We start from the raw sequence: 48,849 nt of genomic DNA, 5'->3' as shown, positions 1-48,849 counted from the left end.
GAGTAGCTCAGTTGGTAGAGCGCAACCTTGCCAAGGTTGAGGTCGAGAGTTCGAGACTCTTCTCCCGCTCCAGTATGAAGAAGGGCAGCCAATGTGGCTGCCCTTTTTGTTTTGTGCCGCCGTCCACGAAAGAATCTGATGAAACAACTGCTCTCCTCCTGCAACACGGAGCGCAGTTCGATTCCTCGATCGGCCGCGAGGCCTTCGGCTTACCGCTAGGCGCGGGGCGGGTCATCCCTGGCTGGGACGAGGGCGTGCAGGGCATGAAGGTCGGCGGCAAGCGCATGCTGATCGTGCCCGCCGGTATGGGCTACGGCGAAAACGGCGCGGGCCCGATCCCGCCGAACGCCACCCTGATCGTCGACGTCGAACTGCTGGACGTGCGCTGAGCCGTTGCGGACATCGTCCCGCCGCTCCGGCAGACAAAAGGGAGGCCATTGTGGCGGCCCTTCCTAAACCATTCCCAATTCTCGGTATTAGTATGCTTAGTTTGTTCGTCAAGCCTTTCTTGCTTGTGGCGGCAAGGCTGGCCGATGGCGGGTGCTATTGTGCGTCTGCACTGTGCCGCAGACGATATTAGTCGCTGTACGATATCACCAGCTGATGCCTGGACATCAATGGCCACGCTTGGTTCGTTCGCAGTTCACGGGGCGCCGCGCGCCTTCAGCGCTTGCCGTCGCGCTGCGCCGGCAAACGGACAACGGCCATGCAAAAGCACAGCCTCTCCGGGGGAAATGGGCTGCGCCCATTCCACATAATGCCGCATTCCGCACGGTCGGCCCAGTCGCTACGCTAAAGCTTCACTTGGTGGGCCGACCGCGCGGAACAGGCGTTATGTCTGGCGCCCCTGCGCGCCTGCCAAGCCATCATGTGCGCCTTGCGGGCGCATCAAGCGGTCAGCCCTACGGCGTAGGCACCTGCGGTGCCCACGGCCGCGCGCTGCCGTTAGTCAGGTTGAACACAAAACCAAAGTCAACACCTAGCAGCAAGGCCGCGCCTTGCTGCCGAGTTTGTGCTATTGCTAGACCCTGGCTCGAATGGTCGAGGCTCTTTCCGATTGCCGGAGCAGAGCCCGTTAGCGCATACGAAAAGTACCGGCAACTCTCCCAGCAACAGGAACATACTTCGGCAACGTTAGGCAAGGAATTTTTCCCGAACCTGTGTTAACCATTGAGTGTAAGTTAGTCCTTCTGAGCTTGGGTCAAAATAACAACCAACTTGGTTGGTCATGATCGACACCAAATCATCTTCCAACAGCGATGCCGCTAAGAGAGCATCGATTTCAACAATTCCAGCTGAGATTTGCGCTCGTGGCTCCGATTCTATAATGGATTGAAGAGCAGCGGTGTCGCTATCGAATTCCTCAGTCCAGTCTTGGTGGAAATAGCAACCCAATAGCTGCCCAAGGGCATCAAGTTTTCTATATGTCATGGTGGAGTGGGGAATCCCGTTAAAATTTTATCACCAGTTGGCATTGATGGATCGCGCACCAGAATCGTTCGAACAGATGCTGCATCGAGCGCTCCTGCTGTCCCACGAGTAAGCGAGATCCCAACTGGACTCGGCAGCGAATAATCCAATCGCAGGCGGTTACTTGAGCCGTTAAGCCAATCTGTAATAATAGTTTTATTTGCATCCAATGTTTGCGATACAGCGATTTCCGCTGCTGCCCGATCATAGAATGAAGATGATCCGCTAATTTTGGGCTCAGCCATCAAACGGTTCATCAGCGCTTGTTCGGATTGTCCCACATGCTTTTCCAAAAGGTGACCACCTACATTTTCGTGCATTTGTAATCCACCACCATCTACGAGTGGGCTAAAGGCCCCATCGAGGGCGGATATCTCTTTTGTGGCAAGTGCTTCTGATACTGAATTCATGCCTGCTTGGCGGAAAGCGGAGAGCGAGCCCAACGTGAGTACAGTCAACCCGGCTTGACCAACAGCGGCCATTCCGTGAGCAGCCGAAGCACCGTAATTACCTTTATTCCATTCCTGTTTGGCCGTGTTGGCACTGTGCACGCCGATCATGCCTTTGCCAAACTCGACCACTGATCCGACAGTGCGGCCAATACGTTCTCCGCTTGGCGTAGGGCCTTCCATTACACTGCGTTCCTCGCCGTTGAAGCCTCGCGAGAAATCGTTGCCCCATTGGCCGGGCGCACTGCTTGATACGCGGAAGTCGTACGCTAGTTTCTCTTCGAGCGTCCATTTAGCATGATTGACTAAAACCTTAGGCAGTGACGGATCTTGGGCTCACGACGCCGATGGTGTGATACTACCCGCGAAAGTGCCGTCGTTCTGCTTCAGGTCGCGGACGTCATTGGCCTCCAGTTGTCCCAGGTAGTCTTTAGTTTGATCTTCGTCGCCGAAGACATAGCTGTTCCTGGTTGGGCCTTCGAACGGATTGTCTTGCCACGCTTTGATATTGTCGCCAAAGCTTTGGCCTGCCGAGGCGGTCGCGGTTACCGAGGTTGTTGGCCGCATGCTGTCAGCCAAGCTGCTCCCCAGCGCATTGCCAAACGCATTTGTAGCTATCTGGTTGTTTTAACTATTTCTATGTTGTCAAGTTGGGCGCCGAATTCATTCATATGCCCTGTAGGCCCTCGTCGGAAGGTGCCAGTCAGAGAAATTGCCTGTAGATTTAAGGATTTTGGAATATCGCCATTAATCCATATACCCATAGAATGTAAAACCTCTCCACGTGTATTTTCATCGTACAACCCCGAGGATTCAGTACTCAAGATAAATAGCCCTTTTACGAGAACTTTTCGGTTGTGATACTTCTGGGGGGTAGAAAGCAGTCTTGCGATCGAGGTTGAGCAGATTTTATAAAAATCCACGCATTCTTCTGGTGTAGAAGGAACGACCTTATCCCGAGCCGTTTCCGACTTTTTGATGGAGTCAGCTCGTTGCCCAAGTGCGTAGACATTAGCATCTAACGATATCATCATTAAAATTAAACCGCTAAAAAGCGTAGCGAAAAGTCGATGATATCGATTTGAGTTTGAGTTTGAATTATTTTGCATACGTTTATTTTTTTATTGACTGAAAATATTTTATTTGTGATTCCTCATATTTTAAGGTCAATGCTTTAAGATCTGGTCCGCGAATGATCCCATGAAGATCGCCCATCAGGCTATCGTTAAAATTATTGTATGGAATAGCTGGGAGAATATAATGATTTGGCATGACTAAATCAAAGTAAGCATCCTTCACGCCAAAGAATGCGTGTCCAAGTTCATGAGCCGGCATCCCTGGTCTTAATCCATCCATGTCGCTATTTAAAAAATATATATTGCCATTGGGTAATGCGTGCTGACGTGTATTCTGAACATCAATGCCATAATTTAGCCGAACGTCAGCATCCCTCTCCACCTGCGTAATTGTGAACTTCACATCGGACTTATAAGTATACCCATCGCTATCTTTATAGGATAAGTTGTCCCATTTGTCCATTCCATCGGCTGCGGCGATGAAGCTGAGGGGGCCATAGATACTGCCTCGGCCAACCAAAGTTAAGGTCCTGTTAATATCATCACGGTTCACAGATATATGCCCTTTGTAAAAGGCTGCCGTTTCTGTAAATTTGTCCATAAAGTCGTGTGGATGCAAACGAAGCTCAGCATTCAACTCAGCATCAGTAGGTGGTTTGATGACTTTTCCATCAGCAGTGCGTTGAGGTTCCAATATTCGCTTTTGTGGGGCCCCGTTCATATCATCAACGGACGGCTCAAGGTCAAGCTTCGCTACCTCGGCGTCATAGTCGTTGGCTTTAACAATACCGGCGGCATTTAAAGCGCTATAATCGACTTCCTTCGGTTTCCACTCAACTGGCGCAATGCTGCTGAAATTGCTGATCGGTCGAGGCGATAGAATCCTACCATCGCCATTGAGGCTGTCGGCCAGGCTGCTACCCAAGGCATTACCAAACGCATCTGTAGCAATCTGTGCCACCGCGATTTTACCCCCGCGCGCGATTGCAGTAGAGAGTCCCGCCGAGAAACCTGACGCTGTGGCTCGTGCCAACTGGGCGGCGCTATCTTGTAACGGTCCAAAAATTTCATTCTTGTTCAGGTACTCACCGACCTGGCTGCCCACCGCCGCACCGATGGCGGAGGCGGCGACGTTGGCCCAACTAAAGCCGTGCTGCAAGCCCGCGATGTTGCCGATACCTTGGCTGACGACATTGGACAACGCAGCCCTGGCCGCCACTGCTCCCCAACTTTGCCCTCCTATAGAGCTCAGCAGTTTATCCGTGCCGCTAAGCTGCGCGACACCGCCTGTAACGCCGCCGGCGACAGCTGCCAAAGCGACACCACTCCAGCTGAATCCGTCCTGAGCGCCGATGGCGATGCCGACGCCCTGGCTGGCGACAGAACCGGCCGCGGCCCCAATGGCGGTGGACAGGACCGGGCCGAGCGAGGCCAACATGCCTGCGGTGAAGTAGGTCACCGCAACGGCCACCACCACCATGAGGATCTTGCCCGCAGTACCGCAGCCGCCGCCATGGCTAGGCGGCGGCAGCGCCGGCGTGGTGTTGCCGACCGCCTCGGACGCGTCGTACGGCTTGAAGGTGGCGTAGTCGTTGTGCAGCGTGTTCACGCGCTCCGGAATGCGCAGGATCTGGCCGGTGGACAGCTTGCTGTCGCTGCTCAGACCGTTGGCGTCGGCGATCAGGTACCACAGCTTGTTGTCGCCCCAGATCGCCTGGGCGACGCTGCGCAGCGTCTCGCTCGGGTTGAGCACGCTGTAGGTGCTCGGCGGCGCGCTCAGCATCGACGAGGTCACGCCGGCATAGGACGAGCCCAGCACGTCGTTGCGGCTGTTGGTCTCCTCGCCGATCACCTGGCCGTTGACGATCAGCGAGAAGTGGTCGCCCGCGCCGTCGTGCTTGGACAGCACGTGGCCGTCGGCGTCGTACCACAGCGAGGTCATCACGGTGGACTTGTCGTTGTCGTAGCTGGTCACCTGGAAGCGGTTGTCGTTGGCGTCATAGTTGCTGGTGTTGGTGGCGCCGTGTTCGACGCTGATACTGGCCTCCTTGGCGCTGTCGGTGTGGTTGTAGCGGATGGTGTACTTGGTGTTGTGGCCGGAACCGGCCGGCCGCACCTCATAGCTGATCAGATTGCCGGCCTTGTCATAGCCATCGCTTCCGATCCAGGTGTTGGAGGTGATGCTGTTGCGGTCCTCGGGGTTGAAGCGGTTGTAGCTGCCGTCCCATTGTTCGAGCAGATGGCCGAGAGCGTCGTTGTAGCCGTAGATGTGGGTGGCGGAGGAACCGCCGGCCGCTTCCACCGCCTTGTCGAGGCCGTCGTAATCGGCGGTGGTCAGGATGCCGGTTTCGGTCAGGCGTCCCATCTTGTCGTAGCGACGGTCGTTGATGGCGATGCCGTCGCGGTTGACGCGCACCAGGCGGTCCACCTGGTCATAGTCATAGGTTTCGGTTACCAGCAGGTGGGCGGCGGTCGCGACGTAGGTGTGGTTGACGTCGTCCTTGGTGATCTTGACGCCGGAGAAGCTGTCGGCCCTGCGGTTGCCGGCGTAGTCGTAGCGCAGCTCGTGGCCGTTGACGCCCATCGCCATGCCGGTTCGGTTGCCGTTGCCGTCCACCGTCACGGCCCAGTTGACCTTCAGCTGGCGGTTCATGACGTCGTAGTCGTTGTAAGTGATCAGATGGCGCGGGACCGACGTCGCCGGCACCCAGACGCTCCCATCGCTGTCGCCCTTTGGTTTCGGATTCGGGCCGGGCTCATAGTGGTCGGGGATGATCTCGATGAAATCGCTGGTCACATAGGTGCGGTTGCCGTTATTGTCGTACTCGTAGCTCAGCGTGTAGTCGGCGTCCTTGATCGAGGCGACCCGGTTCTGCATGTCGTAGGTGATGGTGTTGTCCTGCACCCGCGCTTTGGGAGGGGCGAACGCGGCGCTGTCGTAGACCTGCTTTTCGGTCAGGCGGTTGCCGACGCGGTCATAGGTGTAGCGGGTGGTGACATGGGTGCCCCTGTCGCGCACCTCCGTCAGCAGGCCGTTCTCGTAGACGTAGTCGATGTCCTGCTTGAGCGTGGCGCGTTGTGCATCCTGGTGGATTTTGCGGCCGGCGGCGTCGTATTGGTAGTTGGTCACGGTGCCGCTCATGTCGGTGCTGCTGCTGAGCTGGCCGTGGACGTCGACGTTCCAGCGCATCTTGTAACCCTCGGCGTCGAGCGTGCCGACGCGGTGGTGCAGGGTGTCATAGCTGGAGTAGCTGCGCGCGCCGGCCTCGTTCACGGTGGCGACGACGTTGCCGTCAAAGTCGTAGATTGACTGGGTGACGAAGCCGGCCGCATTGACGCGCACGATGTTGCGCCCCAGTTCGTCGTAGAAGTAGCGCTGTATCAGCTGTTCGGCCGCCAGCTGTTGCACCGGATTGCCGTTGAGCTGGCCGGGGAACGGGGCGGTGTAGTTGACCACGGCCGCCGATGCCGAGCTCAGCATATGGCCCAGGTGGTCGTACGTGTAGCTGGTCTGCAAGGCCGTCTGGCCGTCGCCGCGCTGGGTCGTGACGGACATGCGGTCGCCGAACAGGTTATACGTGTAGCTGACCACGCCGCCATCGGCGTGGGTCTCGGTGATCACGTTGCCGTTGCTGTCGTAGGCCCGGCGGTTGAAGCGGCCGAGGGCGTTGCCGACGAAGTCGCCCGAACGCACCTGCCGGCCCAGGGCGTCGTAGCCGATGGTGCTGAGCGCCACGTTGGCGTCGCCGTCGCGGGCGTTGAGCGACTGGCTGATCTGCTGGTTGTTGAGGTTGTAGCGGTAGTTGACCTTGTAGTTGCGGTCGCGCGCATCCGTCACGCTGAGCACATTGCCCCAGCGGTCGCGGGTGATCGAGGCCGCGTTGCGCATGTCCAGGCTGTCGACGACGCTGTCGTGGCCGAGCAGCACGCCGTCGCTCATGCGGGCGAGCAGGGCCGAGCTTTCGATGCTGGCGTTACGCTGCGCGGCCAGTTGCGAGATGCCGACGAAGGACGCGGTCTCGCCGATAGAGCGCTCCAGGCTGGCGGCAACGTTGATCGCCAGCGCGGTGCGCGCGGCGGTCTTCTCCGGCTCGCTGCCGGCGTAGTTGCTGAGCTCATTGATCAGATCGATCACCAGCCGTTCGCGCTTGACGCCCGTATTGAGCGTGTCGGCGGCGCGGGCGATTTCGTTCAATGCGCCCGGACGTCCGAAGCCGATGGTGTACAGGCGGCTCGCAAACTCATAATTGCTCAGGCTACGGAATTCCTTGGACTCCACCATGTTCCGGACGATTTGTTCGAGCGGCGTCCCGTTACTCAACTGATAGACAGCCGACGTGATGGCGGCCGCTTCCGGCGCACGGTTGAACAGCACCAGGTACAGTTGCGTGATCTGCGTCACGTACTTGGCGGCAGGCGGCATCGCGGCTTGGGCGGCGGCGTCGAAGGTGGTGGCCTCGGCGCGCGCGGCGTCGCTGTTGTCCTGGATGAACTTGGAGAAGGTCAGGGCGGCCTGGTCCGGGCTGCCGGCATTTTGCGCCAGGGCCGACAGCGCGTTAAGGTTGCTTGCCACTTGCGTGTTGAAGGTGACGGAGTCGGCGCCGCCTGCCGACAGATTGCGCACCATCGTCATGACGACCGGGCCGCGCGATTCCGGCGCGCTGGTCAGCGCGTCGCTCAATGTCCGCAAGGTGGCGTTGTCCGGTGCGTGGCCGGTGGCTGCGGTGTAGGCCTTGGTCACGAAGGCGTCGTTACTGATCGTCAGCTTGGGATAGAGATCCTGGTTGCGATTCAGGACCTCGACGGTGATGTCTTCCAGGCTCTTGCCGGCTTTAAGCGAGTTCAGGCCCTGGTTCAATTCCAGGAAGGTCGGGCTGCGTTTCAACAGGGCGGTGTAGACCTCGGTGACTGCGCGCACCTGTTTGGACAAGGGGCTGGCGCCAGCTGCGGCCTGGACCGCATCGGTACGGACCACGTTGGCGCTGGCCAGTGCGCCGCGACCGGCCTCCAGCGACTTGACGGAGCCGATGGCGGATCTCAGTACGGCGGCAGTGTCGGCCACCGTTTTGAAGTCGATCAGCTTGGCGTTGCTGGCCAGGCCGACCGACAGCGCGGCGTCGCGCATGCGGGCCTGGGCAGCGATTGAATCGGCGGCGGTGACGTCGACCGTCGCTGCAGCAGTCTGTACCTGGATGGCGCGGCTGAGCGTGGTGCCGGCAACCTTGGCCACTTCGTTGTAGGACCAGGCGTAGTTGTAGTTAGTATTTGCTGTAGCCGCGTCCGTGCCGGCATTGGTGTACGCCGTCTTCGCCGCATCCTGTTGCCTCGAGATGTCATCTGCAACGGCTTGGCGAACCGCAGGATAGTTATCTATCCGTCGATTGACCTCGGCCATCAACGAGTCGTAGGCGGTATTAAACTCCGTCTGGAAATTGAGACGCTGGGCAATGCCTTTGTAGGGCGGAATCGTCGGCGTGTAAAGTTCTTTCCGCGCTCCAGCCAGGAACTGCCAGGCCTTGTCGACGGAATCGAAGGGAACGCTTACTGTGTTGGCATACCACCAGTTGCCAGTAGGCCAAACCTTCCCAGGGGAGACATCCGGGTCCCGGTGCAGCATCCGGTTATACAGGTACTGGAAGAAGCTGGCGCGCTCCGTGTCATTTTTGACGGAGGGCAGGTTGGCGGACGCGAGTATGTCTTTAAGCAGGGTGTCGCCGGTATTGGTGTCCATAACCACGGGGTAGAACGAGCTGAAATCAGTCGGCATTCCCAGGATGACCATCAATTCCAGCCCGGGCTTGAGGTTGACTGAATTCTTAACCCGGGTGCCGGTATCGGCCAACGACGAGGCGGAGACGACCCGCCAGTCGCCATCGACTGTCAATGCGTTCGCCGCATTCAGCGCTTTGCGCGCTGTCTCCAGTGTTTGATTCGCCTGCTGCTGCAGCCCCCCTTTCGTGCTGAGGTCAGTTGCGGCTCTGGCGGCCTCGGATGCGGCGTTCTGCGCTGCCGTTTGCATGGCATCGCGAACGCGCGCGTCGAACCCGCCTTTAAGACGGTAATCGAGTTCCGTGCTGACAGGCGTATTGACCAGTTCGCGGATGATGCCGACGGCGACGCTGGCGTAGCCCATCGCAGTGCTATTGCTGATCAGTTTGGAAACCCAGCGGTTGCTGTCGGCCCCCGGTTCGCGCCCCCAAACCTGCTGATACATTTGCTTCACGAACGCGACCTTGTCGGTCGGGAATGTCGCTTTCTCCAGCATCTGCCGGGCGATATCGACCGGATCGGTGCCCTGGATGTAGGCGCGGGTCCAGAAGTTGAGCCCACCGACGTCGATGTCGAGCTGGCCCGGCGCGCCCCGGTTGAGGATGCCGACGTAGAAGCGCGACAGCTCCAGCGCCGCCAAGGCTTTGGGGTCGGTGGTGCTGGCGGTGATATCGCTCAAGGCCTTGGCGGCGGTGGCGGCACTGCTGGCTTTGGCGTCGGCATCCTTGGCGATCGCGTAGGCGGATTCGGCCTGTCCAATTTGCGTGCTCAGCCCCTCCAGCACTCTGCTGATGTTGTTGTGGAACTGCGCCTGGGCCAGCTGGATGTCGCGCTTGCCTGCGTAGGTGTCGGCAATCGGATCTTCCAGGAAGGACTTGAGCAGGCCGGCGATGACCTGGGCGCGGTTCTCCGGCAGCGCGGCCGCCGCGGTCCACTTCGCCACACCGTCCGGGTCTTTGGCCGGATCCAGGCCCAGCGCCTGGACATACAGCTGTTTGACAAACTTGCCGGCGTCGTAGCCGGTTGGCGGGGTTTTGTCCATCATCGATTGAATCGCCGCGACGTCGGTCATGCCGTCGCGCATCTGCAGCGACATGGCGGTGATGCCGCCCAGATCCAGCCCGGGCTGGCCCGGCGCGCCGCGCGACAGCACGACGACATACAGCTGCGCCGCGCGCACCAGCGGCGCGACCAGCGCGTTGCCGCTGGCGGCCGCCAGCAGCGTGTTCAAGTTCGCCTGCGCGGCATTGACCTTGCCAAGGCCGTCGGCGCTCGCGGCTGCTTGCGCGGCGGCCGTGGCGGCGGCGGTCGATGCCGCCAGCGCCTCGTTGATCAGCACCTGCACGCCGATCGAGTTGCCGAACGCGATGGCGGCGGAGATGTCGGTGGAGGTGACCTTGGACAGGATGGCGCCGCCCTGGGCCAAGTCATTGCTGCCGAAATTGAGCGCATAGGTGATGCCCACCGCGGCCTTGTTGTTGAGCAGGCTGCGCATGGCTTGTTCGTCGGGCTTGGTGCTGGACGCCACCGCGTTGATGATGTTTAACATCAACTGACCGCGTGTTGTGTTCGCCGCGGCGGGCACCCAGGTGGCCACCGCGCTGGCCAGCGCGGCGCTGCCGGGCTGCAGTCCCAGGCCCATGGTGAACACGCGCGTGACAAAGTCCTTGTCGCTCAAGCTGGACGGGTAGAGTGCGCTGTTCTGGCCTTCGTGACTGAGCATGTCGTTCACGATGTCGAGCATGGTCCCTGGACGGCCGCTCTTGAGCACATTGACCCAGAAGGCATAGCCGCCGGAGTCCGGCGCCCGGTTCAGCACCACGGCATAGACGCGCGCCAGTTGCAGGCGCAGCGTTTCCAGCGGGGTGGCGGCCGTCGCCGCCCGGGTCGCGTCCGCCGCGGCTTGCGCGGCCAGCGCCAGCGCCTGCAACTGCAGCGTGGCCTTGTGCGCCGCGTCGGCCGCGGTGCCGGCGCTGTACATGGCGTCGATCGCGGCCTTGTTGGCGGCAACGATCTGCTCGGTGCTCAGTCCCGGCGACGGCGTGGCGGCGTAGGCCAGGCAGACCGTGACCTTGTCGAACAGCATGGTACGGGCCGCCTGCGCGGCCGCATCGCCGCTATTGTCGTTGGCGACCCGGTTGCACAGGCCGACGATGAAGCTGGCGTGCGCGGCGGTCGGCGGCGTGGCCTGTCCCAGCGCCGCGGTCTCCGTGGACAGTTCCGCCGGCGTCGGCATGCGCCCCAGCAGATTCAGGTAGGCGAGCTGGACCAGTTTTTCATTGTAGCTTGCCGGCGTCAGCGTCGGCGACAGGCCGAGAGCCAGGGCCTCCTTGTCCTGCATCATGCTCAGCGCAATCGATTCCAGCGTCTTGCCGTTGCTGAGGTCGTTGATCCAGTAGTCGAAGCCGCCTTTGTCCGGCGCGCGGCCGAGCAAGGCCAGGTACAGGCGCGCCAGTTGCACGCGCTGGGTTTCCGCCTTGGCCAGGCGGACGCTCTCGGCGATGGCGCCGTCCGGCGTGCTGTCGGCCAGCGTCAGCAGGCGTGCGGCGGCGTCGGCATCGCTGCCGCCGAGCAGCAGATAGTTGGTGACTGCCTTGGTGCGTGCGTCGAGCGCGGTGCCGGCGTCGTCGAGCAGGGCGCGGATCACCTGGCCGCGCGCGGCCGGGGTGGTTGCTTGGTTGAGCTTGCCGGTCCACAGGTCCAGCTTGGCCTGGTAGCCGGCGTCGGACGGCAGTGGCCGGCCGATGGTGGCCAGCATCTGCTGGATGGCGGTGCCGTTGTCGTTGCCGCGGCGGGTGCTGGCCTCGGCGCTGGCAAATATCTCGCCGGCCAGCTGGGACAGCGTGGCGCCCAGATTGTATTTGCCGACCCACCGGTTGAGCGTGGCCGGATCGGGCGCGCGCCCCATCAGCATCAGGTACAGGGCGACGACCTGGCTATTTTTGGCGGTGGTGTCGACCTCGGCGATGTGCATGCTGCCCATGCGGCTTTGATAGCTGCTGCTGCCGACCGGCGTCATCTTGACCTGGTATTCGTAGTCGCCGCTGGCCATGCCGCCGGTGCTGAAGACGGGCGTGCCGTCCAGCCACTGCACGCGGTCGGCGCCGGCCGCGACCCAGGCGCCGTCCGGCTTGAGACGGTATTGCACTTCGATGGTCTTGCCGGCGTCGTCGCGCCGGCCTATGACGATCAGGCTGTCGATCGCGGGGCGGTCGTAGCTGCTCGGTACCTGGACCCAGGCGCCGTTGAACCAGACCAGCACCGTGTTCAATTCGTTGACGGCGCTGGAATCGATCACATTGCCCAGCAAATCGTATTGTGTGTCGGTGCGCAATTGCTGCGCCACATTGCGCGCCGCCATGGCGTTGGCCACGTCCGCCAGTTCGTGCACCCTGGCCTGGTCGGTGGTGGCGCTGCGGATCTGCGCGGTGGCCTGGCCCTGGGCGTTGAACAGGGTGACGGTGTCGACGCCGTCGACGCCGTTGCTGTACCAGGCGCGGCCGGCCTGGTCGTACTTGGTGCTGGTCACCTGCTTCCGCATACCGCTGGCATCGGTGACGTAGGTCCCGATGACTTCGCCGAAGGCGTTGTAGGCGTTGCTCTTGACGACGTTCGGGCGGCTGGTGTTGTCGACCAGGTCGGCCAGCGGCGGCGTTTCCGTTTCCTTGATGCGGCCCAGGCTGTCGTAGCGCGCGATCTGGAACGTGGTTTGGGTGGTGTAGCTGTCGTCGGCATTGCGGGCGCTGACGGTGCGCCACTGCTTGACCGCATGGCCCAGCGCATCGTAGGAGGTGTGGGCGACCGACACCGGCACGCCAGCCGGACGCGGATTGGTTGGACCGAACTGCTCGGGATCGAGCACCTCGACGGCGCGGCCGTCCAGGTTGTAGTGGGTCATCGTGACGCGATTGTAGCCATTGCCGGCGTCGCCGGCAGGCGGTGCGCCTATCCCCGGCGGATTGCCGGTGATGCCGGCGTAATCGATGCGCACGGCGGTATTGCCGAGCAGGTCGAGCTTGAACTCGGTCAACGACGGCGCGGCCGCGGTGATCTCCGCAACGCCCGGCAGCTGCGCCTTGGCGATGGCGATGACGCGGCCCAGCTGGTCGTAGTAGGTGTAGACCTGGCCGCCGAGCGCGTCGACGGCGAGGACCTGGTTGCCCAGGGCGTCATAGTAATACGCGGTCTTGATGTCGCCGGTGACCTCCGCGCCGTCGCGGAAGAATTTCGCGCCGACCTTGGATTGGCTGCTCAGGCGGTTGGCCAGGTCATAGACCGACTTGGTGGTGCGGTTGGTGTCGGACGGCGCGGAGGGCGGCGCGCCGCCGTTGGCGCGGGTGTCGTCCCAGTCGCCGGACTGGCTGTACTCGGTCTGGGTGACGGTGCGGTTGCTGCCATCCCATGCGTAGGCGTAGGTGGTGAAATAGCCGGTGCCGGTGTGGCCGTCGGCGCTGGACGACAGGGCCGACACCTGCGCCTTCAGGTTGCCGCGCAGGTCGTAGAAGTTGCGGGTCTCGCTGGCGAGGGTGAGGCGTTTGCGGTTGCCGGCGGCATCGGCGGCGCTGGCGCCGTAGACCGATTGCGCGCGCACCTGGCCGAAGCGGTCGAACGCGGTGTCGGTGGTCTTGGCGGCGCGGATGTAGGGGCCGGTCTTGCTGAGCTGGTCGTAGACGTCGGTGAGCGGCTCGCTCGACCTGATGACGCGGCCGAGCAGGTCATAGTTTGTGCTCAGCGTGCGGTCGTTGTTGGGATCGGCCTGCACGCGGCGGGCAAAGTCCTTGGCGCCCAGCTGGTCCGGCGTCGGCGTGCCGGCCTGCGCGGGCGTGTTGTAGCGTGTCAGGTCGGTGACTTCGCCGAAACTGTTGCGCGCATAGCCGGTGACATAGCCCATGGCGTCGATGTCGTAGCGGACCTGGCCGTGCTGGTCGTAGACCTTGTAGCTGATGTTGCCGGCCGCGTCCTGGTTGGAGACGGCGTCGCCAAAGGCGTTGTAGCGCACGGTGGTGACACGGTCGCCGGAGTCCTTTTCAAACGCATTCGCCGTGCCGGCGGTGGATTTGGGATCGGCGGCCTCGTCGTACACCTTGATCCCCGACAGTATGGTCAGCGTCTGGCGTCCCGCCAGGTCGTAGCGATAGGTGGTGGTACGCTCCTGGCTGCTGCCGCTGGCTTCGGTGCGGGACAAAAGGTTGCCAAACATGTCGTATTCGAACATGGTGATCAGCGCCTGCTGCGGCAGTGCTGTCCACGCGCCCATGGCGACGGCGAAGTCGGCGACGTAGTTGGCTACCTGCGGGCTGGTCTCGCTGACCATGTGGCCGGCGGCGTCGTATTCATACGTCCAGGTGTTGTTGGCCTTGTTGATGAAGGTGAGCTTGCGGCCTTGGCCGTCGTAGGTGTACCGCTCCGTATTGTTCAGCGGGTCGGTCGAGCTCAGCAGATTACCGGTGGCATCGTAGGTATAGCTGTGGACAGCGACAGACTTGTTTTGGCGGTTGGCTTCCGCGGTCAGCGCGTCCGGGGTGAGCGGGTCGGCGAAGGCGGCCGCCGGCGGCGCCAGGTACTCTCTGGTGGAACTGACCTGGCCCAAGGTGTTGTAGACGGTCTCCTTCAGGTAGCCGGCGGCATCGACGGTGTAGCGCAGGCGGCCTTGCTGGTCGTAGCTGTAGCGGGTCAGGCGGTCCACGCCCGGCGTCAGCACCAGCAGGTTCTTGATGTCGGCGGTCTGCGGCGTCAGCGTGGCGAGCTGGTCCGGCTTCAGGGCGGCGGCATACTGCAGGGTTGCCGCCAAATTGCCGTGGGCGTCATAGCGCTGTTCGGTGACCTGGCCCAGCGCGTCGATGCTGTAGACCGGACGGTTGTCCAGATCGTAAATGGTGCGGGTGATGCGATCCGCCGGCTGCGGCGCAGGGTTGTAGGTGGCGGTGACGGTGTTCGGCGCGGCGACGGGTGTATTGTAAGCGGTGCGTTGAGTAACGTTGCCGCGCGCGTCGTAATCGAGACGGGTGACGGCACCGGTGGCGTCGATCGTTAACTGCACACGATTGAGGGCGTCGTAGCGGTAGCTGGTGGTGCGGTCGTTGTCGGCAACGGCCACCGGGGCCATTGCGGGATAGGTGCCGGGCGAGGCGGTGACTTGCGGCGTGGCGTATTGGGTGAGCGAGCTGAGATTGCCGGCGGCGTCGTAGCTGCGGCTGCTGACGGCCCATTGTACGTGACCGTCGTTGTTGTTCTGCGCGACGGCCACGGTCTTGATTCGGTTGGCACTATCATACGTATAGTAGGTGACGGCATCGTCAGCGGAGGCCGCAACAAACCTGAGCAATTGGGTACCGTTACCCGCCGGACCAAGGTACGGTCTGGCGTATGCAGTAGTGGCTGAGAGGTTGCCCAACGCGTCGTACGTGTTGCTCACTACAGACCAGCAGTACCGAGGTGTGCTTTTGCTGGGAAAGCTGAACTGGGTGGAGGCGGTTGAGGCCAATCGGTTGGCGCTGTCATAGGCATAGAGGGTGAGGCTGTCGGACGCGCTGACGGCCGGGTAGGCCAGCGCCGGCGCGCCGCCCGCCGCCGACAGCGGCGTGGCGTAGGCAGTACGCATGATCAGGTTGCCGTTGCCGTCGTAGTCTCGCTTTGTCACCGACCATTGCACCTTGCCGTCGGCGGCCAGGCCTTCGGCGCGCATCTCGGCGGCCAGCAGCCCGCGCGCGTCGTAGAAGTAGCGCTGGTGGCTGTCATGGGCCGCGTCCGGCGCGACCAGCGCCATTGCCGCGTTCAGGTCGGCCACGGTAAAGCTGACCGGCTTGGCGTAGGTGATGCGGTCGGTCAGTTGGCCCAGCGCGTTGTAGGTGTAGGCCGTCAGGGCGCCGCCGGAGGTGAGCGAGGCTGTCAGGCGGCCGTCGAGGTCGTAGAAGTTGCGGCCGCCCGGATTGGCGGCCGGCGCCGACACATTGCCGTTCGGGACGTTCTGCTGTTCGGTGGCGTCGACCCGGCCGAAGGCGTCGTAGTGCACCGTGCTGCGGTTGCCGAGGGCGTCGACGACGGCGCTCTGGCGGCCGTTGTGGTCGTATTCGTAGCGGGTCACGCTGTCGAGCGCGCCGACGGCCAGCTGGCCGGCGATGGCGTCGATGTTGGCGTCGTTCTGGCCGCCGCCCAGGGTGGCCAGCGTGGCGGCGTCGATGCGGGTGCCGTAGCTGGTCTTGCTCTTGAGCTGGTTGAAGCCGTTGTACGCCAGCGCGGTGACTTCGCCGGCGGCGTTGATCGTGTAGCTGAGGTTGCCCTGGCCGTCGTAGTAATAGCGGCTCTGGTTGCCCAGCTGGTCGGTGGCGGTCAGGCGCAGGCCGTTTTCGTTGTAGGTGTAGCGGGTGCCGTAGCGCAGCCAGATGCCGTCGACGTCCTCCGGCTTGGCGGAGGCCAGCGCGGCCACGCCCTCGGCGTTCAGCTCGCCGATCAGGCGGCCCTGCAGGTCGTAGCGCTCGGCCTGGGCGCGGGTGGTGCCGGTGCCGACGCGGGTCTCGATCAGCTTGCCCAGCTTGTCATAGGTGTAGCGGGTGACGATGCCGCCGGGCGCGGTTTCGGTCTCGAGCTGGTTGCGGGCGGTGTAGGTGTAGCTGGTCACCAGGTCGCTGGGGCCGGCGGCGTAGCCCAGGTCGGACATGCGGGCGCCGCCCGGCGCGGTGACGGCCACCGCGTAGTGGCGGCGGCTGAGGAGGTTGCCGTTGGCGTCGTACTTCAGTTCGGTCAGGTAGTTGCCGTTGTCCAGCGTGCCGGCCAGCTGGTCCTTGGCATTGTAGAAGTAGCGCTGGTGCGACGCGACGGCGCCGGCGCCGGCGATGATGGCGCTCGCGGCCGGCGCCTGGCTCAAGTAGGCGGCGGTCAGCTGGGTGGCGTAGTTCAGCGTTTCGATCAACCGGCCGAGGGCGTCGTAGCGGTGCTCGGTGACATAGCCGGCCGGATCGATCTCCAGCTGCAGCTTGCCGTCGGCGGTGTAGAAGTTGCGGCTGACCTGATCGTCCGCCGTCGGCGCATCGGCGAGCGTGGCGGGCACATACACATTGGCCAGCTTGCTGATATCGTAGGCGCGGCGGATCTGTTGCGTCACCCGTCCAGCCTGGTCGTAGACGTAGACGGTCAGCAGGCCGCTGGCGTCGACGGACTTCGACAGGCGGCCGGCGTCGTCGTACAGGTTCCAGCTGCTGCGGTTGTCGGCGTCGTTGTCGGCCACATGCAGGTCGGCCAGGCTCACGCGCGGCCAGTTGCCGTTGACCTGCGCCAGCTGGTTCAGCTGGGCCGGCGTCAGCGGCCTGGCGTACTGGATGGTGCGGCTGACCTGGCCGTCGGCGTTGTAGAAATACGCGGTCAGGTCGCCGTTGGCGTCGACCTTGGCGGTCTGGCGGCCGGCGTCGTCGTACAGGAAGTACATGGCGGCGCCGTTCGGCGCGGCGGTGCGGCGCAGCTGGCCGTCGTTGTCGTAGCTGTTGGTGGCGATGCTGAGCACATGGCCATCCTTGTCCAGCTGCGAGACGCTGGTGGCGTGGCCGGCGCGGTCGTAGGTGGTCTTGGTGACCAGGCCGTTCGACAGCGTGACGCTGCGGCTGCCGCCGACATCGTCGTAGGCGGTGACCGTGGTGTTGTTGGCGGCGTCGGCCGCCGAGATCAAACGGCCCAGGCCGTCATAGGCGAACAGAGTGCTGGTCTGGGTCTTGCCGTCGATGGTTTGCAGCAGCTGGCCATGTTGATCGTAGACGTATTGCGTTGTAAAGACCTCCGTGGCAGGCGTTGCCGGCGAGTTGCGCGTGTAGGCATAGGTGCTGATTTTGTTGACCAAGCCGCGTGCGTCATAGCCATAGTCGGTTCTGTTGGCCGCCGAAGCGTCCGCCGTGAGGTTCTTACTCCAGTCGATCAACTGCGCTTCTGTGAGCGGCTTGTCGGTTTCCTTGGCGCCTACGATCGACGGGAATACGCTCGCGCTGTACTCAATCTTGTTGGCGCGAAGTCCGTTGGCGTCGTATTGGTATTCGGTCACATGGCTTTGCGGCGTGACGATAAACCGGAGGTTGTTACGCGCGTCGTAGACATATTCGGTGATCAGCGGAAGTTGCGAAGACGTGCCGGATGGCCATATGGACTCCTTCAACAGCCGGTTGGTGGCCAGGTCATATCTGCGCGTAATGGTGTCGCCGGCTTGGTTGGTCTCCCGGGTGCGGTTGCCGTTGGCGTCGTATTCGTAGGTGGTCTTCTTGCCGCGCGCATCGGTCACGCTGAGCACGTTGCCGTTGGCGTCGTAGGCGAAGGTCGTAAGCTGGCCGGGCACGACGGCGCCATTGAGCAGCGTGGCCGGCGCGGTCACGGTCAACAGCTGGCCGGCCGCGTCATAGGTGTAGACGGTGTTGTTGCCGAGCGGGTCGGTCACCGTGGTCTGCTGGTTGGCGTAGGCGTAGCGGGTGACCTGGCCCAGGCCGTCGGTGACGGTGTCGATCTTCCAGTCGCCGCCCACCTGCTTGTAGCCGAACGCCAGGCGGGTGCCGTCGCTCTGGGTCACGCTGGCCACTTCGTTGGTGTTGTCGAGGTAGGTGTAGGTGGTGGCGTAGAGCTTGCCGTCGGCGATGCTGTTGTCGTCCGGCGTGAGGTCGGTGCTGACCTGGATCAGGCGGTTCAGGGCGTCGTAGCTGTAGTGGACGCGGGTGCTGGTGACGCCGGCGCGGTCGGTGACGCGGATCTGGCTCAGGTTGCCGTTGACGTAGTCGAAGCGGGTCACGTCGCCGGAGGCGTCGGTGACCTGGCTGAGCAGGCCGCTGCCGTCGTACTGGTAGCTGATGCGAGCGCCCATCTGGTCGCCGCTGGACTGGATGCGGCCGCCGGCGGCCAGGGTGCCGTAGTTTTCGTAGAGGCCGGCCATGTCGGCGCGGTCGGCGGTCCAGACCCACTCCTGGCTGGCGTTCAGGCTCAGGTGGTTGTAGCCGCCGCCGCCGTCGGTGCTGAGGTATTGTGCGCGGGCCGCGTCGTAGCGGTACAGCTCGCGGCTGCCGTCGTTGTTGATGCGGGTGATGGTGCTGCCGGCGGTGTTGACGGTGCCGGTCAGGTCGGTCAGTTGCTTGAGCGGGCCCATGCGCCAGCCGGAACGGTTGCCGTCGATGTAGCCGCCTTGCGAATTGTAGGTGCGGGTCAGCGAAAGATTGGTGCCGAGTGCGGCGATGAAATCATCCTGGTCCTGCAACACCAGGTTGCCGCTGGCGGCGTTGACATACGCGCCTTCCTTGTTGTTGCCCAGGTTGGGATTGCCGAACACGCCCGCCTGGCCCAAGGTGGCGGCGGAGCCCGTGGATAAACCAAAACCGTTGCCGCTGACAATAGCTACCATTTTTCTCTTCTTCGCATGAGGTTAGTCTGTCGATGCCCACGTTCAGGCACCATCTGGACAAGGTATCCAGCGATCCGGAGAAAAATTTAGCGCTACGGTAATTATTTTTTCGCATCAGACTTTCTGCGCGGGCGCCGCCCCACGCCGCCGGTGGTAATTGGTGACTTTTTGGACAATATTGCCAATTAGAATAGAGATCCTATTCATCACCTGGAATCTTTGTTATGAAACGATATTGGAAATACGCGGCAGCGACGGCGCTGGTGCTGAGCTCTGCCGGCGCGCTGGCGCAAGGCACGCACCGGGGCGACGCAGTGCTGGCCTCCACCTACGGCGTCAAATGCGACGGCGTCAACGACGACACCGCCGCGATCAACAGCGCGCTGGCGGCCACGTCGGGCCGGCAGCTGCAGTTCCCGGCCGGCACCTGCCTGTACGCGGGCGGCGGCATGCTGATGGAGGGCACCGTGATGGTCGGCGCCGGCCGCGACGCCACCGTGATCCGCGCGACCACGCCGTCGGCCGTGCTGTTCAACGCCTTCGGCACCGGGGCCGGCATCCGCGGCTTCAAGTTCAACGCGGCCGTGCCGCAGACCGGCGGCAGCTATGTGGTGCTGGCCGGGCAGGAGTCGTTCATCGACGACTTCTACATGGACGGCGACTATAACGGCATCCTGATGACCGGCAGCGTCGCGCGCATCCGCCACGGCCGCTTCCAGAACGGCGCGGTCGACGCGATCCGCATCCGCGCCGAAGGCGGCGACAACAGCCAGATGATCGACGACGTGCTGATGGGCGCGCAGCAGCCGCAGGTGTCGCACGCCGGCATTCGCGTGCGCAATTCGGCGGCGCTGATCATCAGCAATACCTCGGTGATCCAGCAGGGCACCGGCTTGCTGGTCGATCCGTACGTCGACAGCGGCGGCGGCGCCACCGACGCGGGCAGCGTCTACAGCCTGTGGGTGCACCACTGCTTCTTCGACAATTCCGGCAATAACGGCATCCGCATCGCGCCCACCGGCAGCGCCAGTGTCGTGCGTTCGCGCTTCGACAGCATCTGGGCCAGCTCGTCGAGCGGCGACGGCGTGTACGTGGTCAACAGCGGCACCGGCATGGTGTCGGGCATCCACTTCACGTCGCCGCACCTGATGCTCAACGGTGGTTCGGGCATCACCACCGGCGGCGCGGTCAGCGACCTGGCGATCAGCGGCGGCGAGCTGGGCGGCAATCGCTACGGCGCCTGGTTCAACTCCGGCCTGAACGGCGTGCGCATCACCGACGCCACCATCGGCACCGGCGGCGGCGTCAACGGCAATAGCGGCGCGGGCGTGGTGATCAGCCGGGGCGTGGACTATGTGATCCTGTCCGGCAACGACGTGCGCGGCAACGGCGCGGCGCTGGTCAACGACGCGGCCGGCACCAACCAGCTGTTCAAGAACAACTTCGGCATCGGCAACGTCGGGCCGTAGTCGTCGCGCGAGCGGTGCTCAACGCTTGGCAGTCTGCGTTGAGCACTCTGGCGCCGAGAAGCTCGTTGTCCGACGAAGCTTACTTTTTCTCGCCCTTTGCGGCTTTGCTTTCGACGAAATACCTGAATTTGCTTAACCCCAGCAACTTGCCGTCGACGAGCAGGCGTACATAATATTCCTGCTCATTCTTCAACGATATCTTCTGGCCGGGAACGACGGCACCGACGGCGGGATTCAAGCCGAGGCTGGTTTCCATATAGCCCGACTTGCCGTCCAGGTAGCGGGATTCGGTGAGGTCGTGGACCTCCCGCGTAGTCGTGCTGCCGAGAATAAGCTGCCCGGTCGCGTCCACGCATTCCAGCCGCACCTCGAATTTGCTCTTGCCCGGATTGATCACGCGGATGGCGGCGTAATAGAACGCGATCTTGTCCTTGCTGCTGATTGTTCTGGTGACGCTCCCAGGAAAACCATTCCCGTAAAGCATAGTGGGATCGGTGCTGAGCGCCATGGTTTCTATCGCCAGAACTGGCGCGGCATTCTCGGCGGCGTCAGAGGCTGGCGCCGCGTTGGCGTGCAGCGCGAAGCATACGAACAGGCAGCATGACGCCAATTTGGACAATGTCGTTAGTTTCATTACGGTTTAAATCCGTTCACAAGGTTGATCCACGCGTCGTAAGGCCTGCTGTTTTGCGGCGCGAAGTAAGTAAATGGCGTGTATTTTAACCGAGCGTATTCCGAACTTGTGCGTGCCGTATATTGGAAACCCTGATGCAGTTGCGTGACATCGTCTGCATGGTCGTGCTGCCACGACGCCAGTCCATTCCTTCCGACCACTGCGATCTGTTCCTTGTCTCGTGGATCGTAGTCGATCTTCATATTCAGTTTGCGCGGATCTGCGGTGGCCTCGTCGAAATACCGGCGATAGGTCTGGGCCGCCTTGTCGATCGATGCTTCGATCGATAGCGCGGCCGGATTCCCGCCGCCGCCGGCGTCGATGCCAAACAGCTTGGACAGCTTTCCGTTCAGCCCCCAGCTTTGTTCCTGCGCCATGGAGGCCAGCAGTATCTTCGGATTCAGCTGGTATTTTTGCGCCGCGTCGTACAGCAAATCAGGCGCGCCCACCTTCACCAGCAGAGGATTGTGCGATTCGATGATTTCCCTGACCCGGCTGCGGGTCAGGGACGTCGAATCCTTAAATTCGGCGTCGCTGAGCGGCGCCGATGTCGGATACAGGCTCTTGCTCACCGGCGCGCGCGGGACTTTTTTGCCAGCTTTGGCAAAGGCGCCGGTAGCCTTCAACATGGACAGGCGGATCTCGTCCTTCGCCTGGTTTTCGTACTCGGCCCGTTGTTCTGCCGTTGGCCGCTGGCCGACAATGATGACGCGCTGTATGGCGTCGGCTTCGGCGGCCGGTTCGGTTGCTGGCGTGACGGCGGCAGGATTTGCCGCCGGTGCTGCCGCATCCTCCGGATCGAGTATGCCTTTGGGCAGCACGCCGCCGTTGGCGTCGGCCAGGCGCGACAGTTCCTGAAGCTGGTCGTTGGAGACGAAGTCATAGACGCTGCCGCTGTCCATCGCGTCGGCGCGCATCTGCGCGTAGATATTGGTGGGCAGGGAGTTGTTGAAGGCGAACTTGTCGCCATGCGATCCCGCCTGCACTTCGGCGTCGGAGGACGAGCCGAGTTGGGCGGCGAAGCTGCTGCCCAGCGCATTGCCGAAGGCGTCTGTAGCGATCTGCCGCAGGTCGATCCGGCCGCCGCGCATGACCGAGGCGGTCACGTTGGCCGCGAGGTTGCCGACGGTGTTGGCCGCGAGGCCGGCGCCGAACACCGAGCGCGCCGCGTCGCCGGCCATCGAGCCGGCCAGCGAACCTGCCGCCGAGGCCGCCACGCCGCGCCAGTCGAAGCCCGATTGCAGGCCGGTGATCATGCCCGCGCCCTGGGTCACCACGTTCGACAGCGTGGCGCGCGCGGCGGCCGCCTGCCAGCCGGAGCCGTTGAAGACGGAGCCGCTGCCTGCCGCCTGGCCGAACTCGGCCACGCCGGACGAGACGCCGGCGCCCAAGGCCGACAAGGCCACGCCGGTCCAGCTGAAGCCGTCCTGCGCGCCGATCAGGTTGCCCACCGCCTGGCTGGCGATGGAGCCGACCGCGCCGGCGATGGCGCCGCCGGTGAAGCCGGCCGCGCCTATCGTGGTGCCGGCGACCACGCCGCCGCCGCCCAGCGCCGAGGCGCCGGCCGCCATCGTGTTGAGGAAGCCGCCGGTCACGCCCGACATGGCGCCGGCCGTGTAGATGGTCACCGCGACCGCGATCACCACCATGATCAGCTTGCCCATGCCGCCGCAGCCGCCGCCGCCACCGCCGCCGCCGCCGCTCTGCGGCGCCTGCGGCATCGCCAGTTCCGGCGTGGTGCTGCCCAGCGCGGCCGAGGCGTCGTAGGGCTTGAAGCTCTGGTAGCCGTTGAGCACGGTGTTGACGCGGGTCGGTATCTTCAGCGGCTGGCCGACGGTGAGCTTGCTGTCGGCCGCGTTGATGCCGTTGACGTCGCCGATCAGGTACCACAGGCGCTCGTCGCCCCACACCATCTTGGCGATGCTGCGCAGCGTCTCGTCGGCGCTCTGCACCACGTACACGCTCGGCGGCGCCGCCACCGACGGCGAACTGACCGAGTCGTACACGCTGCTGAACGATTCGAACGCGCGGCTGCTGCTGCCGATCAGCTGGTCGTTGGCCACCAGGCTGTGGGTGACCACGCCGCCCTGGGTCTTCTCCAGGATGTGGCCGTTGCTGTCGCTGAAGACGGTGCGCGCGTCGACCCCGGTCACCTCGGACAGGTGGCCGTTGACGTCGTAGTGGCGCACGCTGGTCTTGCCGTCGACCGCGCCGTGGTCGCCCAGGTTGCTGATGGTGGTCGAGGTCAGCAGGTAGCCGTCGCGCTTGACGCCGTACACCATGTCGATCATCTGCACCTGGTGGCTGTCGGCGCCGACGATGCCGTAGTGGTACAGGTTGCCGGCCTCGTCGTACTGGTAGTGCAGCTTGCTGGTCAGCTTGCCGTTGATGTCGGTGTTGCGCTGGTCGATCAGGTGGCCCACCGTGTCGTAGCTGTTGTAGTGGATGCCGTCCTTGTCGGTGCTGGAGATCACCTGGCCGCTGCTGTCGTACCAGCGCTGGCCGGTGACGGCGTTGTTGGTCAGCACCTGCGACAGGCGGCCGGCCTCGTCGTACCGGTAGATGTCGTTGTTGTCGGTGCTGCGGTTGCCCAGCCAGTCGTAGGTGATGGTGTGGGCCTCGATGACGCTGTTGTCCAGGTTGCTCCAGTCCTGTTCGCCGCTGCCGTCGTCGACGATGGCCGCACGGCGGCGGCCGCCGCCGCTGCTGTGCGGCGTGGCGTACTCGGTCTCGGTGCCGCCGGAGACCCTGGTCTGGCGGTTCATGCTGTCGTACTCGTAGTTGACCCAGATGTGCTTCTTGTCGGTGACGTCGTTGGTGAACGTGGTGTCGACGCTCTTGCGGTTGCCGTAGTCGTCGTATTCGTAGTGCACCTTGTAGTCGGCGTAGGCGACGTTGGCGACGATGTCGGTCAGCCGGCCCTGGTGGTCGTAGCTCAGTCTGTTGTCCTGCAACATGCGGTTGCCCTGCGGCGAGGTCAGCCACACCTGCTCGCTCAGGCGGTTGCCGTCGCGGTCGTAGGTGTAGGTGGTCAGCTGGTGCAGGCCGCGGTCGTCGATCTGCAGCAGGCGGCCGGTGCCGTTGTCGTAGGTGTAGCGCAGGTTCTGGTAGGGCAGGCGCAGGTCGACGAAGTTGCCCTGGTAGGTCAGCTTGCCGGCGGCGTCGTAGTTGTAGTCGGTCCTCGCGCCGCTCAGGTCGTAGGAGGCGATGGCGCGGCCGCGCTCGTCGAGCACCCACTCGCGGTAGTTGTGGGCGCCGCCGGGCTGGGCCTGCTCGTCGATGGTGCCGCCGTAGCTGAGCTCGCCGAACTTGCCGTTGAAGGCGTCGTACACGCTCAGCGTGGCCTTGCGCGCGGCGCCGGCCGCGCGGTTGGCGGGCACGCCGTTCTCCACGCTGATGATGTTGCCGCCCAGGTCGTAGCGCGTCAGCGTGCTCAGGCCGTTGTTCGGGTCGGTCACGTCGGCGTTGTGGCTGTTGGTGCTGCGGATGCGGCGGCCCAGCTCGTCGTAGGCATAGGTGTCGGTGATGCGGCCGCGCTGCCAGGCCAGTATCGTGCTGTCGACGTTCCAGTGCGCCACGGTCACCTCGGCGGTGGTGCGGCTGGTCTGCCGGCCCAGGCGGTCGTAGCTGTAGTCGGTCTTGACCGCGTTGCCGGCGTCGGTGTACTGCCAGACCGCGGTGCGCTGGCCGAACACGTCGAGCTGGTAGTCGATCACGCCGCCGTCGGCGTGGACTTCCTTGACCAGGTTGCCGTTGGCGTCGTAGTAGCTGCGGTTGGTGTGGCCGCTGCCCGGCACGGCCGGATCGGCGCCCTCGGTCACGCTGCGCACGCGGCCCATCACGTCGTAGCTGTAGCTTTGCGCGTACTTCGGCCGGTCGCCGGCCTTGGCGTACTGGGTCTGGGTCAGCACCTGGTTGTCGTGGTTGTAGGTGTAGGTGACGGACCAGTTCGGATCGCGGGCGTCGACGCGGTTGAGCACATTGCCCCAGCGGTCCAGCGTGACGGCGTTGATGGTGGCGCTCTTCTCGCCGCCGACGATGGCCGCGGCCACGCCCATGACCACGCCGTCCACGTGCCGGTTGAGCGGGTTGCTGGCGGCCAGGTCGTGCGCCAGCCTGACCGCCTGGTCGAGGTAGCGGGCCTGGTCGGTCAGCGCGCCGGCCACGCTGGCCATGGCGGCGCCGACCTTGGCGTTGAACTCGTCGCGGGTGGCGGTCAGGTCCAGGTCGCCGGTGGCGGCGCCGTCGGCGATGGCGTTGATCATATTGGCCGCCGCCGCGCCGCGGCCCTGGCCGGCCACCTGGGCCAGGTAGGGATTGAGCTCGGCCGCGCCGGGCGCGCGGCCCATGGCGTTGGTGAACACCTGGGTCAGGAAGGCGCTGTCGCTGGTGCCGGCCGGATAGCGCTGCGCCGCCTCGGGCGAGGCCAGCATGGCCTGGGCGACCTGGCCCATGTTCAGCACCGGCGGGCCGGCGTAGGCCTTGATCCAGAACGGCACGCCCGGCGTGTCCGGCACGCGGTTGAACAGCGCCAGGTACAGGCGGGTGACCGGCTGGACGTATTGCGCCATCGGCGTGCTGGCCGCCAGCGCCCTGGCGGCGGCGTCGAAGGTGGTGGCGGTGCCGCGTGCGGTCTCCTCGGCCAGCTGGATGGCCGGCGCCAGGCTGCCCGGCGTGGCGAGGATGGCCTTGCCCTCGGCGATCAGGGCCTGCAGCGCGGCGGCCACCTTGTTGTCGAAGGTGACGCTGTCGCTGTTGTTATTGGCCGGCACCGATTGCGCCCAGGCCGCCGCCAGTTCGGCGCGGCTGAGCGGCGCGGCGCCGCCCAGCTTGTCGCTCCAGAAGCGCAGGCCGCCCGGGTCCTGCGAAAAGTCGCGGGCCAGGCCGAACTTGTAGAGCTGGGTGACGAAGCCGTCGTTGCTCAAGCTGGCGGGATACAGCGCGGCGCCGGCGCTGCTTTCCATGATGCCCTTGGCGACATTGGCCAGGGTCATGCCTTCGGCCAGCTTGCCGTTCCAGAAGCGCAGCTCGGCGAACTGCGGCGCGCGGTTCATCAGCGCCACGTACAGCTGGCTGACCTGGCGGCTGGAGCGCGCCACCGCGCTGGTGGCGGCGTCGGCGATATAGGCGCCGGCCACGCCGAGGTCGGCGGTGGCGGCGGCGGCCAGCTTGGCGGCCAGCACGGCGCCGGCGTGGTCGGCCGGGGTGGCCGTGGCCGCGCCCTGGACGATGGCGATCTGCGGCGCCAGCACGATCTGCTGGGCGTCGTAGCGGCTCTTGGCGGCGCCGTAGGCGTCGCGCGACTGCGCGGCGCTGATGTAGGCGTTGTCGGCCGCGATGGTCTTGGCGTAGGCGTTCTTCAGCGCCAGCACGGCGGCCGCGGCGTTGGCGGCGGCCGTGTAGACGCCGCCGGCCGCGCTCTCGCGCCCGGCGGCGGCGTCATAGGCCGCCTGCACGCCCGGCAGCTGGTTCTGGGCGTTGGCGTAGGCGGTGTTGGCGGCCGCGCGGCCGTCGACCAGGCTCTGGGCGTGGCCGATGTCGGCCGCGACCTGGGTGGCCACCAGCGGGTTCAGGTGCTTGGCCGCCTCGTCGGAGTTCAAGATCATCTCCGCCACCGCGGTGCGCTGGTCCGGATGGCTCTTGAGGTAGTTGGCGTAGAACAGCACGCCGCTGTCGGTGGCGCTGGCCACGCGGCCCAGCACTTTCAGGAACAGCTTTTGCACATAGGCCACGGGCTCGGCCGGATAGCCGTTGTTGGCCTCGGTGAGCAGGGCGCCGATCAGGGCGGTGCGGTAGGCCGCGCTGCCGTCCGCATGGCTCATCTGCCAGGCCAGGCCGCCGAAGTCGACCGAGCCGCGGATGCCCAGGTAGAGGTAGGTGATGCCGCTCTGGTAGGCCGCCGGCGCCGCGCGCAACATGTCGGCGGCCGCGTAGTCCTTGTTGGCGTCGGCCGCGATGCGGTCGACGGTGGCCTTGGTGCTGGTCACCAGGGCCCTGGCGTTGCTCAGGTTTTGCGCGGCGCTGGCGGTCTCGCCCTGGCGTTGCCGCAGCAGCGCCAGCGCGCCGGCGGCGACGCCGGCCGCGTCGGTGTTTTGCTGCGCCAGGAAGCCGGCGATGGTCTGGTCGAAGCCGGCCTTGCGCTGCAGCTGGGGCAGCTTGCTGTCGCTGTAGGCGTTGTACGAGTTCAGCATGAACACCGCCACCTGGCCGCGGCCGTTGACCGCGTTCAGCGTCGGCAGCCAGTAGTCGATCTCGCTGGCGTCGGCGCTGCGGCCCAGGATGTAGTTGTACAGCGTGGCGATGAAGGCGCGGTTGTCGGCCGGGAACAGCGCCCGGTCCTGCGCCTCCTTGCTGACGATGAACGATTGCGCCAGCGCCGGCAGGTCGGCGGCGGCGCCGTTGCCGGTGACGTAGAAGTCGAACTCGCCCTGGGTCGGCGTGGTCTTGCGCTGCAACAGCGTGGCGTACAGCAAGGTCAGCTGCAGGCGCCGGTTGGCGCTGGCGTTGCCGGCGCTGTTGGCGCCGCTGAGCGCGGCGGTGGCGTCGCTGGCCGCCGTGGCTTGCGCGGCGGCATCCCGCTGCTGCTGGCTCAGCAGGCCGGGCAGGGTGGCGCCCAGCTTGTTCTGATCCACCAGCGCGGCGTTGGCGGCGGCGACGGCGGCCTGCTGCGCGCTGTCGACCAGCGCGAAGTTATCGGCCACGCGCTGCAGGAAGGCCTGGCGCGCGGCCAGGAAGCTGCGGGCGTTGGCGTCCGGCGTATAGTTGGCGTAGTTCTTGACCGCGTCGAGGATGGCCAGCGCGACCTGGCCGCGGCTCATCGGCGCGGCGCCGCCCAGCTTGGCGACCCAGGCCGCGCTGTCCGGCTGGCCCGGCGCTGCGCTGCCGAGCACGGTGGCGTACACCTTGGCGACGAAGTCGGCGTCGCTCATGCCGGCCGGGTAGATTTTCAAGCCTTCGGCGCTGGTGATGAAGCTGCCGGCGATGACGTCCATCGTGGTGCGGTTCAGCGCGTCGATCTGGAACTCCAGCCCGCCGACGTCGGGCTGGCTGGCGTACTGGGCCGGCGTGCGCCCCAGGATGCCGGTGTACATCTGCATCACCTGCAGGCGCTGGGCCGCGCTCGGCTGGGCGGCGGCCAGCGCGCTGGCCGCGTTCAGGTCGTTGCGGGCCAGGGCGTTGGCGGCCGCCGCGGCCGAGGCGGTGGCCACGCTGGCCTTGGCCTGGGTGGCGGCGTCGATGGTCGGCTGGGCGCCGGCCGCCTGCGCCAGGCCGTAGGCGTAGGCCAGGGCGGCGTGCAGGTCGGTGGCGGTCACCTTGTCGAGCGTGCTGCGGGCCGCGCCGATGTTGCCGGCGTTGGCCCAGTCGAAGGCGCTCAGGTTGACCACGCAGGCCAGCGCGACGCCGACCTTGTTGTTGAAGGTGGCCTTGAGCGCGGCGTCGTCGGCCGACAGGTCCGGGTAGGACAGCATGCCGTTGAGGATCTTGACGGCGATCTCGCCGCGGTTGCTGGCCGTGAGCTGCTGCTGGAAGGCCAGCATCTCCTGGCGCGCCGCGCCGCTGGTGGGCAGCCGGCCCAGCGCCAGCTGGTAGATGCGCTGCACGAACTGGGCGTCGGTGGTGGCGGTCTTGACGCCGTTGACCAGCGTGTAGGCGGTCAGCGTGGTGTCGGCCTGCGACTCGGCGCTGGTGATCAGGCCGTTGGCGAGCGCGTTCCACGCGGCCTGGCCGCCGCCCATGCGTTGCAGGGCGTCGAGCTGGAAGGCCAGGCCGCCGGTGTCGGGCGTGCGGTTGAGCAGGGCCACGTACAGGCGCGTCACCTGCGCGCGCATGTCCTCCAGCGGCGCGGCGCCGGCCGCGGCGCGGGCGGCCGCGGCCACCGCGGCCATCGCGGTGGCGCTGGCGGCCAGCGTGGTCTCGGCCTTCTCGGCCGCCGCTTTGGCGGTCTCGGCCGAGGTGACGGCCGCGAACACGGCGCGGCTGACGTAGCCCTGGTCGGCCAGCGAAATATTGCCCAGCGCGACCTGGCCGAAGTTGAGCGCGATCGCGACCTTGTTGTTGAACGCCAGCTTCTGCGCCTGCAGCGCGGGGTCGCCGCCGCCGTAGTTGGCGACCTGGTTGACCAGCTGCATGACGAACTGGCCGCGCTTGTCGCGGGCGCTGCCGCCCATGGCGGCGAAGCGCGCGGTCCAGTCGGCCGCCTCGGCCGCGCTGGGCGCGCGGCCCAGCATGTTCTGGTAGGCGTGGGCGACCAGCTGGCGGTTGTAGCCGGCCTCGTCGAGGTCGTTGTCCGGGTACAGCAGCGGGTCCTTGGCTTCCGGGCTGTCGAGCATGCCGGTGGCCATCTGCTCGGGGGTGATGGACTTGAGCGCGTTGAGCCAGAACACCACGCCGCCGGCGTCCGGCGCGCGGCCGAACAGCGTCAGGTACATCTGCGCCACCTGGGTCTTGCGCAGCTCCTGCGTGCCCAGGTCCTGGGCGTCCTGCTTGGCCTTGGCCAGGTTGGTGGCGGCCTCGTTGAAGACGGTGGCGGCGCTGGCCGGGTCGACCCCGCGGTAGTCCATCACGTAGTTGAGGCTGGCTTCGACGCGGTTGTTCAGCCAGGCCTGGGCCCGGTACAGCGGCGCCTTGGTGGCCGGCGGCAGGTAGTCGTCGACCGGCAGCACCACGCTGTCGATCAGGTCGAGGAACAGCTGGCCGGGGGCGTTGCCGCCGGCCGCCTTGGCGCGGTCGTAGGCCACGCTCCACTTGGCGACGTCGGCCGCGTAGGACGGATCGTTGGCGCCGTCGCGCCCGAAGGCGTAGGCGAAGATGCGCTTGATCACGGCCTCGCTGGTGCCGGCCAGGTTGGGCGCCGCCTCGGTGCTGGCCAGGAAGCCCAGCACGATGGCGGCCATGCTGGCGCCCTCGTTGGCGCGCGCCACATAGAAGTTCAGGCCGCCCAGGTCGGGCGCGCGGTTCAGCAGCAGCGCGTAGATGCGCGCCAGCGTGACGTTCTTGTCGGCCGAGGCCTGGTTGGCGATCTGCATGGCGCCGTGGGTGCGGACGAACTCCGCCTCGCCGGCCGGCTGCGCGACGACCTGGTATTCGTAGTCGCCGGCCGCCAGGCCCTGGGTGCTGAACACCGTGGCGCCGCCCAGGCTTTGCAGGCGCGGGGCGGCGTCGATCCAGGCGCCGCCCTTGAGGCGGTAGGACATCTTGAACGGCGTGCCCTGGTCGCGCGTGTCGGCCACCACCAGCAGGCTGTCGAGCAGGCGGCTGCCGCCCACCTGCGGCAATTTGTACCAGTTGCCGGCCACCGGGTCGCGCACCATCACGTACAGCTGGGCGTCGCTGCTGGCGCGGGCGTCCACCTGGCGGCCCATCAGGTCGTAGCTGTAGTCGGTGCGCTGCAGCCAGCTGGTCTGCAGGGCGGCGCGCACGTCGGTGGCGCTGCGCAAGGTGGCATTGCGATAGTCGACCTCGGGATTGACGCAGACGATGCTGCTGCTGACGTTGCCCTGGGCGTCGAACAGCGTCAGCTTGTCGACGCCGTCGCCGGCGTTCGACAGCCAGGCGTGGCCGGCGTTGTCGTAGCGGGTGTAGTCGGTGCGGGTGAACGGCGTTTCCCAGTCGTCTTCGCTGTTCTGGTTGGCGCCGGCGGTCTGCGCCTGCGTCACTTCGCCGAAGGCGTTGTAGGTGTTGGTCTGGATCGTGTTGTGCTGATTCAGCCTGCCGTGGATCAGGTCGATATTGCCCGGCTTTTCGATGCTGGCCACGTGGCCCAGCACGTCGTAGCGGGTGACGGTGAACAAGGTCTCGACCTGGTGGTCGGCGTTGTCCAGGTTGGTGACGGTGCGCCATTGCTTGGCGACCCGGCCGAACTTGTCGTAGGAGGTGTTGATCGCCTTGCCTTCGGCGTCGTACACCTGGATGGCGCGGCCGGCGCTGTCGTAGGTGGTGCTGGTGACGCGGTCGTGCGCGGGGTCGCGCACCGGCTTGACGGCGGCGGCCGGCGAGAACGGATTGACGGCGTCGGTGGTGCCGGCCGGCGCGCCGTTGGCGTAGTCGATGCGGGTCACGACATTGCCGTACAGGTCGCGGCGGAACTCGGTCAGCGGCGTCGGCGCGGCGGGCAGGCTGGTGCCGGGCGGCGTCTCCACCCACGGCAGCGGGTAGTGCATGACGGCGGTGGCGCTGACGCGGCCCAGCGCGTCGTAGTAGCTGAAGGTGGTATTGCCGCCGCCGTCGCTGGCGGTGATGGTGTTGCCCAGCTTGTCGTAGGTGTAGCTGGCGGCGATCTGGTGCTCGCGCGCCACCAGCACCTTGCGCCGGTTGGCGTTGTAGTAGTTGACGGTCAGGCGGTCGCTGTCGCTGGCCTGCGGCAGGCCGTAATAGCTGTCCTTCCAGTCGGCGTGCCAATCGCTGTAGGCGGTGGCGTATTCGGTCTGCGTCAGCAGGTCGCCGGCCTGGTCGTAGGTGTAGGTGGTCAGGTAGCCGAGGCGGCCGGCGGCGTCGTCCTGCAGCGCGGCGATCTGCGCCGTCTTGTTGCCGTTGGCGTCGTAGAAGTAGCGGGTGCTGGCGGCGCTGGTGAGCGCCGCGCCGGCCGCGTCGGCGCCGTACACCGTCACCTGGCGCGCCGCGCCGAAGGCGTCGTAGCTGGTGTCGGTGGTGCGCGCCGACAGCATCATGCTGGCGCCGCCCAGCGCGTGCTGGTCGAACACCCAGGCCAGCGGCTCGCTGACCTTGACCACCTGGCCGAGCTGGTCGTAGCGGGTGGCGATGCTGCGGTCGGCGGCCGCGACGGCGGCGGCCCGTTGCTGCAGGCTGGCCAGCACGGCGGCCGGCGTGCGGTTGGCGGCGTCGGCCTTGAAGGCGGCGTAGCCCGGCATCGGCTCGTTGTAGCGGGTCAGCGTGGTGACCGCGCCGAAGCTGTCGCGGACATAGCCGGTCACGTAGCCGGCGGCGTCGACGTCGTAGCGCAGCTGGCCGAGGCGGTCGTAGACCTTGTAGCTCAGGTTGCCGCCGACGTCCTTGTTGGCGACCGCGTTGCCCAGCATGTCGTAGCGCACTTCGATGGTCAGTTCGCCGGACGGCACTTCGTTGCGGCCGGCCGCGCCGATGGCCGAGGCGGTCTCGCCGGCGTTGTAGACCTGCACCGAGGCCAGCGTGGTCTTGATCTGGCGGCCGACCAGGTCGTAGGCGTAGCCGGTGACGCGCGGCTGCGACGAGCCGTAGCCCTCGGTGCGGCTGGTCAGGTTGCCCAGCATGTCGTACTGCATGAAGGTCTGCAGCTGGACCGTGGCCGGCGTGCGGGCGGTCCAGTCGGGGTTGACGTCGAGCTGGCCGTTGGCGTACACGTCCACCGGCGGCGCCGTTTCCAGCACCAGATGGCCGGCGTCGTCGTAGGCGTAGGTCCAGGTCTGCTGCAGCTTGTTGGTGAAGCTGGTCTTGCGGCCCAGCGCGTCGTAGCCGAACGATTCGCTGTAGGTCATGGCGTCGGTCGACTTGACCAGGTTGCCCTGGGCGTCGTAGTCGAAGTGGCTGACGCGCGGCGTGCCGAACTTGGCGGTGTTGTTGACCAGGTTGGCGTAGCTGGTGTCGGCCAGCGCCGCCACGGTCGGGTAGACCAGGGTGTCGGACAGGCGGCCGAAGTTGTCGTAGCGGTTTTCCGTCACATAGCCGCGCGCGTCCAGCGTGAAGCGCAGGCGATGGTTCTGGTCGTAGGCGTAGGTGGTGCTGCGGTCGTCGGCGCTGGCGCGCAGCTGGCCGGTGACGCTGTCGGCGCGGTCGGTGACCAGCGCGGCGTTGACCGCGGTGGCGTAGCGCACCACCGAGGCGAGATTGCCCTGGCCATCGTAGTTGTGCTTGACGACGTTGCCGGCGGCGTCGACGTCGAACAGCGGCCGGTTGTCCAGGTCGTACACGGTGCGGCTGACGCGGTCGGCGGCCTGCGGCGCCGGGTGGTAGGCGGCGCTGACGTTCTCGGGCGCTTGCGGCGCGGCGTATTGCGTGCGCTGCGCCACGTTGCCGCGCCCGTCGTAGTCGATGCGGCTCACCGCGCCGTTGGCGTCTATCGTCACCTGCAGGCGGTTGTTGGCGTCGTAGCGGTAGGTGGTGGTGCGGTCGCTGCCCGGATCGGCGAGCGGCGCGCCGGTCGGGTAGGCCAGGGCGGAGCCGGTGGTCTGCGCGGTGGCGTACTGGGTGGTGGTGCTGAGGTTGCCGGCGGCGTCGTAGCTGCGGCCGCTGACGGCCCATTGCACCTGGCCGCCGCTGCTGTTCTGCGCGACCGCCACCGTCTTGACGCGGTTGGCGCTGTCGTAGGTGTAGTAGGTGGTGGCGTTGCCGGCATCGGCCGGCGCGTATTTCTGCAGGGCGTCGCCGGCCGGCGCCGCGCCGGTCAGCGGCGTGGCGTAGGCGGTGGTGGCGCTCAGGTTGCCGAGCGCGTCGTAGGTGTTGCGCACCACCGACCAGTTGCGCAGCGCCGGCGTGCGCGGGTCGGGGGTGTTCTGCGCGGTGGCGGTGGCGGCCAGGCGGTTGGCGCCGTCGTAGGCGTACACGGTGACGCTGTCGGACGCGCTGTCGGCCGGATAGGCCAGGTCCGGCGCGCTGCCGGCCAGCGCCAGCGGCGTGGCGTAGGCGGTGCGCATCGTCAGGTTGCCGTTGCCGTCGTAGTCCTGGCGTATCACCGACCATTGCAGCTTGCCGTCGGCGGCCAGGCCTTCGGCGCGCATCTCGGCGGCCAGCAGCCCGCGGGCGTCGTAGAAGTAGTGCTGGTGGCTGTCGTGGGCGGCGTCCGGCGCGACCAGCGCCATTGCCGCGTTCAGGTCGGCCACGGTAAAGCTGACCGGCTTGGCGTAGGTGATGCGGTCGGTCAGCTGGTCGATCGCGTTGTAGGTGTAGACCGTCAGGACGCCGCCGGAGGTGAGCGAGGCTTGCAGGCGGCCGTCGACATCGTAGAAGTTGCGCCCGCCGGCATTGGCGGACGGCGCCGACACATTGCCGTTCGGGACGTTCTGCTGTTCGGTGGCGTCGACCCGGCCGAAGGCGTCGTAGTGCACCGTGCTGCGGTTGCCGAGGGCGTCGACGACGGCGCTCTGGCGGCCGTTGTGGTCGTATTCGTAGCGGGTCACGCTGTCGAGCGCGCCGACGGCCAGCCGGCCGGCGATGGTGCCGATGTTGGCGTCGTTCTGGCCGCCGCCCAGCGTTGCCAGCGTGGCGGCGTCGATGCGGGTGCCGTAGCTGGTCTTGCTCTTGAGCTGGTTGAAGGCGTTGTAGGCCAGCGCGGTGACTTCGCCGGCGGCGTTGATCGTGTAGCTGAGGTTGCCCTGGCCGTCGTAGTAATAGCGGCTCTGGTTGCCCAGCTGGTCGGTGGCGGTCAGGCGCAGGCCGTTTTCGTTGTAGGTGTAGCGGCTGCCGTAGCGCAGCCAGATGCCGTCGACATCCTCCGGCTTGGCGGAGGCCAGCGCGGCCACGCCCTCGGCGTTCAGCTCGCCGATCAGGCGGCCCTGCAGGTCGTAGCGCTCGGCCTGGGCGCGGGTGGCGCCGGTGCCGACGCGGGTCTCGATCAGCTTGCCCAGCTTGTCGTAGGTGTAGCGGGTGACGATGCCGCCGGGGGCGGTTTCGGTCTCGAGCTGGTTGCGGGCGGTGTAGGTGTAGCTGGTCACCAGGTCGCCGGGGCCGGCGGCGTAGCCCAGGTCGGACATGCGGGCGCCGCTTGGCGCGGTGACGGCCACCGCGTAGTGGCGGCGGCTGAGGAGGTTGCCGTTGGCGTCGTACTTCAGTTCGGTCAGGTAGTTGCCGTTGTCCAGCGTGCCGGCCAGCTGGCCCTTGGTGTTGTAGAAGTAGCGCTGGTGCGACGCGACGACCCCGGCGCTGCCGATGATGGCGCTGGCGGCCGGCGCCGGCACCTGGTTCAGATAGGCTGCGGTCAGCGGGATGGCGTAGTTCAGCGTTTCGACCGGCTGGCCGAGGGCGTCGTAGCGGTGCTCGGTGACATAGCCGGCCGGATCGATCTCCAGCTGCAGCTTGCCGTCGGTGCCATAGACGTTGCGGCTGACCTGGTCGTCCGCGGTCGGCGCGTCGTCGAGCGTGGCGGGCGCATACACATTGGCCAGCTTGCCGATGTCGTAGGCGCGGCGGATCTGTTGCGTCACGCGACCGGCCTGGTCGTAGACGTAGACGGTCAGCAGACCGCTGGCGTCGACGGACTTCGACAGGCGGCCGGCGTCGTCGTACAGGTTCCAGCTGCTGCGGTTGTCGGCGTCGTTGTCGGCCACGTGCAGGTCGGCCAGGCTCACACGCGGCCAGTTGCCGTTGACCTGCGCCAGCTGGTTCATCTGGGCCGCCGTCAGCGGCCTGGCGTACTGGATGGTGCGGCTGACCTGGCCGTCGGCGTTGTAGAAATAGGCGGTCAGGTCGCCGTTGGCGTCGACCTTGGCGGTCTGGCGGCCGGCCTCGTCGTACAGGAAGTACATGGCAGCGCCGTTCGGCGCGGAAGTGCGGCGCAGCTGGCCGTCGTTGTCGTAGCTGTTGGTGGCGATGCTGAGCAGGCGGCCATCCTTGTCCAGCTGCGAGACGCTGGTGGCGTGGCCGGCGCGGTCGTAGGTGGTCTTGGTGACCAGGCCGTTCGACAGCGTGACGCTGCGGCTGCCGCCGCCTTCGTCGTAGCTGTAGAGCGTGGTGTCGGCGCCGGCGCCGGTGGCGGCGCTGGTGGTCGACAGCAGGCGGCCCATGCCGTCGTAGGCGAGCGCGGCGCTGGTCTGGGTCTTGCCGTCGATGGTCTGCAGCAGCTGGCCGTGCTGGTCGTAGACATAGCTGGCGCTGGCGGCGGCCACCGCCAGCGTGGCCGGCGCCCTGGCGCTCAGGGCGCTGACGGTGATGGTGTTGCTGGCGCCGCTCGTGGCGCCGCCGTATTGCGGGCCGCACGAGGTCTCCGCGCCGAAGCGCAGCACGCTGCCCGGCGTGAAGTTGAAGCGCTGCACGCGCAGCGCGTCGGCGGTGCTGTTGTTGTCGTGCACCGTGATCCGTGCTTCGCCGGACGCTTCGGTGATGATGTCGACCGTGTAGCTGGTATTGGCCTTCAGGCTGCCGAGCGGCAGGTCGGCCGCGGTCGCGCCGTTGCGCGCCTGCAGGTGGAGCACGCCGGCGTCGAACAGCACGCGCAGGCGCTGGTCGCCGGCCGGCGCGGTGCTGACGCCGATGGCCAGCAGGCCGTCGGTGAGCGTGGCCGGCGTGGTGACCTTGAAGTGGAAGGCGCTGCCCAGCGGCAGCGTGTCGGTGCCATTGACGACGGGGAAGCTGGCGCTGGGCTGGTTGACCGAGGTGAAGGTCAGGCTGCCTTTGCTGGCGTTGGCGATATTTGCCGGCATGACCGCCGGCAGCGCCACCGCGGCGGCGTTGGCGTTGTCGACCACGTAGGAGTTGGTCTTGCTCACCAGGCCGCGCGCGTCGTAGCTGAAGTCCGTGCGGTTGATGCGGGTGCCGGCGGTGCTGGCCGACTGCGTCCAGTCCAGCAGGCCCCAGGTCAGGAAGATGCCGTTGTCCGGCATCCGGGCTTCGGCATATTCGAGCGCGCTGGTGCGCTGGCCGTTGGCGTCGTAGCGGTATTCGGTGACCGCGCCGCCGGGGGCGACGATGAACTGCAGGCGGTTGCCGTTGTCGTACAGGTAGCGCGTGGTCTGCTGCACGCCGAACGGCGAGCCGGGCGCGGCCTTGCTGACCGACTGGGTCTCGCTGATCAGCAGGCCGCTGACCGGATTGTAGTTGCGGATGATGAAGTCGCCGGCCGCGTTGGTCTCGCGGGTGCGGTTGCCGTTGGCGTCGTATTCGTAGGTGGTCTGCTTGCCGCGCCCATCGGTCACGCTCAGCACGTTGCCGTTGGCGTCGTAGGCGAAGGTCGTGACCTGGCCGGGCACGACCGCGCCGTTGAGCAGCGTGGCCGGCTCGGTCACGGTCAGCAGCTGGCCGGCCGCGTCATAGGTGTAGACGGTGTTGTTGCCGAGCGGGTCGGTCACCGTGGTCTGCTGGCTGCCGTAGGCGTAGCGGGTGACCTGGCCCAGGCCGTCGGTCACGGTGTCGATCTTCCACGCGCCGCCCACCTGCTTGTAGCCGAACGCCAGGCGGGTGCCGTCGCTCTGGGTCACGCTGGCCACTTCGTTGGTGTTGTCGAGGTAGGTGTAGGTGGTGGCGTAGAGCTTGCCGTCGGCGATGCTGTTGTCGTCCGGCGTGAGGTCGGTGCTGACCTGGATCAGGCGGTTCAGGGTGTCGTAGCTGTAGTGGACGCGGGTGCTGGTGACGCCGGCGCGGTCGGTGACGCGGATCTGGCTCAGGTTGCCGTTGACGTAGTCGAAGCGGGTCACGTCGCCGGAGGCGTCGGTGACCTGGCTGAGCAGGCCGCTGCCGTCGTACTGGTAGCCGATGCGCGCGCCCATCTGGTCGCCGCTGGACTGGATGCGGCCGCCGGCGGCCAGGGGGCCGTAGTTTTCGTAGAGGCCGGCCATGTCGGCGCGGTCGGCGGTCCAGACCCACTCCTGGCTGGCGTTCAGGCTCAGGTGGTTGTAGCCGCCGCCGCCGTCGGTGCTGAGGTATTGCGCGCGGGCCGCGTCGTAGCGGTACAGCTCGCGGCTGCCGTCGCTGTTGATGCGGGTGACGGTGCTGCCGGCGGTGTTGACGGTGCCGGTCAGGTCGACGATCTGCCGGATCGCGCCCATGCGCCAGCTGGGGCCGTAGCCGTTGTTGTAACCGCCTTGCGAGTTGTAGGTGCGGGTCAGCGACAGGTTGACGCCGGCGGCGGCGATAAATTCGTCCTGGTTGTGCAAGACCAGGTTGCCGGTGGCGATGTTGACATAGGCGCCTTCCTTGCTATTGCCCAGGTTGGGGTTGCCGAGCACGCCCAACTGGCCCAGGGTGGACGAAGAACCGGTGAGCAAACCCATTCCGTTACCGCTGACAATAGCTACCATTTCGTTTTCCTTTTTTGCAAAGAATGCCGCGCGCCCGGCGTCCAGGTTGATTGGTGGAGGCGCAACTTGCCCCGTTCAGATCAAGGTATCCACACGGTTTTGCAAAAGTTTAGGAAAAATATGATCTTTGGGATTTTTTTCTTTCGCGTTTAGAGGCATGGCGCGGATTTTTCAATATCAGTATTTGTGACGGAAAATCAAAAATTATCAAAATTTAATTCTGATCATTCCCCGGCTCAGCTTGTTATAAATTCGTTCATTGTGCCAAAAATATAGTTATGTTCTGTGGAAACAATAGTTCTAAATTAAATACTCTTTTTCTTATGGGTAATGTTGTTAAAAATATGGTAGCATGCGTGCCTTTTTAATAATCTTGCGGCGTGTCTGCCGTCGAAGGGCAAACTCTGTATGGATGTGATGGCGATCGCGGCAAGCGGCATGCAGCATGACTTGCTGCGGATGGAAACCATCAGCCAGAACATGGCCAATGTGCTGACCCCCGGTTATAAGAAGCAGATCCTGTCCGGCGCCTCGTTTGCCCAGCAGGTAAGCGGCGGGCTGGCCGACGCCGCCGCGGCCACGCTGACGATCGACGCCACGCCCGGCACCGTGCGCTATTCGGGCAATCCGCAGGACCTGGCGATCGAGGGGCCGGAATTTTTCGAGATCGCCGGCACGCAGGGGCCGGCCTACACGCGCCAGGGCAGCTTCCATACCGATGTGCGCGGCCGCCTGGTCGGCGAACACGGCATGCCGGTGATGGGCACCAGCGGCGAGATCGTCCTCAACGGCCCTTACGTGGTCGACGCCAACGGCGACGTGCGGCAGGGCGAGCGCGTGATGGCGCGCCTGAAGATGGTGCGCTTCGCCAACCCCGAGGCGCTGCAGCCGCTGGGCAGCGGCACCTACGCGCAAGGCGGGGCGCGGCTGGCCGAGGCCGGCGCGGCGCCGTCGGTGCGGGTGGGCTACCAGGAAAACTCCAACGTCAGCTCGCCGCAGGAAATGGTGCGCCTGACCGAGACCGTGCGTCATTTCGAGGCGCTGCAGAAAATCATGCAGGGCTATGACGACAGCCTTGAAAAAACCATACGCAAGCTGGGAGACTTTTAAACGCCATGAACGAGTCACTGTATATCGCCGCCACCGGCATGCACATGCAGCAAAAAAGCGTCGACACCATCGCCAACAACCTGGCCAATGTGAACACGCCCGGTTTCAAGAAAGGCCATGTGACCTTCGAGGACATGGTCTACCGCGAGATCAATCGCGCCGGGAGCGCCGACGCCCAGGGCGCGCCCAGCCTGTGGCACGGGGGCGGCGTGGGCATCTTCTCGCTGTCCAAGGTCTTTACCGCCGGCGAGATGCGCAAGACCGACGCGCCGCTGGACGTCGCCATCCAGGGCGACGGCTTCCTGGAAGTGACGATGGTCGACGGCAGTTCGGCCTACAGCCGCGGCGGCGCGCTGTCGGTCGACCACGACGGCTTCCTGGCCACCGCGGACGGCCATGTGCTCAAGCCGGCCATCCATGTCGGCACCGACGCCAGGAGCATCGTGGTCAAGGCCGACGGCCAGGTGCTGGTGCAGGGCGCCAACCAGTCCGAGCCGAGCGAGGCCGGACGCATCGAGCTGAGCCACTTTTCCGACACCACCGGCCTGGTGTCGCTGGGCGCCAACCTGTATCAGCCGTCGGCGCGTTCCGGCGACGCGATCTACGGCAAGCCCGGCGAGGACGGCCTGGGCACGCTGGCGCAGGGCTTTGTCGAAGCGTCCAACGTCAACCTGGTCAACGAAATGGTCGACCTGATGGCCGCGCAGCGCGCCTACGAAAGCAGCGTCAAGGTGATCCAGGCGTCGGACGAGATGCTGGGCATGAGCAACAACCTGCGCAAATAAGCATGGCGCTGCGGGGGCTGGCGTGCTGGGCGCTGCTGCTGGCGCTGCCGGCGCGGGCGGGCGAGGCGGTCATCGAGCTGCGCCCCGAGGTGCTGCTGAGCGGCCCGCGCATGACGCTGGCCGACCTGGCCAAGGTCGATGCCGCCAGCGCCGAGGTGCGGCAGGCGCTGCAGGAGGTGCAGCTGGGCAGCGCGCCGCTGGCCGGCCAGGTCGCCCAGCGCAGCCGGGCCGAACTCGATCTGGCGCTGCGCGGCCTGAGCCTGGCGCGCGGCGTGGGCATCGTCTGGCGCGGCGCCGAACGGGTGCGCATCCAGAGCCAGAGCCAGGCGCTCGATGGCGCGCTGCTGCTGGAGCTGGCGCGCGCGCAGCTGCAGCAGGGGCTGGGCGGGCCGGAGCTGGAGCTGGACGTGCGCCTGGCCGCGCCGCTGCCGGACCTGGCGGCGCCGGCCGGCGCGCTGCAGTACCGGGCGCGCCTGGTCGACGGCAGCCGCCTGCGTCCGCGGATGGCGGTGTGGATCGACGTGATCGCGCAAGGCGCGGTGTACCGCTCGGTGGTCGTGCCGCTGGCGGTCAACGCCTGGCGCGAGGTGTATGTGGCGCGGCGCGCCTTGCCGGCCGGGACGGTGGCGACGGCGGCAGATTTCGCGCCGCGGCGCGAAGAGGTGGCGGGCCTGGCCGATGCGCCGCTGGACGGCGCCGCGCTGGCGCACGGCGGCCGGGTGCGGCAGGCGCTGGCGGCCGGGCAGGTGGCCACGGCGCGGCAGATCGCGCCGGCGGCGATGGTGCTGCGCGGCGAGCGCGTGCGGCTGGTGACGGCGGCGGCCGGCATCGAAGTGGAGACCGGCGCCACCGCGCAGGCCGACGCGCTGGTGGGCCAGCAGGTGCAGGTGCGCCCGGAGCGCAGCAACGAGATGGTGACGGCACGGGTGATGGCACCCGACCTGGTACGAATTGAAGGAAGGTAGTTAATGATGCGGTCCATATTTTTGCTGATGCTGGCGGCGCTGTCCGCCGGCGGCGTCCAGGCGACCAGCCTGTACCAGCCGGCGACTTACCAGTCGTTCACCTCCGACCTGCGGCCGCGCCGCGTCGGCGACCTGATCACGGTGATGGTGTACGAAAGCGCCAGCGCCAGCAGCGCCGCCAACACCAGCGCCGGCCGCGATGCCGGCGTCGGCGTCGACCTGCAGGGGACGGGCAAGGGCTACAACGCCGGCGTCAAGGCCAACAACCAGCTCGACGGCCGCGGCCGCACCGCGCGCGAGGGACGGGTGCTGGCGCAGATCACGGTGGCGATCCGCGAGATCACGGCCCAGGGCGACCTGGTGATCGCCGGCGAGCAGCTGCTTGAGATCAACAACGAAAAGCAGCAGATCCGCGTCGAAGGCCGCATCCGTCCGCAGGACGTGTCCGACGCCAACGTGGTGCTGTCGACCCGCATCGCCTCGGCCAAGATCAGCTACGCGGGGCAGGGCGACCTGGCCGACGTCCAGCGCCCGGCCTGGTGGCAGCGTTTCCTCACCCTGTTCGGACTGTGACCATGCTGCGATCCCTGCTCTGCGCGCTGCTGTGCGCCACCCTGGGCGCGGCCGGCGCGGCCGAGACCATCCGCATCAAGGACATCGGCAAGATCGCCGGCTGGCGCGACAACGCGCTGACCGGCTACGGCCTGGTCACGGGCCTGGCCGGCACCGGCGATTCGGCCCGCAACAAGGCCACCCGCCAGTCGATCGCCAACATGCTGTCGCGCTTCGACATGACGGTGGTGGCCGACGACGTGCAGAGCCGCAACGCCGCGGCCGTGATGGTGACGGCCAGCCTGTCGCCGTTCGCGCGGCCGGGCGACGCGCTCGACGTCACGGTCACCTCGATGGGCGACGCCCGCAGCCTGGTGGGCGGCACGCTGATCCTGGCGCCGCTGAAGGCGGCCAACGGCCAGGTCTACGCGCTGGCGCAGGGGCCGCTGTCGGTGGGCGGCTACAAGTACGACCTGAACGGCAACGTGGTGCAGAAAAACCATCCGACGGTGGCCTCTATCCCCGGCGGCGCCACGGTGGAGCTGGGCGTGCCGAACGACGTCAGCAACGGCGGCCAGAGCGTGACCTTCGTGCTGTCCGACCCCGACTACACCACCGCCAGCCGGGTGGCGGCCGCCATCAACGGCGCGCTGGGGCAGAACCTGGCGCTGGCGCAGGACGCCTCCGGCATCGAGATCCGCATCCCCGAGGGCCGGCGCGCGCGCCTGACCGACTTCCTCATGGCGGTCGAGAACGTCAACGTCGAGCCCGACCGGCGCGCCAAGGTGGTCATCAACGAGCGCACCGGCACCGTGGTGTCCGGCGGCGACGTGCGCATCTCCAGGGTGGCGGTTTCGCAGGGCGACCTGAAGGTCACCATCGTGACCGACAACACGGTGTCGCAGCCGCTGCTGGTGAGCCAGACCGGGCCGGACGTGCGCAGCGTGCGCGTGGCCAACAGCCGGGTCGACGTGGCGGAGCAGGGCGAGACCGGCTTCGTCGCCGCCAGCAACAACACGGTGGCCGACCTGGTGCAGTCGCTGACCCGGGTCAAGACCAACACGCGCGACATCATCTCCATCCTGCGCGCGGTGAAGGCGGCCGGCGCGCTGCACGCCGAACTGATCGTGCAATAACTTTTATCCAAGGAAGCAGCTATGGTATCCCTGATCGACAGCAGCACGGTAGGCTTGCTCAGCCTGGCGCTGGACGCGGCCGGCATGCGCCAGCAAGCGATCGCGCAAAACATCGCCAACGCCAACACCCCCGGCTACCAGCGCGTGGGCGTGAGCTTCGAAAGCCGGCTCGACGCACTGCGCCAGGACCTGCGCCAGGGGCGCGCGCCGTCGCTGGCCGGGCTGGCGGCGTTGCGGCCGCAGTTCGAGGCGGCCGGCGCGGCCGGCGAGGCGGTCGCGCTGGACACGGAAATGGCGTCGCTGTCGGAAAACACGCTGCACCACCAGGCGCTGCTCAAGGCGCTCAACAAGCATTTCGCGCTGATCGGCAGCGCCATCAACGAAGGCAAACGCTAATGGACTACAACGCGGCATTTCAAATCAGCGCCAGCGGCATGGCGGTGGAAAAGCTCCGCCTCGACGTGACGGCGGCCAACATCGCCAACATGAACAGCGCGGCCGCCAGCGCGGCCCAGGCCTATCGCCCGCTGCGGGTGGTGAGCCAGGCGGCGCCGCTGAACTTCGGCGAACAGTTCGACCGGCTGGCCGGCGGCGGCGTCGAGGTGCTGGCGCTCGAGCCGCAGGCGGTGGCGGCGCGCATGGTGTACGAGCCCGGCCATCCGTATGCGGACGCCAAGGGCATGGTCGCCTATCCCGGCGTCAATCACACGGCCGAGATGGTCAACCTGAGCACGGCGCTGCGCGCCTACGAGGCCAATGTGGCGGCCATGAACGCGGCCAAGACCATGGCGGCGCGCGCGCTCGAGATCGGAGGCCAGCAATGACGATCGAAGCGATCGCCGCGGCCACGCTGGCGGCGGCCGAAGCGCTGCCGGCCACGGCGCCGGCGCCGCAGCCGGCCGACGGCTTCGGCGGCTGGTTCGCGGCCGAGCTGCAGGCCGTCAACGCCGGCCTGGTGCAGGCGGACCACGAGGTGCAGCAGCTTGCGCTCGGCGAGGCCAGCAATTTACACGAGGTGATGATCCATCTGGAGGAGGCCAAGCTGTCCTTCCAGTTGCTGGCCCAGGTCAGGAATCATGCGCTGGAAGCCTATCAAGAAGTGATGAGAATGCAGGTCTAGGAGTAGAACGTGGCAGTCATAAATGAAGCATGGAACCGCCTGGCGGTGCAGTCCCGCGTGGGTATCGTGGTGGGCGCGGTGTTGATCGTCGCGCTGGCGGCCGCGCTCGGCCTGTGGGCCTACCGCACCGACTACCAGGTGCTGTTCGCCGACGTGGCGCCGGCCGACGCGGCGTCGATGACGGCCGAGCTGGACAAGATGAAAACCCCGTACCAGCTGGCCGACGGCGGCAACACCATCATGGTGCCCAAGGAGCTGGTGTACAAGACCCGGCTCAAGCTGATGGGCAAGGAGTTGCCGCTGCATGGCGCGGTGGGCTTCGAGGTGTTCAACAACGCCGACTTCGGCATGACGGAATTCGTGCAGAAGGTGAACTATCTGCGCGCCATCCAGGGCGAGCTGACCCGCACCATCCTGTCGATCGACGACATCCAGGCCGCCCGCGTGCACCTGGCCTTGCCGGAGCAGGGCCTGTTCAAGAAGGCGCAGACCAAGCCCAAGGCCTCGGTCACGCTGACCATGAAGAGCGGCAAGGTGCTGGCGGCCGAGCAGATCGCCGGCATCCAGCGCCTGGTGGCGGCCTCGGTGCCGGACATCGTCAGCGCCGACGTGACCGTGCTCAACCAGCACGGCGTGGCGCTGACCCGCGTGGCCCAGGGCGACGGCGGCGAAACCGCGCTGAGCCAGCTCGACGGCAAGCGCGGCACCGAGGACTATCTGCTGAAGAAAGTCACCCAGGTGCTCGACCGCACCTACGGCGCGGGCGAGGCGGTGGCCAGCATAGACGTCGCGCTCAATCTCGATCAAAGCAAGGTGACCACCGAGGAAGTGCTGCCGGCCAAGAATTCCGACCCGGCCGCCAACGCCACCGGCGTGGTGGTGCGCGAGCGCAGCAGCTCGCACGACGGCAGCACCGCCACCGGCGCCGCGGCCGGCTCGGCGCGCGTCAACGGCGCGCCGGCCAGCAGCACCAACGAGTTCGACTACCAGGTCGGCCGCCGGGTCGAGCAGGTGGTGGCGGCTGGCGGCGCCGTCAAGCGCATGACCATCGCCGTGCTGGTCAAGCGCGACATGGATGAGGAACAGCTGGCGCGGCTGAAGGAAGTGGTGGCGCTGGCGGCCGGCTTCGACAGCCGGCGCGGCGACGCGGTGGTGGTGTATTCGATGCACTCGCTGGCCGCGCAGCAGGCCCTGGTCATGCCGGCCCCGGCCGCCGGCGCCGAGACCGCCGTGGACACGGCCGCGCCCGCCGTCGCCAAGCCCGGGCCGGGCGCGGCCCGCCAGGTGGCGCCGTGGCTGGCCGGCCTGGCCGGCCTGGTCGCGCTGGCGGCCATCGCCTTCGGCCTGGGAGCGCGCCGCCGCGGCGCCCGGCCGGCCCGCCTCAGCGCCGCGCAGCGCGAACAGATGCTGCACGACGTGCGCCAGTGGATCGCCACGCCGGCGGCCGGCGACGTCGCGGGACGCCAGCCATGAGCGGCCACCGTCAAGCGGCGGTCGCGCTGCACGCCTTGGCCGACGCCGACCGCCACCTGATCCTCGAACAGCTGGCGCCCGGCGACCAGTCGGTGTTGCGCGGCTATCTGGACGAGCTGCGGGCGCTGGGCTTCGAAACGGCGCAGGCGCCGGCAGCGGCGCCGGCGCAGCCGGGCGGCCTGGCCTCGGCCTCGGCGGCCGCCATGTTCGGCCTGCTTGAACACGAACCGGTGGAACTGGTGGCGGAGGTGCTGGCGATGCAAGCGTGGCGCTGGCGCGGCGACTTGCTGGCCATGTACCATCCGGCCCGGCGCGAAGCCATCGTCGCCGCGCCGGTGGCATCGGCCCCGGCGCGCGCGCGCTTCGTGCGCGATGCGCTGGGCGCGCGGCTGGCGGCATTGCCGGCGGCCGGCGCCGCGCAGCCCTTGTCGCCGCTGGCCGCCTTGTTTGAACGGATGACATCATGGCGGCGATAATCCGCGCGCCGGCCATGGCGGCCGGCAGCCGCCAGTTGCGCCGTCCGGGCGCCATGCCGGCGGCGGGCGCGGCGGCCGTAGCCGTCGCGCCGGCGCCGCCCGAACCCATAGCCGCGTCGGCGCCGACCGCGCCCGCGCCGCTTGAGCCCGCGCCTGTGCCGGCCGCGCCGGCGCCGCCCGCATCGGCGGCCCCGGCAGCGCCAGCGCCGCCAGAGCTCCAGCAGCAGATGGCGCGCCAAGCGGAGCAGCTGCGCGAGCGTGAGGCCGCCGCGCAGGCGGAGCAGGACGCGCTCGCGTTGCAGCGCGAACAGCTGGCCCGGCAACAGCAGCAACTGGCGCAGCAGCAGGCGGACCTGGCCGCGCGCGAACAGGCGCTGCAGGAAGCCCAGCAGCGCCTGCACGACGAGGCCGAGGCCATCCGCGCCGAGGCCGGGCGCAGCGGTCGCCAGCAGGGACTGGAGCAGGGCGAACGCGAGGCCGCCGCCGCCGTGGCCACCCAGGTCGAGCGGCTGAACGCGGTGACCCAGGCGCTGACGCAGTCGCGCCGCGCCGTGCTGGACGAACAGCAGGACCTGCTGGTGGAGACCGCTTACACCGCCGTCTGCCGCATGCTGGGCACGCAGGCGGCCAGCCGGGACGGCATGGCGTCGATGGTGCGCAGCCTGACCGATGGCGCGCAGGGGGCGGAGTCGCTGGTGGTGCGCGTGCATCCGCTGGACCTGCCGCTGCTGGAGGGCGGCGCGCTCGATCCGCGCCTGGCCTTCCAGGGCGACCCCGGCATCGAGCTGGGCGGTTGCATGGTCGACGGCCCGCGCGGCACGCTCGATGCGCGGCTGGACCTGCAGTTGCAGCATCTGCGCGAGACGCTGATGCAAGTGCGCCGCCAGCACACCCAGCTTGAGGCGCCGGTCTGATGCAAGCCTATCTCGATGCCGTCCGCGGCGCCGAACTGACGCGCCGCACCGGCCGCGTGCTGGGCATTTCCGGCCAGAGCATCGAGGCGGTGGGGCCGGAGGCCACCATCGGCGAGGTCTGCGAGATCGAGCTCGACGGCGGCGCCCCGGCGCTGCTGGCGGAAGTGGTGGGCGTCAAGCCCGGCCGCATCGTGCTGATGCCCTACGGCGACACCCGCGGCGTCGGCGCCGGCAGCCGCATCGTCGCCAACGGCCAGCCGCCGGGCATGCGGGTCGGCAGCGGCCTGCTGGGCCGGGTGATCGATGCGTTCGGCGCGCCGCTCGACGGCGGCCCGGCGCCGGTGGCGGCCGAGGTGCGCAGCCTGTTCGCGCCGCCCATCAATCCGCTGACGCGCCCGCGCATCGCGCAGCTGCTGGAAACCGGCGTGCGCGCCATCGACACCCTGCTGCCGCTGGGCCGGGGCCAGCGCATGGGCATTTTCGCCGGCAGCGGCGTCGGCAAGAGCACCCTGCTGGGCATGCTGGCGCGCGATGTGCAGGCCGACGTCAATGTGATCGCGCTGATCGGCGAGCGCGGCCGCGAGGTGCGCGAGTTCGTCGAAAAAAACCTGGGCGCCGAGGGCTTGAAGCGCAGCGTGGTCATCGTCGCCACCTCGGACCAGCCGGCGCTGGTGCGCACGCGCGCCGCCCATGCGGCCACGGCGGTGGCCGAGTACTTCCGCGACCAGGGCCGGCAGGTGCTGCTGATGATGGACTCGATCACCCGCTTCGCCATGGCGCGGCGCGAGATCGGCCTGGCGGCGGGCGAGCCGCCCACGGCGCGCGGCTACACGCCGTCGGTGTTCGCGGAAATCCCGGCGCTGTGCGAGCGCTGCGGCACCACCGACAGCGGCGGCGCCATCACCGCCCTGTACACGGTGCTGGTGGAGGGCGACGACTTCAACGAGCCGATCTCCGACATCGTGCGCGCCACGCTGGACGGCCACATCATGCTGTCGCGCGAGCTGGCGCACGAAGGCCATTTCCCGGCCATCGACGTGCTGCAGAGCAGCAGCCGGCTGGCCTCGGACCTGACCAGCGCCGGCGAACGCGAATTGATGGGGGCGGCGGTGGAGTTGCTGGCCACGTATGAACGCAACCGCCAGATGGTCGACATGGGCGCCTATCGCGCCGGCAGCAATCCCGCCATCGACCGCGCCATCGAGGTGGCGCCGGCGCTGCGCGAAGTGCTGCGCCAGTCGGTGCTGGAATCGACCACGCGCCAGGCGGCGCTGGCGCGCCTGCGCGGCGCCGTCACCGGAGCGGCTTGATGGGCGGCGCGCGCTTCCGCTACGCGCTGGAGCCGATCGCGCTGCAGCGCCAGTGGGCGCTGGACGCGCTGCTGCGCGAGCTGAGCGACTGCAACGCCGAGCTGGCCCGGCGGCGCGCGGACTGCGACGCCGAGCGCGCGCGCATCGCCCAGGCCGGGCAGGAATGGAAGGCGCTGGGGCGCGACGGCCAGGCGGTGCGGGTCGAGCGCTTCGCGCTGCTGGCGCGCTACCTGGCCGACCGCCGGCAGCTGTTGCTGGAGCTGGACCGGCTGCAGCAGGAGGCGCAGCGGCGGCGCGAGCAGCTGGTCGCCGGCGTGGCCGGCGCCCGGCGCGCGCTGGACGCGGTGGAAGAGCATCGGGACGCGATGCGCAAGGAGTTCGTGCGGGCCCGCCTGAGCGGCGAGTTCAAGGACGCGGACGATCAATGGAATGTATTGCAGACAGTGAGGGCGGCAGATGGCAATTAATGTGGATGGATATGGCGCAACGGCGCCGGCAACCGGTCCCGCGCAGCGGCTGCAGACGGACGCGCGCCAGACCCGCTGGCTGTACGAGGTCGAGCACGCGATGCTGCTGCAGGCCGGCAAGAAGCCGGCCGGCGACGGGCGCGGCGCGGCCGTGGACGAGGGCCGTGAGCCGCTGCGCGAGCGCGCGGCCGGACGCGAACGCGACGCCGCCCGGGCCGATGCCGCCGAGCGCGGCGACGCCGGCGCCGCCGTGGCGCAGCGCGTGGCCGCCTTGCCGCCGGCCGAGGCGCCAGGCGGCAACGGCGCCACGGCCGCCGCCGCGCACGGATCGGCGC

23 protein-coding genes are annotated in these 48,849 nt (G+C 66.7%); 16 read left to right on the top strand and 7 right to left on the bottom strand.

Annotated features, from left to right (window positions below):
• Positions 1-74 precede the first annotated feature (74 nt).
• Complete coding sequence (locus AC07WS_RS29415) at positions 75-389, top strand: FKBP-type peptidyl-prolyl cis-trans isomerase (protein ID WP_494732480.1); 315 nt, start codon at positions 75-77, stop codon at positions 387-389.
• Between the two features lie 745 nt (positions 390-1,134).
• Here the strand turns inward: AC07WS_RS29415 and AC07WS_RS29410 are convergent.
• From AC07WS_RS29410 to AC07WS_RS29390, 5 genes are all read right to left on the bottom strand, one after another.
• On the bottom strand, positions 1,135-1,431 hold the full coding sequence (locus AC07WS_RS29410; RefSeq protein WP_494732479.1) for a contact-dependent growth inhibition system immunity protein: 297 nt from the start codon (positions 1,429-1,431) through the stop codon (positions 1,135-1,137).
• Positions 1,428-2,102: an RNase A-like domain-containing protein gene (locus AC07WS_RS29405; protein WP_494732478.1), complete on the bottom strand. Its 675-nt coding sequence runs from the start codon at positions 2,100-2,102 to the stop codon at positions 1,428-1,430. The genes AC07WS_RS29410 and AC07WS_RS29405 overlap by 4 nt, the downstream gene beginning before the upstream one ends.
• 153 nt (positions 2,103-2,255) lie before the next feature.
• Positions 2,256-2,498, bottom strand: a complete 243-nt coding sequence (locus tag AC07WS_RS29400) for a hypothetical protein (RefSeq protein ID WP_494732477.1) — start codon at positions 2,496-2,498, stop codon at positions 2,256-2,258.
• Between the two features lie 35 nt (positions 2,499-2,533).
• Positions 2,534-3,028, bottom strand: coding sequence for a hypothetical protein (locus AC07WS_RS29395; RefSeq protein WP_494732476.1), 495 nt, complete (start codon positions 3,026-3,028; stop codon positions 2,534-2,536).
• Positions 3,029-3,032: 4 nt separating this feature from the next.
• Complete coding sequence (locus AC07WS_RS29390) at positions 3,033-19,124, bottom strand: DUF4214 domain-containing protein (RefSeq protein WP_494732475.1); 16,092 nt, start codon at positions 19,122-19,124, stop codon at positions 3,033-3,035.
• Between the two features lie 224 nt (positions 19,125-19,348).
• On the opposite strand from AC07WS_RS29390, the gene AC07WS_RS29385 reads away from it, so the two are divergent.
• Positions 19,349-20,593 (top strand): right-handed parallel beta-helix repeat-containing protein, encoded by a 1,245-nt coding sequence (locus AC07WS_RS29385; RefSeq protein ID WP_494732474.1) that lies wholly within the window; start codon positions 19,349-19,351, stop codon positions 20,591-20,593.
• A gap of 79 nt (positions 20,594-20,672) precedes the next feature.
• Here the strand turns inward: AC07WS_RS29385 and AC07WS_RS29380 are convergent, their stop codons facing one another.
• Together AC07WS_RS29380 and AC07WS_RS29375 are read right to left on the bottom strand one after the other, a co-directional pair.
• Complete coding sequence (locus AC07WS_RS29380; RefSeq protein WP_494732473.1) at positions 20,673-21,227, bottom strand: hypothetical protein; 555 nt, start codon at positions 21,225-21,227, stop codon at positions 20,673-20,675.
• Complete coding sequence (locus AC07WS_RS29375; RefSeq protein WP_494732472.1) at positions 21,227-38,206, bottom strand: DUF4214 domain-containing protein; 16,980 nt, start codon at positions 38,204-38,206, stop codon at positions 21,227-21,229. Before AC07WS_RS29375 ends, AC07WS_RS29380 begins: the two co-directional genes overlap by 1 nt.
• 408 nt (positions 38,207-38,614) lie before the next feature.
• On the opposite strand from AC07WS_RS29375, the gene AC07WS_RS29370 reads away from it, so the two are divergent.
• The 14 genes from AC07WS_RS29370 to AC07WS_RS29305 form a co-directional block, all read left to right on the top strand.
• Positions 38,615-39,316, top strand: a complete 702-nt coding sequence (locus AC07WS_RS29370; protein ID WP_494732471.1) for a flagellar hook-basal body protein — start codon at positions 38,615-38,617, stop codon at positions 39,314-39,316.
• 5 nt (positions 39,317-39,321) lie between these two features.
• Complete coding sequence (flgG, locus tag AC07WS_RS29365) at positions 39,322-40,101, top strand: flagellar basal-body rod protein FlgG (RefSeq protein WP_494732470.1); 780 nt, start codon at positions 39,322-39,324, stop codon at positions 40,099-40,101.
• Positions 40,102-40,103: 2 nt separating this feature from the next.
• Positions 40,104-41,066 (top strand): flagellar basal body P-ring formation chaperone FlgA, encoded by a 963-nt coding sequence (flgA, locus tag AC07WS_RS29360; protein WP_494732469.1) that lies wholly within the window; start codon positions 40,104-40,106, stop codon positions 41,064-41,066.
• Between the two features lie 3 nt (positions 41,067-41,069).
• Positions 41,070-41,639 (top strand): flagellar basal body L-ring protein FlgH, encoded by a 570-nt coding sequence (locus AC07WS_RS29355; RefSeq protein WP_494732468.1) that lies wholly within the window; start codon positions 41,070-41,072, stop codon positions 41,637-41,639.
• A gap of 2 nt (positions 41,640-41,641) precedes the next feature.
• The gene (locus tag AC07WS_RS29350; RefSeq protein ID WP_494732467.1) at positions 41,642-42,754 is read left to right on the top strand and encodes a flagellar basal body P-ring protein FlgI; all 1,113 of its coding nucleotides are present in this window, start codon (positions 41,642-41,644) and stop codon (positions 42,752-42,754) included.
• Between the two features lie 21 nt (positions 42,755-42,775).
• Positions 42,776-43,150: a flagellar basal body rod protein FlgB gene (locus tag AC07WS_RS29345; protein WP_494732466.1), complete on the top strand. Its 375-nt coding sequence runs from the start codon at positions 42,776-42,778 to the stop codon at positions 43,148-43,150.
• Positions 43,150-43,578 (top strand): flagellar basal body rod protein FlgC, encoded by a 429-nt coding sequence (gene flgC, locus AC07WS_RS29340; RefSeq protein WP_494732465.1) that lies wholly within the window; start codon positions 43,150-43,152, stop codon positions 43,576-43,578. The genes AC07WS_RS29345 and flgC overlap by 1 nt, the downstream gene beginning before the upstream one ends.
• Positions 43,575-43,874 carry a flagellar hook-basal body complex protein FliE gene (gene fliE, locus AC07WS_RS29335; RefSeq protein ID WP_494732464.1) on the top strand — a complete coding sequence of 100 codons (300 nt, stop codon included), beginning with the start codon at positions 43,575-43,577 and terminating at the stop codon, positions 43,872-43,874. The genes flgC and fliE overlap by 4 nt, the downstream gene beginning before the upstream one ends.
• A gap of 9 nt (positions 43,875-43,883) precedes the next feature.
• Positions 43,884-45,347, top strand: coding sequence for a flagellar basal-body MS-ring/collar protein FliF (gene fliF, locus AC07WS_RS29330; protein WP_494732463.1), 1,464 nt, complete (start codon positions 43,884-43,886; stop codon positions 45,345-45,347).
• A complete protein-coding gene (locus tag AC07WS_RS29325; RefSeq protein WP_494732462.1) occupies positions 45,344-45,823 on the top strand; it encodes a hypothetical protein in 480 nt (159 codons plus the stop codon). The genes fliF and AC07WS_RS29325 overlap by 4 nt, the downstream gene beginning before the upstream one ends.
• Positions 45,811-46,737, top strand: a complete 927-nt coding sequence (locus tag AC07WS_RS29320; RefSeq protein ID WP_494732461.1) for a FliH/SctL family protein — start codon at positions 45,811-45,813, stop codon at positions 46,735-46,737. Before AC07WS_RS29325 ends, AC07WS_RS29320 begins: the two co-directional genes overlap by 13 nt.
• Positions 46,737-48,047, top strand: a complete 1,311-nt coding sequence (locus AC07WS_RS29315; RefSeq protein ID WP_494732460.1) for a FliI/YscN family ATPase — start codon at positions 46,737-46,739, stop codon at positions 48,045-48,047. The genes AC07WS_RS29320 and AC07WS_RS29315 overlap by 1 nt, the downstream gene beginning before the upstream one ends.
• A complete protein-coding gene (locus AC07WS_RS29310; protein WP_494732459.1) occupies positions 48,047-48,514 on the top strand; it encodes a hypothetical protein in 468 nt (155 codons plus the stop codon). Before AC07WS_RS29315 ends, AC07WS_RS29310 begins: the two co-directional genes overlap by 1 nt.
• Positions 48,504-48,849, top strand: a 346-nt coding sequence (locus tag AC07WS_RS29305; RefSeq protein ID WP_494732458.1) for a hypothetical protein, incomplete at its 3' end; no start/stop codon positions are given. The genes AC07WS_RS29310 and AC07WS_RS29305, both read left to right, overlap by 11 nt.

The sequence above is a fragment of the Duganella sp. GW821-FHT01E12 genome (genome assembly GCF_059422325.1).
Note: the sequence above shows the minus strand (reverse complement) of the source record. Positions and strands in the feature narration are given on the sequence as shown.

Excerpts from the sequence above, each read along its gene's own strand:
- AC07WS_RS29410 (WP_494732479.1), bottom strand. The coding sequence starts at position 1,431 with ATGACATATAGAAAACTTGATGCCCTTGGGCAGCTATTGGGTTGCTAT.
- flgC (WP_494732465.1), top strand. The coding sequence starts at position 43,150 with ATGGACTACAACGCGGCATTTCAAATCAGCGCCAGCGGCATGGCGGTG.
- AC07WS_RS29380 (WP_494732473.1), bottom strand. The coding sequence starts at position 21,227 with ATGAAACTAACGACATTGTCCAAATTGGCGTCATGCTGCCTGTTCGTA.
- AC07WS_RS29375 (WP_494732472.1), bottom strand. The coding sequence starts at position 38,206 with ATGGTAGCTATTGTCAGCGGTAACGGAATGGGTTTGCTCACCGGTTCT.
- AC07WS_RS29315 (WP_494732460.1), top strand. The coding sequence starts at position 46,737 with ATGCAAGCCTATCTCGATGCCGTCCGCGGCGCCGAACTGACGCGCCGC.
- AC07WS_RS29320 (WP_494732461.1), top strand. The coding sequence starts at position 45,811 with ATGGCGGCGATAATCCGCGCGCCGGCCATGGCGGCCGGCAGCCGCCAG.
- AC07WS_RS29355 (WP_494732468.1), top strand. The coding sequence starts at position 41,070 with ATGATGCGGTCCATATTTTTGCTGATGCTGGCGGCGCTGTCCGCCGGC.
- AC07WS_RS29325 (WP_494732462.1), top strand. The coding sequence starts at position 45,344 with ATGAGCGGCCACCGTCAAGCGGCGGTCGCGCTGCACGCCTTGGCCGAC.
- fliE (WP_494732464.1), top strand. The coding sequence starts at position 43,575 with ATGACGATCGAAGCGATCGCCGCGGCCACGCTGGCGGCGGCCGAAGCG.
- AC07WS_RS29370 (WP_494732471.1), top strand. The coding sequence starts at position 38,615 with ATGGATGTGATGGCGATCGCGGCAAGCGGCATGCAGCATGACTTGCTG.
- AC07WS_RS29345 (WP_494732466.1), top strand. The coding sequence starts at position 42,776 with ATGGTATCCCTGATCGACAGCAGCACGGTAGGCTTGCTCAGCCTGGCG.
- flgG (WP_494732470.1), top strand. The coding sequence starts at position 39,322 with ATGAACGAGTCACTGTATATCGCCGCCACCGGCATGCACATGCAGCAA.
- AC07WS_RS29350 (WP_494732467.1), top strand. The coding sequence starts at position 41,642 with ATGCTGCGATCCCTGCTCTGCGCGCTGCTGTGCGCCACCCTGGGCGCG.
- AC07WS_RS29390 (WP_494732475.1), bottom strand. The coding sequence starts at position 19,124 with ATGGTAGCTATTGTCAGCGGCAACGGTTTTGGTTTATCCACGGGCTCC.
- AC07WS_RS29385 (WP_494732474.1), top strand. The coding sequence starts at position 19,349 with ATGAAACGATATTGGAAATACGCGGCAGCGACGGCGCTGGTGCTGAGC.
- AC07WS_RS29405 (WP_494732478.1), bottom strand. The coding sequence starts at position 2,102 with ATGGAAGGCCCTACGCCAAGCGGAGAACGTATTGGCCGCACTGTCGGA.
- AC07WS_RS29415 (WP_494732480.1), top strand. The coding sequence starts at position 75 with ATGAAGAAGGGCAGCCAATGTGGCTGCCCTTTTTGTTTTGTGCCGCCG.
- AC07WS_RS29310 (WP_494732459.1), top strand. The coding sequence starts at position 48,047 with ATGGGCGGCGCGCGCTTCCGCTACGCGCTGGAGCCGATCGCGCTGCAG.
- flgA (WP_494732469.1), top strand. The coding sequence starts at position 40,104 with ATGGCGCTGCGGGGGCTGGCGTGCTGGGCGCTGCTGCTGGCGCTGCCG.
- AC07WS_RS29395 (WP_494732476.1), bottom strand. The coding sequence starts at position 3,028 with ATGCAAAATAATTCAAACTCAAACTCAAATCGATATCATCGACTTTTC.